General features: G+C 71.9%; 57 protein-coding genes and 1 riboswitch (2 of these 58 cut by a window edge). Of the genes, 25 read left to right on the top strand and 32 right to left on the bottom strand.

What is annotated here, in order from left to right:
- From alaS to AB0898_RS10420, 6 genes are all read right to left on the bottom strand, one after another.
- A protein-coding gene (gene alaS, locus AB0898_RS10445; RefSeq protein ID WP_366802455.1) for an alanine--tRNA ligase crosses the window boundary here: on the bottom strand, positions 1–2,552 show its 5' portion. It extends 106 nt beyond the left edge of the window; only the first 2,552 of its 2,658 coding nucleotides appear in the window; the start codon lies at positions 2,550–2,552; its stop codon lies off the left edge, out of view.
- 227 nt (positions 2,553–2,779) lie between these two features.
- Entirely contained in the window at positions 2,780–3,478 is a 699-nt protein-coding gene (locus tag AB0898_RS10440; protein WP_366802454.1) for an HAD-IA family hydrolase, read from the bottom strand.
- On the bottom strand, positions 3,475–4,011 hold the full coding sequence (locus tag AB0898_RS10435) for a phosphoribosyltransferase family protein (protein ID WP_366802453.1): 537 nt from the start codon (positions 4,009–4,011) through the stop codon (positions 3,475–3,477). The genes AB0898_RS10440 and AB0898_RS10435 overlap by 4 nt, the downstream gene beginning before the upstream one ends.
- Complete coding sequence (locus AB0898_RS10430; protein WP_366802452.1) at positions 4,008–4,616, bottom strand: LOG family protein; 609 nt, start codon at positions 4,614–4,616, stop codon at positions 4,008–4,010. The genes AB0898_RS10435 and AB0898_RS10430 overlap by 4 nt, the downstream gene beginning before the upstream one ends.
- Positions 4,613–5,509, bottom strand: coding sequence for a hypothetical protein (locus AB0898_RS10425; protein ID WP_366802451.1), 897 nt, complete (start codon positions 5,507–5,509; stop codon positions 4,613–4,615). The genes AB0898_RS10430 and AB0898_RS10425 overlap by 4 nt, the downstream gene beginning before the upstream one ends.
- Before the next feature lie 44 nt (positions 5,510–5,553).
- Positions 5,554–6,384 (bottom strand): aspartyl/asparaginyl beta-hydroxylase domain-containing protein, encoded by an 831-nt coding sequence (locus AB0898_RS10420; protein ID WP_366802450.1) that lies wholly within the window; start codon positions 6,382–6,384, stop codon positions 5,554–5,556.
- 267 nt (positions 6,385–6,651) lie between these two features.
- On the opposite strand from AB0898_RS10420, the gene AB0898_RS10415 reads away from it, so the two are divergent.
- A complete protein-coding gene (locus tag AB0898_RS10415; RefSeq protein WP_366802449.1) occupies positions 6,652–7,446 on the top strand; it encodes a GntR family transcriptional regulator in 795 nt (264 codons plus the stop codon).
- On the top strand, positions 7,443–8,114 hold the full coding sequence (locus AB0898_RS10410) for a YdcF family protein (RefSeq protein ID WP_366802448.1): 672 nt from the start codon (positions 7,443–7,445) through the stop codon (positions 8,112–8,114). Before AB0898_RS10415 ends, AB0898_RS10410 begins: the two co-directional genes overlap by 4 nt.
- Positions 8,115–8,859: 745 nt before the next feature.
- Here the strand turns inward: AB0898_RS10410 and AB0898_RS10405 are convergent.
- The gene (locus AB0898_RS10405) at positions 8,860–9,111 is read right to left on the bottom strand and encodes a hypothetical protein (RefSeq protein WP_366802447.1); all 252 of its coding nucleotides are present in this window, start codon (positions 9,109–9,111) and stop codon (positions 8,860–8,862) included.
- A gap of 106 nt (positions 9,112–9,217) precedes the next feature.
- Here AB0898_RS10405 and AB0898_RS10400 point away from each other — a divergent pair, with 106 nt between their 5' ends.
- Positions 9,218–9,991 carry a glycosyltransferase family A protein gene (locus tag AB0898_RS10400; protein ID WP_366802446.1) on the top strand — a complete coding sequence of 258 codons (774 nt, stop codon included), beginning with the start codon at positions 9,218–9,220 and terminating at the stop codon, positions 9,989–9,991.
- Positions 9,992–10,037: 46 nt separating this feature from the next.
- Positions 10,038–10,985, top strand: a complete 948-nt coding sequence (locus AB0898_RS10395; protein ID WP_366802444.1) for a helix-turn-helix transcriptional regulator — start codon at positions 10,038–10,040, stop codon at positions 10,983–10,985.
- Here AB0898_RS10395 and AB0898_RS10390 read toward each other — a convergent pair.
- Positions 10,890–11,258 (bottom strand): nuclear transport factor 2 family protein, encoded by a 369-nt coding sequence (locus AB0898_RS10390; protein ID WP_366802443.1) that lies wholly within the window; start codon positions 11,256–11,258, stop codon positions 10,890–10,892. The two genes, AB0898_RS10395 and AB0898_RS10390, sit on opposite strands and share 96 nt — an antisense overlap.
- A gap of 147 nt (positions 11,259–11,405) precedes the next feature.
- Entirely contained in the window at positions 11,406–13,055 is a 1,650-nt protein-coding gene (locus AB0898_RS10385; RefSeq protein WP_366802442.1) for an FAD-dependent monooxygenase, read from the bottom strand.
- Between the two features lie 223 nt (positions 13,056–13,278).
- Here AB0898_RS10385 and AB0898_RS10380 point away from each other — a divergent pair, with 223 nt between their 5' ends.
- From AB0898_RS10380 to AB0898_RS10350, 7 genes are read left to right on the top strand one after another with little or no spacing between them, the layout of a single operon-like run.
- Positions 13,279–14,367: a SchA/CurD-like domain-containing protein gene (locus AB0898_RS10380; RefSeq protein ID WP_366802440.1), complete on the top strand. Its 1,089-nt coding sequence runs from the start codon at positions 13,279–13,281 to the stop codon at positions 14,365–14,367.
- Positions 14,368–14,424: 57 nt separating this feature from the next.
- Entirely contained in the window at positions 14,425–14,883 is a 459-nt protein-coding gene (locus AB0898_RS10375) for a cupin domain-containing protein (RefSeq protein ID WP_366802439.1), read from the top strand.
- Positions 14,880–16,139, top strand: coding sequence for a beta-ketoacyl-[acyl-carrier-protein] synthase family protein (locus AB0898_RS10370; RefSeq protein ID WP_366802438.1), 1,260 nt, complete (start codon positions 14,880–14,882; stop codon positions 16,137–16,139). The genes AB0898_RS10375 and AB0898_RS10370 overlap by 4 nt, the downstream gene beginning before the upstream one ends.
- Before the next feature lie 7 nt (positions 16,140–16,146).
- A complete protein-coding gene (locus tag AB0898_RS10365; RefSeq protein ID WP_366802437.1) occupies positions 16,147–17,385 on the top strand; it encodes a ketosynthase chain-length factor in 1,239 nt (412 codons plus the stop codon).
- A 23-nt stretch (positions 17,386–17,408) separates the two neighbouring features.
- A complete protein-coding gene (locus tag AB0898_RS10360) occupies positions 17,409–17,666 on the top strand; it encodes a phosphopantetheine-binding protein (protein ID WP_366802436.1) in 258 nt (85 codons plus the stop codon).
- A 1-nt stretch (position 17,667) separates the two neighbouring features.
- A complete protein-coding gene (locus AB0898_RS10355; RefSeq protein ID WP_366802435.1) occupies positions 17,668–18,147 on the top strand; it encodes an SRPBCC family protein in 480 nt (159 codons plus the stop codon).
- A 32-nt stretch (positions 18,148–18,179) separates the two neighbouring features.
- A complete protein-coding gene (locus tag AB0898_RS10350; protein ID WP_366802434.1) occupies positions 18,180–18,506 on the top strand; it encodes a TcmI family type II polyketide cyclase in 327 nt (108 codons plus the stop codon).
- A gap of 94 nt (positions 18,507–18,600) precedes the next feature.
- Here AB0898_RS10350 and AB0898_RS10345 read toward each other — a convergent pair whose 3' ends face one another.
- Genes AB0898_RS10345 through AB0898_RS10335 form a run of 3 tightly spaced genes read right to left on the bottom strand, consistent with a single transcriptional unit; the run spans position 18,601 to position 21,653 of the window.
- Entirely contained in the window at positions 18,601–19,629 is a 1,029-nt protein-coding gene (locus AB0898_RS10345) for a methyltransferase (RefSeq protein WP_366802433.1), read from the bottom strand.
- A 45-nt stretch (positions 19,630–19,674) separates the two neighbouring features.
- Positions 19,675–20,742: a right-handed parallel beta-helix repeat-containing protein gene (locus tag AB0898_RS10340; RefSeq protein WP_366802432.1), complete on the bottom strand. Its 1,068-nt coding sequence runs from the start codon at positions 20,740–20,742 to the stop codon at positions 19,675–19,677.
- Positions 20,743–20,801: 59 nt separating this feature from the next.
- Positions 20,802–21,653 (bottom strand): aminoglycoside phosphotransferase family protein, encoded by an 852-nt coding sequence (locus AB0898_RS10335; RefSeq protein WP_366802431.1) that lies wholly within the window; start codon positions 21,651–21,653, stop codon positions 20,802–20,804.
- Positions 21,654–21,684: 31 nt separating this feature from the next.
- Between AB0898_RS10335 and AB0898_RS10330 the strand changes: the two genes are divergently transcribed.
- Positions 21,685–22,356 (top strand): rhomboid-like protein, encoded by a 672-nt coding sequence (locus AB0898_RS10330; protein ID WP_366802478.1) that lies wholly within the window; start codon positions 21,685–21,687, stop codon positions 22,354–22,356.
- Between the two features lie 85 nt (positions 22,357–22,441).
- On the opposite strand, the gene AB0898_RS10325 is transcribed toward AB0898_RS10330, so the two are convergent.
- Both AB0898_RS10325 and AB0898_RS10320 read right to left on the bottom strand, forming a co-directional pair.
- Positions 22,442–23,956, bottom strand: a complete 1,515-nt coding sequence (locus AB0898_RS10325; protein ID WP_366802430.1) for an MFS transporter — start codon at positions 23,954–23,956, stop codon at positions 22,442–22,444.
- Positions 23,957–24,033: 77 nt separating this feature from the next.
- On the bottom strand, positions 24,034–25,008 hold the full coding sequence (locus tag AB0898_RS10320; protein ID WP_366802428.1) for a zinc-binding dehydrogenase: 975 nt from the start codon (positions 25,006–25,008) through the stop codon (positions 24,034–24,036).
- 103 nt (positions 25,009–25,111) lie between these two features.
- Here AB0898_RS10320 and AB0898_RS10315 point away from each other — a divergent pair, with 103 nt between their 5' ends.
- Positions 25,112–25,840 (top strand): pentapeptide repeat-containing protein, encoded by a 729-nt coding sequence (locus AB0898_RS10315; RefSeq protein WP_366802427.1) that lies wholly within the window; start codon positions 25,112–25,114, stop codon positions 25,838–25,840.
- Positions 25,841–25,848: 8 nt separating this feature from the next.
- On the opposite strand, the gene AB0898_RS10310 is transcribed toward AB0898_RS10315, so the two are convergent.
- The 3 genes from AB0898_RS10310 to AB0898_RS10300 form a co-directional block, all read right to left on the bottom strand.
- On the bottom strand, positions 25,849–26,349 hold the full coding sequence (locus AB0898_RS10310; RefSeq protein WP_366802426.1) for a hypothetical protein: 501 nt from the start codon (positions 26,347–26,349) through the stop codon (positions 25,849–25,851).
- Positions 26,350–27,228: 879 nt separating this feature from the next.
- The gene (locus AB0898_RS10305) at positions 27,229–28,227 is read right to left on the bottom strand and encodes a bifunctional GNAT family N-acetyltransferase/NUDIX hydrolase (protein ID WP_366802425.1); all 999 of its coding nucleotides are present in this window, start codon (positions 28,225–28,227) and stop codon (positions 27,229–27,231) included.
- 87 nt (positions 28,228–28,314) lie between these two features.
- Positions 28,315–28,890, bottom strand: a complete 576-nt coding sequence (locus AB0898_RS10300) for a TerD family protein (RefSeq protein ID WP_366802424.1) — start codon at positions 28,888–28,890, stop codon at positions 28,315–28,317.
- A 185-nt stretch (positions 28,891–29,075) separates the two neighbouring features.
- On the opposite strand from AB0898_RS10300, the gene arfB reads away from it, so the two are divergent.
- Positions 29,076–29,504 carry an alternative ribosome rescue aminoacyl-tRNA hydrolase ArfB gene (gene arfB, locus AB0898_RS10295; RefSeq protein WP_366802423.1) on the top strand — a complete coding sequence of 143 codons (429 nt, stop codon included), beginning with the start codon at positions 29,076–29,078 and terminating at the stop codon, positions 29,502–29,504.
- Between the two features lie 58 nt (positions 29,505–29,562).
- On the opposite strand, the gene AB0898_RS10290 is transcribed toward arfB, so the two are convergent.
- The gene (locus AB0898_RS10290) at positions 29,563–30,030 is read right to left on the bottom strand and encodes a hypothetical protein (RefSeq protein ID WP_366802422.1); all 468 of its coding nucleotides are present in this window, start codon (positions 30,028–30,030) and stop codon (positions 29,563–29,565) included.
- A 42-nt stretch (positions 30,031–30,072) separates the two neighbouring features.
- Entirely contained in the window at positions 30,073–30,657 is a 585-nt protein-coding gene (locus tag AB0898_RS10285; protein WP_366802421.1) for a flavin reductase family protein, read from the bottom strand.
- Positions 30,658–30,987: 330 nt separating this feature from the next.
- On the opposite strand from AB0898_RS10285, the gene cdgB reads away from it, so the two are divergent.
- Both cdgB and AB0898_RS10275 read left to right on the top strand, forming a co-directional pair.
- On the top strand, positions 30,988–32,643 hold the full coding sequence (cdgB, locus tag AB0898_RS10280) for a diguanylate cyclase CdgB (RefSeq protein ID WP_366802420.1): 1,656 nt from the start codon (positions 30,988–30,990) through the stop codon (positions 32,641–32,643).
- Positions 32,644–32,795: 152 nt separating this feature from the next.
- The gene (locus AB0898_RS10275; RefSeq protein ID WP_366802419.1) at positions 32,796–33,707 is read left to right on the top strand and encodes a carbohydrate-binding protein; all 912 of its coding nucleotides are present in this window, start codon (positions 32,796–32,798) and stop codon (positions 33,705–33,707) included.
- Between the two features lie 18 nt (positions 33,708–33,725).
- On the opposite strand, the gene AB0898_RS10270 is transcribed toward AB0898_RS10275, so the two are convergent.
- From AB0898_RS10270 to AB0898_RS10260, 3 genes are all read right to left on the bottom strand, one after another.
- Positions 33,726–34,655 carry a 1-phosphofructokinase family hexose kinase gene (locus AB0898_RS10270; protein ID WP_366802418.1) on the bottom strand — a complete coding sequence of 310 codons (930 nt, stop codon included), beginning with the start codon at positions 34,653–34,655 and terminating at the stop codon, positions 33,726–33,728.
- A 119-nt stretch (positions 34,656–34,774) separates the two neighbouring features.
- The gene (nagA, locus tag AB0898_RS10265; RefSeq protein WP_366802417.1) at positions 34,775–35,944 is read right to left on the bottom strand and encodes an N-acetylglucosamine-6-phosphate deacetylase; all 1,170 of its coding nucleotides are present in this window, start codon (positions 35,942–35,944) and stop codon (positions 34,775–34,777) included.
- On the bottom strand, positions 35,944–36,936 hold the full coding sequence (locus AB0898_RS10260) for an ROK family protein (RefSeq protein WP_366802416.1): 993 nt from the start codon (positions 36,934–36,936) through the stop codon (positions 35,944–35,946). The genes nagA and AB0898_RS10260 overlap by 1 nt, the downstream gene beginning before the upstream one ends.
- Before the next feature lie 134 nt (positions 36,937–37,070).
- On the opposite strand from AB0898_RS10260, the gene AB0898_RS10255 reads away from it, so the two are divergent.
- The 3 genes from AB0898_RS10255 to otsB all read left to right on the top strand — a co-directional run bounded on the left by AB0898_RS10255 (position 37,071) and on the right by otsB (position 40,096).
- Complete coding sequence (locus AB0898_RS10255; protein WP_366802415.1) at positions 37,071–38,321, top strand: extracellular solute-binding protein; 1,251 nt, start codon at positions 37,071–37,073, stop codon at positions 38,319–38,321.
- A gap of 35 nt (positions 38,322–38,356) precedes the next feature.
- A complete protein-coding gene (locus AB0898_RS10250) occupies positions 38,357–38,581 on the top strand; it encodes a DUF3263 domain-containing protein (protein WP_366802414.1) in 225 nt (74 codons plus the stop codon).
- A 651-nt stretch (positions 38,582–39,232) separates the two neighbouring features.
- Entirely contained in the window at positions 39,233–40,096 is an 864-nt protein-coding gene (gene otsB / locus AB0898_RS10245) for a trehalose-phosphatase (protein ID WP_366802413.1), read from the top strand.
- Positions 40,097–40,660: 564 nt separating this feature from the next.
- Here otsB and AB0898_RS10240 read toward each other — a convergent pair.
- Both AB0898_RS10240 and AB0898_RS10235 read right to left on the bottom strand, forming a co-directional pair.
- Entirely contained in the window at positions 40,661–42,076 is a 1,416-nt protein-coding gene (locus AB0898_RS10240) for a trehalose-6-phosphate synthase (RefSeq protein ID WP_366802412.1), read from the bottom strand.
- Positions 42,077–42,174: 98 nt separating this feature from the next.
- Positions 42,175–43,119 (bottom strand): glucosyl-3-phosphoglycerate synthase, encoded by a 945-nt coding sequence (locus tag AB0898_RS10235; protein ID WP_366802411.1) that lies wholly within the window; start codon positions 43,117–43,119, stop codon positions 42,175–42,177.
- A gap of 168 nt (positions 43,120–43,287) precedes the next feature.
- A riboswitch (SAM riboswitch) is annotated at positions 43,288–43,443 on the top strand.
- Positions 43,444–43,461: 18 nt separating this feature from the next.
- Between AB0898_RS10235 and thrC the strand changes: the two genes are divergently transcribed.
- The 4 genes from thrC (at position 43,462) to groL (ending at position 47,603) form a co-directional block, all read left to right on the top strand.
- Positions 43,462–44,736 carry a threonine synthase gene (gene thrC, locus AB0898_RS10230; RefSeq protein ID WP_366802410.1) on the top strand — a complete coding sequence of 425 codons (1,275 nt, stop codon included), beginning with the start codon at positions 43,462–43,464 and terminating at the stop codon, positions 44,734–44,736.
- On the top strand, positions 44,733–45,008 hold the full coding sequence (locus tag AB0898_RS10225) for a MoaD/ThiS family protein (protein ID WP_366802409.1): 276 nt from the start codon (positions 44,733–44,735) through the stop codon (positions 45,006–45,008). Before thrC ends, AB0898_RS10225 begins: the two co-directional genes overlap by 4 nt.
- Positions 45,009–45,440: 432 nt before the next feature.
- Entirely contained in the window at positions 45,441–45,644 is a 204-nt protein-coding gene (locus AB0898_RS10220; RefSeq protein WP_004929928.1) for a cold-shock protein, read from the top strand.
- Between the two features lie 336 nt (positions 45,645–45,980).
- Positions 45,981–47,603: a chaperonin GroEL gene (gene groL, locus AB0898_RS10215; RefSeq protein ID WP_366802407.1), complete on the top strand. Its 1,623-nt coding sequence runs from the start codon at positions 45,981–45,983 to the stop codon at positions 47,601–47,603.
- Positions 47,604–47,693: 90 nt separating this feature from the next.
- Here the strand turns inward: groL and AB0898_RS10210 are convergent, their stop codons facing one another.
- From AB0898_RS10210 to AB0898_RS10180, 6 genes are all read right to left on the bottom strand, one after another.
- On the bottom strand, positions 47,694–48,671 hold the full coding sequence (locus AB0898_RS10210) for an ABC transporter permease subunit (protein WP_366802406.1): 978 nt from the start codon (positions 48,669–48,671) through the stop codon (positions 47,694–47,696).
- Between the two features lie 3 nt (positions 48,672–48,674).
- On the bottom strand, positions 48,675–49,532 hold the full coding sequence (locus tag AB0898_RS10205; protein WP_366802405.1) for an ABC transporter ATP-binding protein: 858 nt from the start codon (positions 49,530–49,532) through the stop codon (positions 48,675–48,677).
- Positions 49,529–49,921, bottom strand: coding sequence for a GntR family transcriptional regulator (locus AB0898_RS10200; RefSeq protein WP_366802404.1), 393 nt, complete (start codon positions 49,919–49,921; stop codon positions 49,529–49,531). Before AB0898_RS10200 ends, AB0898_RS10205 begins: the two co-directional genes overlap by 4 nt.
- Positions 49,922–50,236: 315 nt before the next feature.
- Positions 50,237–50,461 carry a hypothetical protein gene (locus AB0898_RS10190; protein ID WP_366802479.1) on the bottom strand — a complete coding sequence of 75 codons (225 nt, stop codon included), beginning with the start codon at positions 50,459–50,461 and terminating at the stop codon, positions 50,237–50,239.
- Positions 50,462–50,470: 9 nt separating this feature from the next.
- The gene (locus tag AB0898_RS10185) at positions 50,471–51,226 is read right to left on the bottom strand and encodes a hypothetical protein (protein ID WP_366802403.1); all 756 of its coding nucleotides are present in this window, start codon (positions 51,224–51,226) and stop codon (positions 50,471–50,473) included.
- The gene (locus AB0898_RS10180) at positions 51,223–51,381 is read right to left on the bottom strand and encodes a hypothetical protein (protein ID WP_366802402.1); all 159 of its coding nucleotides are present in this window, start codon (positions 51,379–51,381) and stop codon (positions 51,223–51,225) included. Before AB0898_RS10180 ends, AB0898_RS10185 begins: the two co-directional genes overlap by 4 nt.
- 278 nt (positions 51,382–51,659) lie before the next feature.
- Between AB0898_RS10180 and AB0898_RS10175 the strand changes: the two genes are divergently transcribed.
- Positions 51,660–52,271, top strand: a complete 612-nt coding sequence (locus AB0898_RS10175) for a hypothetical protein (RefSeq protein ID WP_366802401.1) — start codon at positions 51,660–51,662, stop codon at positions 52,269–52,271.
- 183 nt (positions 52,272–52,454) lie between these two features.
- The gene (locus tag AB0898_RS10170; protein WP_366802400.1) at positions 52,455–53,582 is read left to right on the top strand and encodes an NADH:flavin oxidoreductase; all 1,128 of its coding nucleotides are present in this window, start codon (positions 52,455–52,457) and stop codon (positions 53,580–53,582) included.
- Between the two features lie 33 nt (positions 53,583–53,615).
- Here AB0898_RS10170 and AB0898_RS10165 read toward each other — a convergent pair whose 3' ends face one another.
- Together AB0898_RS10165 and AB0898_RS10160 are read right to left on the bottom strand one after the other, a co-directional pair.
- On the bottom strand, positions 53,616–54,008 hold the full coding sequence (locus AB0898_RS10165) for a hypothetical protein (RefSeq protein ID WP_366802399.1): 393 nt from the start codon (positions 54,006–54,008) through the stop codon (positions 53,616–53,618).
- A 576-nt stretch (positions 54,009–54,584) separates the two neighbouring features.
- Positions 54,585–54,745 carry the 3' portion of a hypothetical protein gene (locus tag AB0898_RS10160; protein ID WP_366802398.1) on the bottom strand. The gene runs 415 nt beyond the window's last position, so only the last 161 of its 576 coding nucleotides appear in the window; the start codon falls outside the window, past its right edge — the gene reads right to left on this strand; its stop codon occupies positions 54,585–54,587.

The raw sequence follows: 54,745 nt of genomic DNA, 5'->3' as shown, positions 1-54,745 counted from the left end.
CCGCCGCCTCCGCCGACCGTCTTCGCGGCGCGGGTGATGATCTGGGCTGCCTGGACGCCGTGGCCGAGCAGGTCGGGGGAGACAGCCGCGACGAGCAGGGCCTTGCCGGAGTGTTCCAGGGCGAGTACGGCGACGGCCGGGCCGCTGGGCATGTGGGTCACGGTGTCGGAGGCGAGCTGGCGCAGTTCCTCGGGGGTGACGCCGGTGACCTTGTGGGCGAGGAGATGCCCGCGGCCGACCAGGCGGGCGGTGACGGCGAGCTGGGCGGCCTGGGAGCGGAGTTCGGCGGCCCGTAGCCGGGTCAGCTGGGCTTGTGCGTCGGCGAGGGCGCCCAGACGCCCCCGCAGGGCGTCGGGGGCGTCCTGCGGGCGAGTGCCGAGCAGCGCGGTGAGCTCGTTCAGCAGTCGCCGCTCGGTGTCGAGGTGAGTCAGGGAGGCATGGCCGGTGAGGGCTTCGACGCGGCGGAGGCTGGCACCGATGGAGGACTCGGAGAGCAGGCGGAAAGCGCCGATCTGGGAGCCGTGGGCGACGTGGGTGCCGCCGCACAACTCGCGGGAGAAGTCCCCGATGTCGACGATGCGGACGGTGTCTCCGTACTTCTCCCCGAACAGGGCGATGGCGCCTGCGGCCTCGGCTTCGGCACGGTCGGCGTACCAGGCACGTACGGCGGGGTCGTCCAGGACGTGGCCGTTGACGGCCGCCTCGATCCGGTGGAGCTGGCCGGGGGTGAGGGCGGTGAAGTGGGCGAAGTCGAAGCGGAGCCGGTCGGGTTCGACCAGGGAGCCCTGCTGGCGGGCGTGGTCGCCAAGGGTGTCCATGACGACGGCGTGCAGGATGTGGGTGGCCGAGTGCGAGCGCATCAGACCGGCACGGCGCTCGGCGTCCACAGCGGCCTCGCCGCTGTCGCCGATACGAAGTTCGCCTTCGAGGACGCGGGCGGTGTGGACGCGGAAGCCCTCCAGGCCGTAGCGGGTGTCGGTGATCCGCAGCCGGGTGCCGTCGGTGAGGGTGAGCGTGCCGGTGTCGCCGATCTGTCCGCCGGCCTCGGCGTAGAACGGGGAGCGGTCGAGGACCAGCTCGACCTCGGTGCCCTCGCTCGCGGTGGTGACGACGGCGCCGCCGGAGATGAGCCCGTTGACGGTGGCCTCGGCGCGTAGGTGCTCGTAGCCGAGGAAGTCGGTCCGGGGCAGGCGGGACGCCAGTTCACGGTAGGTGTCCATCGTGCGCAGGGCTTCGGAGGTCCTGGCCTTGCCCTCGGCCTTGGCGCGCCGCTTCTGCTCGTCCAGCAGGGCGGCGAACCGCTCTTCGTCGACAGTGAGCCCGGCGTTGTGGGCGGCCTCGACGGTCAGCTCCAGCGGGAAGCCGTAGGTGTCGGCCAGCTCGAAGGCGGTCTCGCCCGGCAGAGCTGCCGAGCCGCTGTGCTGCGTGCGGCTGATCGCGGCGTCCAGCAGCCGGGTGCCCTGGGCCAAGGCGCGGGTGAAGGATTCCTCCTCGGCCGTGACGACCTGCTCGATGAGCGCGGCCCGGGCCTCCAGTTCCGGCCAGACATCGCTGAGGTTTCCGATGACGCTGGCTGTCGTGGCGGGCAGGACGGGGCCGTTGATGCCGAGCAGCCGGGCATGGCGGATCGCGCGGCGCATCAGGCGGCGCAGGACGTAGCCGCGGCCGTCCTTGGCGGGCAGGACGCCGTCGGCGATGAGGAAGGCGACGGAACGGGCGTGTTCGGTGACGACCTGGAAGGAGACCTTCTCCTCGCCCTGGGTGGGGCAGGCGCGTCCGGCGAGGTTCTGGACGGTGTGGAAGGTGGGCAACAGAAGGTCGGTGGTGCACACGTTCTCGGCGTCCTGGAGGATCGCGGCGAGCCGGTCCAGACCGAGGCCGGTGTCGACGCCCTTGCGGGCGAGTTCACCGAGGATGGGGAAGTCGCCCTTCTTGTCGCCCTCGCCGCGCTGGTACTGCATGAAGACCAGGTTCCAGATCTCGACGTAGCGCTCACCGTCGATAGCGGGGCCGCCCTCCTTGCCGAAGGCGGGGCCACGGTCGTAGTTGACCTCGGAGCAGGGCCCGCAGGGTCCGGGGACGCCCATGGACCAGTAGTTGTCCTCCATGCCGAGACGCTGGATGCGGGAGGCGGGCACGCCGATACGACGCCAGATGTGCTCGGACTCGTCGTCGTCCTCGAAGACGGTGATCCAGAGTTTGTCCTTCTCCAGCCCGTAGCCCTGGGTGAGCAGTTCCCAGGCGTAGGCGATGGCGTCTTCCTTGAAGTAGTCGCCGAAGGAGAAGTTGCCCATCATCTCGAAGAAAGTGGCGTGCCGGTTGGTGCGGCCGACGTTCTCGATGTCGGAGGTACGGGCGCACTTCTGGATGCTGGTGGCGCGCGGGAACTGCGGGGTCGTCTCGCCCAGGAAGTAGGGCTTGAACTGGTTCATCCCGGCGTTGGCGAGCAGCAGGGTCGGGTCGTCGGGAACGAGGGGGCTGGAGGGCACCGCGTGGTGGCCTCGGGAGGTGAAGTAGTCGGTGAACGTGTCGCGGATCTGCGGCGAGCGCATGGCGAAATGGCCTCACGGAAGGAGTGGCGGGAGGAGGGGGATCACACGCCGAGCCGGGCCGAGAACGAGACGACTGAGAGAGTTCTCAGTTCTCCAGCTCGGCGCAGATAGCTCGCGCCCCCATGGGCCGCACCTTGACTCCGTATCCGTTGATCACGTCGGTGGTGCAGCAGACCACCGCGTTGCCGCACAGGTCCGTTGCACCACCGACTCTAGCGGCCGGCACGTCAAGATCGCTTAGCGTGTGCGTGCCGTCGCGGTGAGCGCGGCTGCCGGAGGGATGCGTGGTCCAGCAGGCCGGGCCCGATGCGGACCGGGTCGTCCAGGACCACGGTGGCCCCGGCGGCGATGAGCGCGGCGGGACCGGCATAGCCCCAGCCCGCGCCGAGCGGGGTGAGACCGGCAGCGCGGGCGGCGGTGATGTCCGCGACGGTGTCCCCCAGGAACACCGTCTCCTTTGGGGAGGCGCCTAGCGCGCCGAGCGCGAGTAGGAGGCCGTCCGGGGCCGGTTTGGGTGCGGCGTCCTCATGGCAGACCGTGACATCCAGCAGAGCGAGCACGGCGGGCGGCAGCAGCCAGGACAGCCGGGCGCGGGACTGCAAGGTCACCAGGCCGGTCGTGATCCCGGCGGCTTTGATGTCCCTCAGCCCGTCCATGACCCCCGGGAACACGCGCGCGTCCTCCGCGGCCCCAGTGGCAGTGGCCAGGGCCGCGTCCCACCGGGTCTGGCACAGTTCGTCCGGTGTGGCGACGCCGAGGCGGGACAGCACCTCGCCCCGGGGCGTCGTCGCGGCATTCGGTGGCAGGTCCGTGACGGTGACGCGGCGGCCGAGGGCAGCGGTCGCCAGGCCGGCCAGGGTTACCAGCACCGCGTGTCTGCTGTCCAGGAGGACGCCGTCCATGTCGAACAACACGGCTCCTGTCACGATGCCGCCCCATTGGTGGGCAGGTCGGCCTCGGTGAGCAGTGGGTGCAGGGTGACGCCGTGCTTGCTCAGCAGGAGCCTGCCGCCCAGAGGCCGCTCCAGCACGCAGAGCGCCGCGGTGACGGGGGCCCCGGAGATCCGCAACACCCGTGTCATGGCCAGCAGTTGCGCGCCGGAGCGGACCACGTCGTCCACCAGAACGACCCGCTGCCCTTCGACGGGCGTGCCCTCGATCTGCTGCCGGGAGCCGTAGCGCTTGGGCAGCGGCCGCAGAAACGCGGCCGGCAGTCCGGTGGCCGCCGACAGGGCGACGGCCAGCGGGATGCCGCCCAGTGCGATTCCGGCCAGCACTTGCGCATCCGCAGGCACGAGGGCAGCCATGGCGGCGGCGACTTCGCGCAGCAGCCGCGGGTCGGCGGCCAGTCGGTACTCGTCGAAATAGGAGCCCAGGACCTGCCCGTCGGCCAAGGAGAACGGGCCGGACACACAGGCAGCGGCCGCGACCCGGTCCACCAGTGTGGCGGTGACGGTCATGCGCTGACCTCCCTCTCGTGGATCAGATGGTGGAGCTGTGTGATGAAATCCGGTACGGACGTGACCGCGCGGAGGAACCCGAGCGGCCGGGTGGGGGTCTCGGACAGCCACTTCTCCCGTTTGAGGAAGTCCAGCAGTGCGAGCGCGGTGGGGCCGGTGATCCACACGGGGACGGGGCGGATGGTGCCCGCGTAATAGAGGGCGGCGGCCAGCTCGTGCAGGGTGCCGATGCCGCCGCCCATCGCCACCACCAGGTCGGCCGCGCCAAGGTAGTGGTTGAGGCGGGCACCGAGGTCGGACAGACGGACTTCGGCGGTGACGTGTGGGTTGAAAGCGCCCCACTCGGCGTGCTTGTCGGCCAGCGTCACCGCTGTGACCGCCCCGCCCTTGGCCGCCGCGCCGCGTGCGACGGCCTCCATCAGCCCGTTGTAGCCGCCGTGCAGCAGCCCGTACCCCGACCCCGCCAGGGCCGCCCCGATTTCCTCGGCGAGCCGTTCCTCGTCCAGCGAGGCGGGGACGACGCCGCCGAAGAACACCGCCGTCAGCTCCCGGGACCCGCCCCGGCCGGTGGTCCGGGAGGGCAGGGAGCGGGACCGGGGCCTCACACCGATTCCAGGTAGGTGCGGTAGGCGGTGACGGCGTCGGCCAAGCCGTCCAGGGCCTCGGGGCACGCCCGCTCGGTGAGTGTGAGCACCCGGTCCAGGGCGGCGTCGACGGCGGCGGCGTCCGGCACGGCCGGGGAGGTGATCGCCACGTCCAGGTCTGCCAGACAGGCCCGGCCGATCGGGGTCGGCGCCAGCTCCTCCCGCAGCTGGTACCAGCCCCAGAACCGCGAGTGGGGCGCGAGTGCGGCCTTGACCAGGTCCTTCGTCGCGGTGTGCAGCATGTGCCACTCGCCGTAGGCGATGAACCGCTGCCCGCGCCGGATGCGCTTGTGCAGCAGCACCGCCAGCACCAGGTGCTCGATCAGCAGCTCGGTGCACGAGCGCGGACGGGCCGTCAGGTCCGCGATGTGGGCGCGTGCCTGGTCGATCTGCGGGATGGTGATGTCGGCCGGAGGCCGGTCGAGCAGCACCTTCCAGCCGACCGTCTGCCGCAGGATCGAGACCCGGGAAGCGGGCGCGAGGTAGAGGTCGACCTGCTGGAGCTTGCCCTCGTGCTGAACGAGGAAGACGAAGCCGACGCCACCCAAATCCGCGACGATGGTGTCGCGCCAGCCAGGCAGCAGGGCCCCGCCCGCGACCGTCATCAGGTCGTCCAAGGCGGAGATGAAGGCGGGCACGTCCCGGTCGTGGACGCCGACGACGAAGTCCACGTCCGAGAGACGGTCGGCGGTACCAGAGGCGAGCGAGCCGCGGACCAGCAGGTGGGTGACCGCCGGGGAAGCGGACAGCAGCTCGGCAATCCTGCTCAACAGGGGCAGCTGGGCGGGGCGGTGGGCGTCGGTGACGACATCGAGGTGCAGGTCGGCCGGGGCCGGGGGCACAGCGGTGGGCATGGGCGGTCCTTCCGCGCTGAAGGGGGTGTGGGCGACGGCGGGCGTCACGAGGCGAGGGCGAGCAGCTTGGACTTCGCGGCCGTCCACCGGTCGGCCGCCGAGCTGTCGCCGCGCGCGGTGTGCAGGGAGACGATCAGGTCGTAGGCGGTGCCCTCGGGCAGAGCGAAGGAGTAGAACAGGCGCAGCAGCGACTGTTCGGCGGTGCCGACGTAGCCGAGGTCGGCCAGGCGCCGGGCACCGGCCAGGGCCTCGGTCAGCTCCGACTGGGAGGCTTGCGGCAGCTGTTGGGCGTGGACCGGTTCCCGCGCCTGCCCGGTCAGCCGGGTGTAGGCGTCGTCCGCGTACACGTCCGCGATCAGGTGGATACGGTCCGGGCCGAGCAGGTTGCAGACGCCGTGTGCGTAGGTCGGGGTCAGGCGCCAGATCCGTCCGCCGGTCATGTGGACCTTCGTGCCGCCGGTCACCAGGAACGCGGAGGAATTGGTGTGCAGGGGGATGTGCAGCCGGTGGCGCTCGACCTGGTCGAGCTCTTCGTAGTCGCGGTGCTCCCACAGAAACGCGTTCGGGGTCAGGCGCGCGAGCCGGACCCACATGTAGTGCAGGCCCAGTGCGGCCAGCAGGTCGGCGGTGGCCGGCATTTGCTGGAGCAGGGGGGTCGGCCGGGCGGTGCCATCCGCGATACGGACGTCGGCAGCGTCGCGGGAGGGGTTCATCAGGGACGCGGTCAGCCAGCCGCCGGACTGGAACTCACCGTACTCGGCCGTCCAGGGCGCGGGCGAGGTCAGGGCCTCGTGCCGCAGCCGCTCGATCAGGGACGCGTTCAACCGGTCCAGCTGGACGATCTGCTCCGACAAAGTGGTGGTCGCTTCTTCCATGGTGGCCCTCTCGGTGTCATCGCCCGGGGCCTGCATCCCGGGCGGTCGATGGGGTGCGGAGGGCGCCGTGTCGGGCCGACCGTTGCCCCCTGGCCATTGCGGGGGGCCTTTCAGCGTGCTCCGCCTGCGTTCGGGCAGCCCAAAATAGGCTTCCCCGCCCGCTGTCCTGGGACTGCGAGCCGTGAGTTAAGACATTGACTCACAGTCCCAGGACAGTCAACAGTCCTGGGACTGTGTTTCACTGATCGATATCGAGAGGAGTTGTGCATGGCGCCCAAGTGGCGGGAACTCGCGGACCGGCTGGCCGAGCAGATCAGGAGCGGCGAGTACGCGCCTGGTGTCCAATTGCCGCAGATCAGGGACCTGGTGGAAGCGGGCGAGGGCTCGAAGTCCACGGTTCACGCGGCCTACAAGGCGCTGGAAGCCGAGGGGCTGGTCACGTCGTCGCGTGGCCACGGCACCGTTGTCCGCGAGCGGACCCCGCTCAAGCGGCTTGGCATCGCGCGATACGACAAGGTCAAGTGGCGGGACGGTGATGAGGTGGCGTTCATCGCGGACCGCGTGGCGTCCGGGCGGGCGTACAGGCGGAACGAGCAGACGCAGACCGTCAACCGGGTGAAAGCGCCGGCCGTCGTCGCCGATGCGCATGGCCTTCCGGAAGGTGCCGAGGTCTACGCCCGGGCGCGCGTGGTCAAGGAGGGTTCACGGCCGACGCATACGCTGACCAGCTACTACCGGCCTGAACACGTCGAAGGAACGCGCATTGTCGACCCCGCACCAGGGCCCGCCGGCCGGGGCGGCGGCTTCCGCGTCCTGTACGACGCCGGTTACGAGATCGACCACATGCAGGAGACTCTGTTCGCACGTGTCCCGACAGCGGATGAGGTGCAGCTCCTCCAGCTATCGCCGGGCGAATGGGTGATGGAGCTCCACCGAACGACCTACACAGCCGACGGGACCGTGGTGGAGTTTGCGATCGGGGTGCACGCGGCGACGCGCTTCGCGTGGACGTACGACTTCAAGGTTCCCGACTCAGCGAAAGCGGAGAGCGAGAGTCAATGATCTCAGCGCAGGTGTGGGCGGATGCTCAGCGACTCTGGGACTTCCAGCAGATGGGACACGAGCTGCGCCCCTGCTCGGTCGCCATCGGTCTCGGTAGTCACGACCTCGGAGTCGCCGACACCACGGCGGAGCTGTTCCATCGCGGCATGGCGCCGCTCATCGTCTTCACGGGGGCGACCAGTCGTACGACCCGGGAGCGGATGCCTCGTGGGGAGGCGGAGCACTACCGTGATCGTGCTGTCGAACTCGGAGTGCCGGAGTCTGCCATCCTCGTAGAGCCGAGGGCGACGAACACGGGCGAGAATATTCGGTACTCACGCGCGATGCTGGAAGAGCGGCAAGTCCTCGTCTCATCGGCTCTCTTGGTAAGCAAGCCCTACGAGGAGCGACGCGCCTACGCGACGGCGTGCAAGCTGTGGCCAGATATTGAGTGGGTAAGTGCTTCGACCTCGACGCCCCTCCAGGATTATGTTGATGCGATCGGGGACGCGCGGCTAGTTATCGACATGCTGGTGGGGGCTCAGCAACGGCTTGTCGTTTATCCGCAGCAAGGGTTCATGACTGAGCAGGTAATTCCCGAAGCGATCGAGGTTGCATACTCGCGCCTTCGCGATGCAGGATTCACCAGCCGAATCCTCCCGGAGGATTCACAGTCCGCACCGCGGTAGCAAAATTTTTATCTTGCCAAGGCCCACGCATGGTGCGGGTGCGATCCTTCTCTACGGCGCGCGGCCCGCCTCCTGCCTTCTCCCCGGCTGGCCGCGACCAGTGGCCGCGCGCATGAAACGGGGAGAGGATCTCTGTGGCTGGGCGGTCGGCTACGGAATGGGGATGAGGAGCTGCTGGGCTCGGCCTGCAATAAACTCCTGTTCGGCTCGATACGCCGCAACTGCAACAAGGCTCGTCTTGCCGGAACCGTTATCACCCTCGATTGTCGGGTGAGTGTCAGTCGAGGTCAGTTGAGTGATGAGCTTCCGTAGCTCCCTGTCTCGCCCAACAATGAGCTCCGATCCTTCCGCGTTCGGCGCAAGCGGATTCACCGTGTAGGGGTTGGCAGAGTAATCGAGCTGATTTCCTGCCGAGGGCAACGAGCTTATGCGCTGCGATTGATCCGCCTCGCTGACCGGGTGGGCGCTCGGTCACGACCAAGCGCCCACCCGGGCCGTCCTGGGTCTAGCGGTCTCAAGCGTGGTCGCAGTAAGGCCATCTCTTACCTGCATCGGTTGCCGTCCAGAGATACGCAGTGTGTCCTCCGGTCTGGCGCAACGCTTGCGCCCTGGAAGCCAGCGGACGTGCCCGGATCTCCATCGGACAACTTGTAATGCGTAGGTCGTCGGTTCGAATCCGACAGGGGGCTCTGGCGAGGCCCAGGACAGATGCGTGCTCTGACCTGGGCCTTTGTGATTCCTGGGATCAGTGGTCCCGGTCGCGGCGCCGTGCCACCAGGGTGGTGCCGGTGATCACCAGGCCGAGTGCCACGATCTTCGCGGCCTGGTGCATCAGCGAAGGGCTGGAGCCGGACCGGGTGAGGAACGCCCACAGGAGCAGGCCGGATCCGGAGAGTGCCAGGAGGGCGCCGCCGACCGGGCCGAGGCCTGCCCAGCTCCACGAGGAATCCGCCAACTCGTCCTGTGCGTAAGGCTTTTCGTGCTCATCGGCTGTCATGGTCCGCACGCTAACAAGGTGCCGGTTCATGATCGCCTGGTTCGAGCCAGGGTGGGGCGCGATGCTTGAATGGAGTGTCGTCACCGGAATAGCAAGGAGAAGCGCTGTGCCCCTGGTGTCAGTCGTGATGCCCGTGTACAACTCGGCGGCCACGCTCGGCGCGGCGGTCCGGTCGGTGCTCGCGCAGACCCACAGTGATCTGGAGCTGCTGGTCACCGACGACAAGTCCACCGACGACTCCATGGATCTGCTCATGGAGTTCGCCCGTCAGGACGAGCGTGTGCTGCCGCGGTCGGCGCCCGAGCAGGGCGGTGCCGGGCGGGCGCGCAACCTCGCGATCGAGCGGGCGCGGGGGGACTACGTCGCGTTCCTCGACAGCGACGACATGTGGCTCCCGGAGAAGACCGAGCGGCAGGTGGCGTTCGCCGCCGCCGGTGACGCGCCTCTGACGTTCACCTCGTACTACAAGATGGACGCCGACTACGAGGGTGAAAGCACCGATTTCGTCCCCAATGGACGGGTGGTCCAGGCGCGGGAGCACGTGGATTACCGCGCCATGCTGGTGCGGGACTACATAGGCGCGCTCACCGCGATGTACGACCGCAATGTGCTGGGCACGCGGCTCATGCCGGAGATGCGCAAGCGGCAGGACTACGCCCTGTGGCTGTCGATCATGCGCGACGGCGCCGACGCCCGCGGCCTCACCGAGCCGCTCGCGGTCTACCGGGCCCACCAGGCGGGCTCGCTGTCCTCCAACAAGCTGTCGCTCGTGCAGTACAACTGGGAGCTGTACCGACAGCACGAGGGACTCTCCGTCCCGAGGTCGGCGCGGTCCCTGGCCGGCGCGGTGTGGCAGTCGCTGCGCAACTCGCGGATCTAGGAATCCGCCCCGCGGCGCCCGCGCCCCGTCGGATACCGTCCTCGCCATGACGACCGGGACGGCCGGGACGACCGGAATCACGGGGAAGGCCGGGGCGGCCGGCGAGGCGCACGTCGGGAGCCTGCTGCGGGGCTGGCGCAGGATGCGGCGCTTCACCCAGCTCGAACTGGCGCTGAAGGCGGACAGCTCCGCGCGGCACATCAGCTTCATCGAGACCGGCCGGTCCGTCCCGAGCCGGTCCATGGTGCTGCATCTCGCCGAGCAGCTGAACGTGCCCGTGCGGGACCGCAACTCCCTTCTCGTGGCGGCCGGTTACGCGCCCTCCTACCCGGAGACGCCGCTCTCCGCGCCGGCGATGGCCCCGGTGCGGACCGGCCTGGAGCAGCTGCTGACCGCGTACGAGCCGCATCCCGCCCTGGTGATGGACGGGATGTACGACGTGGTGGCGGCGAACAGGGGCGTGGCGCTGCTGCTCGACGGGGTGGCCGCCCATCTGCTCAGGCCGCCCCTGAACGCCATGCGTCTCACCCTGCACCCGGAGGGTCTGGCGCCGCGCATCCGGAACCTGGGCGAATGGCGGGCGCACCTGCTGGAGCGCATGGAGCGGCAGGCCACGCTGCGGGCCTCCGACGCGCTGCGCGAGCTGTACGAGGAGGTCGCCGCGTATCCGGTGCCGGGGAACGAGAGCCCCGACCCGGACGCGCGGGCGCCGCACCCCCACCCGTACGCCCTGCCGCTGCGCATCGAGGCGGGCGGCCGGGTGCTGTCGTTCCTCTCGACCGCCACCACCTTCAACACCCCGATGGATGTGACCGTCTCCGAGCTGGCGGTGGAGACGTTCCTGCCCGCCGACGCGGAGACGGCCGCCATCCTCCGGGAGCTGTCGCCGAGCGCCCGGTCAGGCGCCCGGGAGCCGGTCCAGGAAGCCGGTGACGCGGGAGATGCGGCCGTCCTCGGCGAGGGTGATCACGTCGAATCCGGCGGCCGGGGCTGAACCGTCGGCGGTGGAGATCAGGTCCCAGGTGAAGCGGACGAGGTCGTGGTGGGCGTCCGGCGTGCCGGTCGGCCGGAACGCGAAGCCGGGGAACTGCTCGTGGGCGCCGCCGATCGCCGCGGCGATGCCGTCGTGGCCCCGCACCTCGCACAGCGGGTCGGTGTAGGTGCCGTCCTCGGTGAAGGCCGCGGCGACCGCCTTGGCCAGGTCCTCGGGGGTGGCGGCGTTCCAGGCGGCGAAGTAGCGCTCGACAGCGTCCTCGTGGATGGTCACGGTGGTGTCCTCTCGTCTGCACGGACTGGTGGGAGCGGGGCCGGGTGACCTCGCGTGGTGCGCGTCGCCCTGCCCGCTCCCACAGCCTGCCGCCGCCGTCGGCGGGGGTCGATTACCGCTGAGGTAATGACGCCCTCGCCGGTGGGCTCAGTGCGTGCTCAGCAGTGTCCCCAGGACCTCTCGGAGGACCCCGTCCGGGTCCGGGGCGGCCGAGGTGGTGCGCCAGGCGACGAAGCCGTCGGGGCGGATCAGGATCGCGCCGTCGGCCGTGGTGCCGTGGAGGTCGGCCCAGTCGGTGGCCGCCGGGTCGTCCCGGTCGTAGGTGAGGTCGGCGTCCGGGCCGGGGCCGATGCGGTACGCCTCCAGGGGGACGCCGTCCTCGGCGGCGACCCGGCGGGCCGCCGCGTGCCAGCCCGCGTCGTCGGGGGCGTCGGTGAGGAGGACCAGGGAGCGTTCGTAGAGGTCGAGGGTGGAGAGGCGGACGCCGCCGCGGCGGACCCAGAGGTGGGGGGCGCGGGTGCCGGGGGTGCCGTCGAGGGTGAGGGTGTCGCCGACGACCGGCTGGGACGGGTCGGCGTCCAGGACCGCGCCGGTGGGGTAGCGGTGGCCGAGGACGACGCCCAGGATGCCGCCGCGCCGCCCGCCGCCGACGCCCGGGGCGGGGGCGAAGCCGGGGTGGCTGTGCTCGACGGAGCGGGCGGAGGCGCGGGCGCTGGTGGCGAGGGCGACGGGGCGGCGCTCGGCGTCGTAGGAGTCCAGGAGCGCGGGGCCGGCCCAGCCGGAGAGGACGGCGGAGAGCTTCCAGGCCAGGTTGTGGGCGTCCTGGATACCGGTGTTGGAGCCGAAGGCGCCGGTGGGGGACATCTCGTGCGCGGAGTCGCCGGCGAGGAAGACCCGCCCGGAGGAATAGCGTTCGGCGACGCGTTCGGCGGCCCGCCAGGACGCCATCCCGGTGATCTTCACGTCGATCTCCGGCGCGCCGACCGCCCGCCGGATGTGGTCGCGCAGCCGCTCCTCGGTGAAGTCGTCCAGGGTCTCGCCGCGCTCGGGGTGCCAGGGCGCGTGGAAGACCCAGTTCTCCTTGTTGTCGACGGGGAGCAGCGCGCCGTCGGCGTCCGGGTGGGTGAGGTAGCAGCAGATGAAGCGGCGGTCGCCGACCACGTCGGCCAGCGCGGCGGAGCGGAAGGTGACGCTGACGTTGGCGAAGAGTTCGCCGGGGCCGCTCTGCCCGATGCCGAGGGCCTCGCGGACGGGACTGCGGGGGCCGTCGGCGGCGATCAGATAGTCGGCGCGGACGGTGTAACGCTCCTCGCCGGCCCGGTCGGTGACCGTCGCCGTCACCCCGTCGGCGTCCTGCTCGAAGGACTCCATCCGGTGGAAGTACCGCAGGTCGCCGCCGAGTTCGCGCGCGCTGTCCACGAGGACGGGTTCGAGGTCGTTCTGGCTGCACAGACACCAGGTGGTGGGGCTGAACCGCGCGAGCCCGCCGCCCGGGTCGATCTCCTTGAAGAGCCATTCCCCGGCGTCACCCACAAGAGTGGGCGTCTGGAGGATGCCGTGGTTGTCGGCGAGCAGCGAGGCCGCCGCCTTGACGTCCGGCTCGATCCCGGCCGTCCGGAACAGCTCCATGGTGCGGACGTTGTTGCCGCGCCCGCGCGGATGCTTCGAGGTGCCGGAGTGCCGTTCGACGAGCAGGTGCCGCACACCGAGACGGCCCAGGAACACGGACGTGGACAGGCCCACCAGTGAGCCGCCCACGATGAGGACGGGGACGCGGTGGTCGGCTTTTTGACGCATCGAAGCCTCCAGTGACGGGGTGCGCGTAGCGGGCGCCTGTGACTTCTCATGCCCGGTGCCGCCCGCTCCGCCGGTCCAATCACCCACGTGGTTCACCCGCCCGGTCACCCACGTGGTTCATACGAGTCGCGGGGCGCCCCGGGTCGTCACAGGATCAAGGAACGCTGCCGTGCCCAGCGCGGCCGGCGCCGGCCGAAGCTTCCGCGAAGGAGATGTGTGCAGGATGACCACCACGTCTGAACGTCCGTCAGGAACGCTGACACGCGAGCCCTCGAAGCGTGTCTCCCAGTCCGTGTTCGACGGCTCCCCGCTGCGGGTCGTCCTGCTGGTCGACGTGTTCGACGGGGCGCAGCAGCAGTTCCTGGAGGCGTACGAGCAGCTGTGCGCGCAGGTCGCCCAGGTGCCCGGACACGTCAGCGACCAGCTCTGCCAGTCGATCGAGAACCCCTCGCAGTGGCTGATCACCAGCGAGTGGGAGAGCGCCCCGCCGTTCCTCACCTGGGTGAACAGCGAGGAGCACGTGGCGATGGTGGAGCCGCTGCACTCCTGCGTCCGCGACACCCGCTCGCTGCGCTTCCAGATCGTCCGCGAGACCAACGGCGCCTCGGCCGCGGCCCAGACCCCCGGCGGCCGCCGGCTCCAGGAGCGCCCGCGCATCGGCGACGGTGTCATCCGGCACGCGCTCACCTTCACGGTGAAGCCGGGCACGGAGGACAAGGTCCGCAGGATCCTCGCGGACTACGCCTCGCCCGCCGCCCGTGTCGACGACGGCACCCGGCTGCTGCGCACCTCGCTGTTCATGGAGGGCAACCGGGTCGTGCGCGCCATCGAGGTGCGCGGCGACCTGCTGGCGGCGCTGCGCCACGTGGCCCGGCAGCCGGAGATCCGCGCGGTGGAGGAGGCCATCAACCCCTACCTGGAGCAGGACCGCGACCTGGACGACCAGGAGTCGGCGCGGATGTTCTTCACCCGCGCCGCCCTGCCCGCCGTGCACCACGTGATGGCGGACGGCGCCGGCGCCGAGAGCGCCCGGCTCGCCCTGTTCTACCCGGCCCGCGAAGGCCAGGGCATGCGGCTGGCCGAGCTGCTCTCGCAGGCCGACCAGGCCGCCGCCGACGACCCGCGCAGCCCGGTGCTGCGCAGCACGGTCTTCCAGCGCGACGACGTAGTGGTCCGGCTGGTGGACGTACGCGACGACGACGTCGACGCACTGCCCCGCGACGCGGCCGCGGCCGCCGAGGTGCGCGCGCTGCTCGTCGGCGACGCCGCCCGGATGGACCTCGTCACCGACCGCCGGTCGCAGGGCGCCTGATCGGTGTCCCACTCCCCCCTCGCAAGCGCCGATGCGGCACACCCCACGGAGGAAGCTGTGATCCAACCCCGTCCCAAGATCGTGAACCTGATGGACGCCGAGCCCAACACCCGGCGCGGCGGTGACCTGCGCGCCATGCTGACCCCGGCGACGGTCGGCTCGACCAGCGGTTTCATGGGCGTGGCCCTCATCCAGCCGGGCGACCGCATCGGCGAGCACTACCACCCGTACTCCGAGGAGTTCGTGTACGTGATCTGCGGCCGCCTGGAGGTGGACCTCGACGGCGAGGCGCACCCCCTGCTGCCGGAGCAGGGCCTGATGATCCCGATGAACATGCGGCACCGCTTCCGCAACGTCGGCGACGACGAGGCACGCCTCGTCTTCCACCTGGGCCCGCTGGCCCCGCGCCCGCAGCTCGGTCACGTCGACACCGAGGAGACGGACGTCATCGGCGCCGCCGCGGTGGTGACGGAGGCGGGCGGAGCCAGGGCCGGCCGGGAGCAGGTGCCCTCATGACCCGCCGGGTGGCGGTCACGGGCATAGGCATCGTGGCCCCGGGCGGCATCGGTGCCCCGGCCTTCTGGGACCTGCTGTCGAGCGGCCGTACCGCGACACGGGGCATCACGTTCTTCGACCCCTCCGGGCTGCGCTCGCGCATAGCCGCCGAGTGCGACTTCGACCCGGCGGCCTACGGCCTCGACGCGGAGCAGGTCGAACGGGCGGACCGGTACATCCAGTTCGCCCTGGTGGCCGGCGACGAGGCGGTGCACGACTCGGGCCTGGACCTCGCGCGGGAGAACCCGTGGCGGATCGGGGTCTCGGTCGGCACCGCCGTGGGCGGCACCACCCGCCTGGAGAACGACTACGTCCTGGTCAGCAACGGCGGTGAGCGCTGGGACGTGGACCATGTGAAGGCGCGCCCGCAGCTGCACCGGGCGTTCTCCCCGAGCACGGTCGCCTCCTCGGTGGCCGAGCGGTTCGGGGCCCGGGGCCCGGTGCAGACGGTCTCGACGGGCTGCACCTCGGGCCTGGACGCGGTGGGCTACGCCTTCCACACCGTGCAGGAGGGCCGCGCGGACATATGCATCGCCGGCGCCTCCGACTCGCCCATCTCGCCGATCACGATGGCGTGCTTCGACGCGATCAAGGCGACCTCCCCGAACAACGACGACCCGGCGCACGCCTCCCGCCCCTTCGACAACAACCGTGACGGGTTCGTCATGGGCGAGGGCGGCGCCGTACTGGTCCTGGAGGAGCTGGAGCATGCGCGGGCCCGTGGCGCGCACGTGTACTGCGAGCTGAGCGGCTACGCGACGTTCGGCAACGCGTATCACATGACCGGTCTGACGCCCGAGGGCCTGGAGATGGCCCGCGCGATCGAGACGGCCCTGGACCAGGCCCGCCTCGACCCGACGGCGATCGACTACGTGAACGCCCACGGCTCCGGCACCCGGCAGAACGACCGCCACGAGACGGCGGCGGTCAAGCGGGCGCTCGGACAGCACGCCTACGACACCCCGATGAGCTCCATCAAGTCGATGGTGGGGCACTCCCTCGGGGCGATCGGGGCCATCGAGGTGGTGGCGTGCGTGCTGGCGCTCGCCCGGCAGACCGTCCCGCCGACCGCGAACTACGAGACGCCCGACCCCGAGTGCGACCTGGACTACGTGCCGCGCGAGGCCCGGGAACGGAAGCTCAACGGCGTGCTGTCGGTGGGCAGCGGGTTCGGCGGTTTCCAGTCCGCGGTGATCCTGACCCGGCCGAGGGAGTGAGGACACGATGAGCGCAACCCAGAACCGTCGGGCGGCCGTCACCGGCATAGGTGTGGTCGCGCCGAACGGCATCAGCACGGAGACCTTCTGGAAGTCCACCCAGGAGGGGCTCAGCCTCCTGGACCGGGTGACCCGGGAGGGCTGCGAGCACCTGCCGCTGAAGGTGGCGGGCGAGGTCCGCGAGTTCGACCCGTCGGTGGTCGAGGAGCGGTTCCTGGTGCAGACCGACCGCTTCACGCACTTCGCGATGGCGGCGGCGGACCGCGCCCTGGAGGACGCCCGGCTCGGCCAGGCCGACACCGACGCGGACCCGTACTCCATCGGCGTGGTCACCGCGGCCGGCTCCGGCGGCGGCGAGTTCGGGCAGCGCGAGCTCCAGCAGCTGTGGGGCAAGGGCAGCCGGTTCGTCGGGCCGTACCAGTCGATCGCCTGGTTCTACGCGGCCAGCACCGGCCAGATCTCCATCCGGCGCGGGTTCAAGGGCCCCTGCTCGGTGGTCGCCTCCGACGAGGCGGGCGGTCTGGACGCGCTGGCGCACGCGGCACGCGCCGTACGCCGGGGCACCGACCGGGTGGTGGCCGGCTCCACCGAGGCACCGCTCGCGCCGTACTCGGTGGTCTGCCAGCTCGGGTACGAGGAGCTGAGCGCCGAGACCGACCCGGCCCGCGCCTACCGGCCGTTCACCGAGGCCGCGTGCGGGTTCGTACCGGCCGAGGGCGGCGCGATGCTCGTCATCGAGTCGGAGACGGCCGCGCGGGAGCGCGGTGCGGACGTCCGGGCGATCGTCGCGGGCCACGCGGCGACCTTCACCGGCGCCTCCCGCTGGGAGGAGTCCCGGGCCGGGCTCGCCGAGGCGATCCGGCAGGCGCTGGCCGAGGCCGCCTGCGCCCCGGAGGAGGTCGACGTCGTCTTCGCCGACGCCCTCGGGGTGCCGGCCGCGGACCGCGCCGAGGCGCTGGCCCTGGTGGACGCGCTCGGTGAGCACGGCCGCCGGGTGCCGGTGACGGCGCCGAAGACCGGCATCGGGCGGGGCTACTGCGCCGCGCCGGTGCTGGATGTGTCGGCCGCCGTGCTCGCCATGGAGCACGGCCTGATCCCGCCGACGCCGAACGTGTTCGACGTCTGCCACGACATCGACCTCGTCACCGGGCGCGCGCGGGTCGCCGAGCCGCGCACGGCGCTGGTCCTCAGCCGGGGACTCATGGGGTCGAACTCGGCACTCGTGCTGCGGCACGGCGCCGCGTAGGCGAACAGCAAAGGAGAAACGGCATGAACGCGCAGATCACCGAGGAAGAACTGGCCGCCCTCATGAAGAAGGCCGCCGGGATCACCGTCGCGCCGGAGGTGCTGCGGGAGCGGCCGGAGACCCCCTTCGAGACGCTCGGGCTCGACTCGCTCGGCCTGCTGGGCATCGTCGGCGAGCTGGAGAACCGGCACGGCGTCCCGATGCCGCCCGACGCCGAGCGCTGCAAGACCCCCAAGCAGTTCCTCGACCTCGTCAACAGCGCACTACTGGCAGGAGCCTGAGATGACAGGGCACACCCAGAACGAGATCACGATCGCGGCCCCGCTCGACCTGGTCTGGGACATGACCAACGACCTGGAGAACTGGCCGCGGCTGTTCAGCGAGTACGCCGCCGTCGAGGTCATCGAGCGGGAGGGCCGCAAGACGACCTTCCGGCTGACCATGCACCCCGACGAGAACGGCACCGTCTGGAGCTGGGTCTCCGAGCGTGAGCCGAACCGCGACGACCTGGAGGTCCACGCCCGCCGCGTGGAGACCGGCCCCTTCGCCCACATGAACATCCACTGGCGGTACGAGGAAGTGCCCGCCGGTACGCGGATGGTGTGGACGCAGGACTTCGCGATGAAGCCGGAGGCTCCGGTCGACGACGACTGGATGACCGACAACATCAACAAGAACTCCAAGGTCCAGATGGCCCTCATCCGGGACAAGATCGAGAAGGCCGCCGCAGGTCACCGGCCCGCGCCGGCCCTGGCCGACTGAGCCCTCCCCGAGGGACGAGAGGACACGAGTCCATGCACCAGGGACTGATCGTGGCCCGGATGGCTCCGGGCTCCGCCCAGGACATCGCGAAGATCTTCGCGGAGTCCGACCGGGGCGAGCTGCCGCACCTCGTCGGGGTGCGCCGCCGCAGCCTGTTCCAGTTCGGCGATGTGTACATGCACCTCGTCGAGTCGGACACCGACCCCGCCCCCGCCATCGCCAAGGTGGCCGGGCACCCGGAGTTCCGGGGCATCAGCGAGCGTCTGACGGCGTACGTCAGCGCCTACGACCCGGAGACCTGGCGTTCCCCGAAGGACGCCATGGCGCGGCGCTTCTACGTGTGGGAGCGCGACCAGTAGTCCCCTCCGGTCCGCTTCGGACAGTCACCGGCCGCCGGGCCCGCAGCGTCGCGGGCCCGGCGGCCGGTTTTCCGGGGTGCGCCGGTGCCGTCGGTCAGCCGACGACGTGGCACTCGAAGGCGTGCAGATACGGGTTGACGGGACGGATGTCGTCCACGGCCAGGCCCGCCGAGGTGAGCCGGCCGACCATGCTCTCGGTGGTGTGCTTGGCGCCGCCGACGTTGAGCAGGAGCAGCAGGTCCATGGCGGTGCTGAAGCGCATCGAGGGGGTGTCGTCCACCAGGTTCTCGATGACGATCACCCGGGTGCCCTTGCCGCCCGCCTTCACGACGTTGCCCAGGAGGCGGGCCGTGCTCTCGTCGTCCCACTCCAGGATGTTCTTGATGACGTAGACGTCGGCCTTGACCGGGACCGAGGAGCGCACGTCACCGGGCACGATCTCGGCGCGGGAGGCCAGGTCGCCGCCCTCGCGCAGCCGGGGCAGCGCGTTCTCGACCACGCGGGGCAGGTCGAGCAGACTGCCGCGCATCGTCGGGTACTTGTCGAGCAGGCAGGCCACCACATGGCCCTGGCCGCCGCCGAGGTCCGCCACCGAGGAGGCGCCGGAGAGGTCCAGGAGGGCGGCGACCTCGCGGGCGGACTGCTCGCTGGAGCGGGTCATGGCCCGGTTGAAGACGTCCGCGGACTCGGGGGCGTCCTCGTTGAGGTAGGTGAAGAACTCCTTGCCGTAGAGGGACTCCACGACGTTGTTCCCGGTGCGCACGGCCTCGTCCAGCTTCGGCCAGGCGTCCCAGGTCCACGGCTCGGTGCACCACAGGGCGATGGCGCGCAGGCTGTTGGGGTCGTCCTCGCGCAGCAGGCGGGACATGTCGGTGTGGGTGAAGGTGCCGTCCGGCTGCTCGGCGAAGACGCCGTAGCAGGACAGGGCCCGCAGCAGCCGGCGCAGCGGCTTGGGCTCGGTCTTCACCGCGGCCGCCAGGTCCTCCACGGCGGTCGGCCGGTCGGTGAGGGCGTCGGCGACGCCGAGCCGGGCGGCGGCCCGGACGGCGGCGGCGCAGGCCGCCCCGAACACCAGCTCGCGCAGGCGCATGGGGGGCGGTGGGGCAGTCTCAGCGGTCGTCATCTGCCGCCCTTTCTGGTTCCTCGGTCTTCGCTGGTCTGCGGGCGGTCAGCACAGGCCCGCGGGCTTGGAGGCCCGGCAGGAGTTGCGCTCGAAGATGTTGGCCTTGGCCGCCTCGGTGTTCACGATGTCGGCGGGGGAGTTGTCCTCAAGGGTGTTGCGGTCGATCCGGTTGTTCACGCCCTTGGCGCCGACCATGCTCTTGAACAGCACGATTCCGCCGGACAGCGGGGACTTGCCGCTGTGGCCCGCGACGTAGTTGCCGGTCACGCGGGTCTTCTCGGCGCCGGTGAGGACGATGCCCGAGCCCTGGATGACGGGGAGGCGGGCGGTCTTCGCGCAGAACTTGTTGTTCTCCACGACCTCGTTGGAGGAGACGGTGAGGTTGCCGCCCTGCGGCTTGTTCTCGTCGCCGACGATGAAGATCCCGCCGCAGTTGCCGGTGACGGTGTTGTCGGTGACGGTCAGGTTCCGCAGGCGGCGCACGGTGACGCCGATGCGGTTGTTCTCCAGGCGGTTGCGCTCGACGAGGGTGGCACCGGCGTCGTAGGCGCCGCCCTCCTCGTTGATGGTGTTGGCGAGGAAGAGGCCCGCGTCGCCGTTGCCGCGCGCCTGGTTGTCCCGCAGCACGCTGCGCGTCGAGCGCTCGGTGGCGATGCCCCAGACCTTGTTCTTGACGGCCTCCACCCGGCGGACCGTCAGCCGGTCGGTCGCCATGCCGAACACGCCGGCGTGGCTGAAGCCGGTGACCTTGAGGTCGGCGACGGTGACGCCCCGGACGTCCTTCTTCTTGGTGCCGAGCACGCAGATGCCGTCGCCGTGCTGGGCGCAGGTGTTGGCGACCTTGCCCGTCTTGGTGGCGGCGGGCTTGACGACGGTACGCGCCCCGACGCCCCGCAGGGTCACCCGGGGCGTGTCGACGACGACGCTCTCGTGGTAGGTGCCGGCCAGCACCAGCACGGTGTCGCCGGGCTGCGCGGCGTTCACCGCCTTCTGGATGGACTGGCCGGGACGGACGACGAGGGTCTGGTGCGCCGCAGCGGCGGGCGCGGCGCCGAGACCGCCGCCGAGAAGGGCGGCGGTGCAGGCGAGATATGCGAGGTGACATCTCTTCATATTGCGTACGTTATGACCCGATTATGCGGAAGGTCTGATATAGGCCGTCCGGCGGCGTGTCAGTACCGGCGCAGGACCGCGCCCACCTCCAGACGGAGGTCGGGGGCGGGTCGCGGGGCGGCCGGGTCGGCGAGCTGCCACAGGCGGTTCTGCAGGACCCGGGCCAGGGTCCAGGCGCGGGCCCGGTCGCGGTCCAGGCCGAGGGCGGCGGTCAGGGCGTCGAAGCGCCGGCGTGTGTCGGCCGGGTCGTAGCGGTTGACCAGGGCGGGCAGCAGCTCGAAGCCGGGGTCGCCGGCCAGGGGCTTGGGGTCGACGGCGAGCCAGGGGGCGCGGTCGGCGGCGAGGACGTTGCCGTGGTGCAGGTCCCAGTGGAGGAGGCGGTCGCCGGGCTCGTCCGCGACCTCGCGGAGGGCGGCGGCGCAGTCCCGCAGCAGGGCGCGTACGGCGGGGTCGGGTTCGGTGGCCAGGGCGTGGGGGGCGCGGTCCAGCATCGCCTGGGCGATGTCACCCAGTCGGCGGATTCCGGGCGGGGCGGGGCGGGCGGTCAGGCGGGCGAGGAGGGTGCCGAGGACGGTGACCGCCTCGCGGGGGTCCGGGAGGGCGGTCAAGGAGCGGCGGGCGTGCAGGCGTTCGAGGAGGAGGGTGGCGGTCGGCGGGTCGTCGCGCAGGAGGCGTACGGCGCCGTCGCCGGACCAGGCGCGCAGCGCGGCCGCCTCGCCCGCGCACTCGGCGTCCAGGTGCTGCACCTTGAGCGCGGCCGGGGTTCCGTCGGCGGCCGTCACCGGTGTGACCAGCGACGACGTGCCGCTCAGGGCGGCGCCGTCCGCGTGCAGATGCCAGCGGCGGAGGAACCCCGCGGTCCGCTCCCGCAGCTCCTCCCGGGCTCCGTGCTCACCAGGCACCCCGGTCATCCGTACGACCATACTGGCCCGTGTGAGCCGGGTGACCCGTGTGCGACGTGGGCTCGGGGCGGTCGCGGACTACCTCCGTTCCGCCCCGGGCACCTATGTGTGGCTGACCATCCTTTTCTTCACCACGGTGGCGCTCCACCACATGTCGCCGGAGTTCGAGAAGGAGTTCCTGCGCCAGCACTCCACCAACATCCACGAGCTGTCCCAGAACCCCGTACGGGTGCTGGTCACCAGCGCGATGTGGATCGACAGCGGCCGCTGGCTGCCGTACGCCGCGCTCTACACCCTCTTCCACGCCCAGGCCGAACGCTGGCTCGGCACCCTGCGCTGGCTCGCGGTGTGCGCCGCCGCCCATGTGCTGGCCACCCTCATCAGCGAGCTGGCCCTGCTGATGGCGGTCAACGACGGCCACGCCCCGCCCTCGGCGGTCAACACGCTCGACATCGGCGTCAGTTACGCCCTCGCCGGGGTCATGGCCGTCCTCACCTACCGCATCGCCCCGCCCTGGCGGTACGCCTACCTGGCCTTCCTGGCCGCCGTCTACGCCGTACCGCTCGTCACCGCCCGCACCTTCACCGACTTCGGCCATGTGCTGTCGGTCCTCATCGGCCTGGCCTGCTATCCGCTGACCCGGGGCCGGGGGAGGGCGTGGAGCCCGCGCGGGGGTCTGGCGGCCCTGCGGGAGCGGGACGCCCCGCACTGACCTGCGCCGCATGATCCGTACCGCGACCCCCGGCGACGTCCCCGCGATCCACCTGATGATCCGCGAGCCGGCCGACCCGGCCCGGTCAGCCCACTGATTCCCGGACCCGGGGCTTGGTCGCCGCGCCCCGTCCGGACGGCCGGGCCGTCACCAGCAGGCCGGCGACGAGGGCCGCGAGGAGCATGACGCCGGCCGCCCACCAGATGGCGACCGTGTAGCCGTGCACCACGCCCACCGGGACGACGGCGGCCCGCTCGGCGGGGCTGTGCAGGTGCGCGGCGAGGTAGGCCGCGCTGCTCGTGGTGGCGATGGTGTTGAGCAGGGCCGTGCCGATGGAGCCGCCGACCTGCTGGGCGGTGTTGACCGTCGCCGAGGTGACCCCGGCGTCCTTGGGGGCGACCCCGGCCGTGGCGGTGGCGAAGACCGGCATGAAGGTGAGGCCCATGCCGAGGCCGAGCAGGATCAGGGCGGGCAGGATGTCGGAGACGTAGGAGGAGTGGACCGTCATCCCGGTCAGCAGCACCAGGCCGATGGCGGCGAGCAGCAGGCCCGGGACCATCAGCAGGCGTGGCGGGACGCGGTTCAGCAGGCGGGCCGCGATCTGGGTGGAGCCGGTGATGATCGCGGCCGTCAGGGGCAGGAAGCCGAGGCCCGCGCGGACGGGGGAGTAGCCCAGGACGACCTGGAGGTAGTAGGTCATGAACAGGAACAGCCCGAACATGCCGATCACCGCGAGCATCATGGTCAGGAAGCAGCCCGCGCGGTTGCGGTCGCGGACGATGTGCAGCGGCAGCAGCGGGCTCGGGGCGCGGCTCTGCCACCACACGAACAGCGCGAGCAGCGCGATCCCGGCCGCGAACAGGGCGAGCACCACGGGGTCGGTCCAGCCGCGTGGCTGGGCCTCGCTGAAGCCGTAGACGACGGCGACCAGACCGCCGCAGCCGAGCAGGACGCCGGGCACGTCGAGCCGGGACCCGCCGTGGCCCGGGCGGTCGTGCAGCAGGGCGAAGGCGCCGATCACCGCGAGGATCGCGATGGGCACGTTGACGTAGAGGCACCAGCGCCAGTTCAGGTACTCGGTCAGCAGGCCGCCCAGGATGAACCCGATGGCGGAGCCGCTGCCCGCGAGGGCGCCGTAGATCCCGAAGGCCTTGCCGCGCTCGCGCGGGTCGGTGAACGTCGTCGTCAGCAGGGAGAGCGCCGAGGGCGCGAGGACGGCCGCGAAGACGCCCTGGAGGGCGCGGGCGCCGAACAGCATGGCCGGGGTGGTGGCCGCGCCGCCGAACGCCGAGGCGGCCGCGAAGCCGATCAGCCCGATGACGAAGGTCCGTTTGCGGCCCACCAGGTCCGCGACGCGCCCGCCGAGGAGCAGCAGCCCGCCGAAGGCGAGCGTGTAGGCGGTGATGACCCACTGCCGGTTCCCGTCGGACATGTGCAGTGCGTGCTGGGCGGAGGGGAGCGCGATGTTCACGATCGTCGCGTCCAGCACCACCATCAGCTGGGCGAGGGCGATGACGACCAGGCCCCACCAGCGACGGGGATCGACCGCCTCGGCCCTCGCGGGTATCGGTACGGACTCACCCGTTCGGCCGCTGCTCATTGGGCCAGAAGACTATGGATCGGTGCATATCGCATCCGGGTCGGCGGGCCTTTCCCGCCCGGTTCCGGGGCGTTTCGTCATGGCTCCAGGACCACCTTTCCGACCGTGCCGCGCGTCTGGAGCGCCCGGTGCGCGGCGGCCGCCTCCGACAGCGGCGAACGGGTGACGGCCGGGCGCAGCCGGCCCCGGGCGGCCTCGGCGAGCGCCCGCTCCTCCAGGGCGCGCAGACCGCCCGCCCGGCGCAGCATCTCCGGGCCGAGCACGGACTCGGAGACGCCCTCCACGAAGTGGCCCCGGGCCTCCTCCCCGATGCCCTCCGCCGACCAGCCGAAGACCAGGTGCCGCCCGCCGGGGCCGAGCAGGGCGACGGACTCACGGGCCGCCTCGCCGCCGACACCGTCGTAGACGAGCGTGGCGGGCCTGCCGGCGAGGAAGGCGCGGACCTCCTCCGGCCAGCCGGGGACGGTGTAGTCGACGGCGAGATCGGCGCCGTTCGCCCGCACCCGGGCCGTCTTCTCCGGGCCGCCCGCGAGTCCGACGACCGTGGCCCCGGCGTTCTTCGCGTGCTGCGTGAGCAGCGTGCCGATACCGCCGGCCGCCGCCGGCACGACCACCACGTCCTCCGCCGCCGGCTCCGCGAACCCGGCGATCCCGAGCGCGGTCCGGCCGGTGCCGATCATCGCGACGGCCGCCGCGAAGTCCAGGTTCGCCGGGATCTCGTGCAGCCGGTCCGCGCCGGTGACGGCGAGTTCGGCGTAGCCGCCGGGTACGGGCCCGAGGTGGGCGACGACGCGCCGGCCGAGCCAGACCGGGTCCGTGCCGTCGCCCAGGGCGTCCACGACCCCCGCCACTTCGCGGCCGGGAACGGTCGGAAGCTCCGGCAGCGCGGGCAGCGGTCCGCGCCGGCCCTCGCGCAGGGCGGTGTCCAGGAGGTGCACCCCGGCGGCGGCGACGGCGATCCGCACCTGGCCCGGTCCGGGGACGGGGTCCTCGGTCTTCTCGTAGACCAGGTTCTCGGGCGGTCCGAAGGAGTGGAGCCGGACGGCGTGCATGGTGGTCCCCCCGGTTGGTGGTGGCTGCCGTGGCCCACTCTTCAACCTCGACCGGACTTGAGGTCAAGGGCGGTTGTCAGTGGCCGGGTGCAGCATGAGGGGCATGGTGCGGAAAGCGGTGGGTGCGGGCGGTACGGGTACGGGGCGTACGGGCGGTACGGGTACGGCTTCGGGGCGTACGGCGGTGAAGGGGGCGCGGCGGCCGGAGGTGCGGCTGCCGCCGCTGCGGCCGTGGGCGGAGGGGGAGCTGGAGCCCGACGGGGACTACGACGGGCTTGAGTTCCTGGAGACGGATCTGTCCGGGCAGCGGGGCGCGGGGGCGCGCTTCATGGACTGCGCGCTGACCGGCTGCGCGGTGGACGAGGCGGCGCTCGGGCGGGCCCGCTTCCTGGACTCGGTGCTGACCGGGCTGCGGGGCGTCGGCACCCGGCTCGCCGAGGCCACGTTCCGGGACGTGGAGCTGCTCTCGCCCCGGCTGGGCGGGGTCCAGCTGCACGGGGCCGTGCTGGAGCGGGTCGTCGTGCGCGGCGGAAAGCTCGACTTCCTCAATCTGCGCGAGGCCCGGCTGAAGGACGTGGTGTTCGAGTCCTGTGTGCTGGTCGAGCCGGACTTCGCGGGGGCGCGTCTGGAGCGCGTGGAGTTCGTGGACTGCGCGCTGAAGGGAGCGGATTTCGGGAAGGCCACGCTGAAGGACGTGGACCTGCGCGGGGCCGATCCGCTGGAGGTCCAGCGGGGACTGGACCGGCTGTCGGGCGCGGTGATCAGCAGCGGTCAGCTCCTGGACCTGGCCCCGCTGCTCGCGGCGGAGCTGGGGATCAGGGTGGAGGGCTGAGGGGGGCGTCAGGAGATCCGGGGGTAGCGGGCCTGGAGGGTCCAGATCACCGGGTTCTCCGCGAGGTCCTCGTGCATGTCGGTGAGGTCCGCGATCACGTCGTGCAGGAAGTCGCGGGCCTCGCGGCGCAGTTCGGCGTGCGAGAAGGTGATCGGCGGCTCCTCGGCGCGCATCCAGTCCGCCTCGATGTCCACCCAGCCGAAGCGGCGCTCGAAGAGCATCCGGTCCGTCGACTCGGTGAAGTCCAGCTCCGCCCGCTGCGGCCGGGACGCGCGGGAACCCATGGGGTCCTGGTCCAGCTGCTCCACGATGTCGCACAGCGCCCACGCGAAGTCCAGCACCGGCACCCATCCCCAGGCCGTGGACACCTCCCGGTCGCTCTTGGTGTCGGCCAGATACACGTCCCCGCAGAACAGGTCGTGCCGCAGCGCCCGCGCGTCGGCGCGGCGGTAGTCGGTCTGGGGCGGGTCCGGGAACCGGTTGGAGAGGGCATAGCCGATGTCGAGCACGTCGGAGATCGTCCCACGCCGGTGGCTGCCACCGGCTCACCCCCGCGCGGCGGGCGTCCCGGCCACCTCGCACGTTCGCCGCCCCGCTCACTCCGCGCGTCTGGCGTCTTGCTCAGCCCATGCGTTCGCCGCCCCGCTCACTGCGCGCGTCTGGCGTCTTGCTCAGCCCGTGCGGTCGGTGCCCCGGTCACTGCGCGCGTCTGGCGTCTTGCTCAGCCCGTGCGGTCGGTGCCCCGGTCACTGCGCGCGTCTGGCGTCTTGCTCAGCCCACGCGGTCGGCACCCCGGTCACTCCGCGCGTCCCGCGTCCTCTTCAGCCCGCGCGTCGTCCGCCGTGTTCGGCCCGTGCGTCGTCCGCCCTGCTCGGCCCCGTGCGGTCGGCGGCCCGCTCACCGCCGCGCGGTGGGCGTCCCGGTCACTGCGCGCGTCTGGCACCCCGGTCACTCCGCGCGTCCCGCGTCCTCTTCAGCCCGCGCGTCGTCCGCCCTGTTCGGCCCGTGCGGGCGGCGGCCCGCGCGCCCGGTACGTCCGGTGTCTTGCCCGGCCCGTGCGGTCGGCGCTCCGCTCACCCGGTGCGTCCGGCGCCCTGTTCGGCCCCGTGGGGTCGGCGGTCCGCTCACCCGGCGCGTCCTGCGCTCTCTTCGGCCCACGTGCCCGGTGCCCTGCGCGGTCGGCGCTCCGCTCACCCCGCGCGTCCGGCGCCCTGCTCAGCCCACGTGCCCGGCGCCTCGCTCGGCCCCGCGCGTTCGGCGGTCCGCTCAGATGGCGCGTCGGCGCTCTCCTTGGCCCGCGCGTCTGGCGCGCCGCTCACCCCGCGCGGTCGGCGCTCCGCTCACCCTGCGCGTCCCGCCCCACCCAGCCCGCCTGCCCGGCGCTCCGCTCACCCCGCGCGTCCCGCGCCCCCTCGGCTCGCCTGCCCAGCGCCCCGCTCGCCGGCGGACCCACCCGCCCCTTCGGTCAGCAGCCGGTGCAGATCCGGTGGCCACACCGGCTCCTCGCACGCGGCCAGTTCCGCCCCGGTCCACCAGCGCCAGGCGAGGATGCCCTCGGCCGGGTGGGTGGCGAGGGCGGAGGGGGTGGGGGTGCGGTGGGGGCCGTGGGTGACGTAGATGTGCTCGTGCTGGTGGACCGGGATGCCCGCCCGGGTGAAGTCGTGTTCCCAGACGGACAGCAGGGTGCCAGGGGCCAGGTCGGTCCAGCCGGTCTCCTCGGCCAGTTCGCGTGCGGCGCCCTCGGCGGGGCTCTCGCCGGGTTCCAGGCCGCCGCCGGGCAGGGTCCAGTGCGGCCCGGTTTCGGGGTTCTCCTGGCGGCAGAGGAACACCGAGCCGTCCGGCGCGACGACGGCCGTACGCGCAGCCTGGCGCGGGGTGCGCGTCAGCACCTTGCGCAGGACGACGCAGGGGCGGCCGAGTGCGCGGTCGCGGCGGTGGCCCAGGGCCGAGTAACCGAGCGCGGTCCAGAAGGCGAGGCCGGGCAGGTTGTCGTCGAGCACCGCGAGCCGTACCGCCTGGCGTCCGGCGGCCCGGAACCGCTCCTCGACGAGGGCCGCGGCCCGGCTGCCGTGCCCGTTGCCCTGCTCGGCCGCGTGCACCAGCAGCAGGCCGATCCACGGGTCGGGGTCGGCCGGGTCGGGGTGGCGGGCGAGGGTGATGACGACCGCGACGAGCCTGCCGTCCACCCGCGCGAGCAGCACCTCGGCGCCGGGGTGGGCGAGTTCGGCGGCCAGCGCGTCCGCGACCTGCCCGGGGCGGATGTCCGCCGGGTCCGGGAACTCCCCGCTCATCGCGTGGAAGCCCGCCTGCGAGGCGTACAGCGCGGTCAGCTCCGCGAGCAGGGGCGGAGGGACGGGCGTACCGGCGGCCAGGGGTTCGAGGATCACCGGGACACGCTAACGTCCGCGCGCGGCCGCCGACTTGGACTTCGCGGACCCCGGGAGCCGGTCAGGGCGCCCGGGGTCCGGCGGGTGTCAGACGTTGACGCCGAAGTCCTGGGCGATGCCGACCAGGCCGGAGGCGTAACCCTGGCCGACCGCGCGGAACTTCCACTCCGCGCCGTTGCGGTACAGCTCGCCGAAGACCATCGCCGTCTCGGTGGCCGCGTCCTCGGAGAGGTCGTAGCGCGCGATCTCGGCGCCGCCGGCCTGGTTGACGATGCGGATGTAGGCGTTGCGGACCTGGCCGAAGTTCTGGCCGCGGTTCTCGGCGTCGTAGATGGAGACCGGGAAGACGATCTTCTCGACGTCGGCCGGGAGGGCGGCCAGGTTGACGTTGATCGCCTCGTCGTCGCCGGCGCCCTCGCCCGTGCGGTTGTCGCCGGTGTGGACGATGGAGCTGTCCGGCGTCTGCTTGTTGTTGAAGAAGACGAAGTGGGCGTCGGAGTAGACCTTGCCCTCGCCGTTGACCGCGATGGCGGAGGCGTCCAGGTCGAAGTCCGTGCCGGTGGTGGTGCGGACGTCCCAGCCGAGGCCCACGGTGACGGCGGTCAGGCCCGGAGCCTCCTTGGTGAGCGAGACGTTGCCACCCTTGGACAGGCTTACAGCCATGATTGGGAGTCCCTTCCCTTATGCGTACGTGGCGGAGTACTTGTCGCTCCGTCGGTCCCGACGAAGCTACGTCACCCGGGAGAACGCCGGGAGGGGTACCAGAGGTTCCTGCTCGCTTTACCTTTTTTACCGAGGTGGGGGAAAACGGGGTGACGCGGGCCGCCCGCACCGGCGACCATGGAGTCATGTCCGGGCCCTATCTCATCCGTGGCTCGGTCTCGCTTCCCGAGGCCGAGCTGACATGGCGTTTCTCGCGTTCCTCCGGGCCCGGCGGGCAGCACGTCAACACCAGTGACTCCCAGGCCGAGCTGCGCTTCGACCTCGCGCGCACCGAGGCGCTGCCCGAGGTGTGGAAGCAGCGCGCGCTGGAGCGGCTGGCCGGCCGCCTGGTGGACGGCGTCCTGGTCGTACGCGCCTCCGAGCACCGCTCCCAGTGGCGCAACCGCGAGGCCGCGCTCGTGCGCCTGACCGCCCTCCTCGCCGAGGCGACCGCGCCCCCGCCCAGGCCCCGCCGCGCCACCCGTATCCCACGGGGCATCAACGAGCGCCGCCTCAGGCAGAAGAAGCAGCGCTCGGACACCAAGCGGGGCCGCTCCGGGCGGGACTGGGGCTAGGGGGTGGCTCGTCGATCAGGCCGGGCTCTCCTCCCGGGCGCCTTCGGCCGGCCCCGCGTCAGACGCTCGCCTGGTGCCGCCTCTTCCGTACCGCTCCCGCCACCGCCGCCCCCACCGCCACCGCGCACAGCGCCAGGCATGTGAAGACGAGCGGGTTCACCCAGGACGGGACCAGTTCGGTGGCCCGGCCGGAATCCGTGACGCACTCCGCGCCGACCGGGAGGCGGGTGTGGGTGACGATCGTGTCGCCGGGGATGCCCATGGCCGCGCACATCTGGTCCGGGTCCAGGAAGTAGAAGCCGCAGCCCAGGCCGTAGCCGTAGGCGCCGAAGGCCGTGGTGGCGGTCAGGACGGCCAGGAGCAGGCAGGACGTCGGGGCGGGGGCGTACCAGGCGGGACCCCACGTGCGGTTGCGGACGCGCAGGGCGAGGACGACGGCCGACGGAACGGCCAGGGGGAGCGCCCACAGCGGGGCCATGAGCGCGGCCCAGTAGAGCGTCGTGAGCAGATCGTCGAGGTGCGGCACGCGGAAGCAGACATCGTCCGCGCCCCCGCCGGTTCCCGGGGTTCAGCCCAGGTGCCGGTACCGCCCCCGGAAGTACAGCAGCGGCCCGCCCTCCGCGCTCGGCACGTGGGCCGTCAGGACGCGGCCGATGACCAGGGTGTGGTCGCCGGCGAGCACGCGCTGCTCCGTACGGCACTCCAGCGTCGCCAGCGCGCCCGTGATCAGCGGAGCGCCTGTCGCCTCGCCCCGGGTGAGGCCGAGGTCGGCGAAGAGGAGGCGGTCGCTGATGCGGCCCTTCATCGAGAAGCGGCCCGCGATCTGGCGCTGGTGGTCGGCGAGGACGGACACCGCCCACAGGGGCTGTTCCTCCAGGAGTTCGTCCATGCGGCCGCCGGTGCGCAGGCTGACCATGACCAGCGGCGGGTCCAGGGAGACCGAAAGAAAGGCCGTGGCGGTCATGCCCACGTCCTCCGTGCCCGGCGCGTGCGGGTCGTCGGGGTCCAGCGGCGGCTCCTGCGCGGTCACCAGGACCACTCCGGCGGCCAGCCGGGACATCGCGGCCCGGAACTCGTCGTCGCTCACCTCCTCAGGATGCCCGGAAGCGGCCCGGACGGCGGGGGAAGGGGCGGAGGCGGAGGTGTTCAGCACGCGGAAACGCTAATCCGGCGCCCCGGCCCGCCGCATCGGCCCTCCGCCCGAGAGGGGTCCTAGGACCCGGGTCGGACAACCGTCCCGAGCCGTGCCGACCCGCCCGGCTGCCGATTCGTACGGCATATGCGCATGTTCACTCACTTTGCGTTCAAGAACAGTGCCGGGAAAACGCAGAAACTCCACTCAATTGTTCACGTTCTACTGTGACTTGAGTCACAAGGGGCAATAATTGTTGACCCTGTGTACCGAGTGGGGAGCGCGCTGTGATTCAGTGGCGAGAAGAAGCCTTGATGCGCGGCGAGGTCTCGGGGGAGGGGGAGGGCGAGCATGGAGACAGAGTCGGAGCCGTACGTCCCGCTCACATCCCTGCGACAGCTGCATCAGGTCATGGCCGAGATGAACACGGCCCGCAGCCTGGCGGACACCCTGCAGATCGTCGCCGACGGCGCGGTCACCGCGCTGGGGTACGAGATGGCGTGCGTGAACCTCGTCCGCCCCGACGGCGATCTGGTGGTCGCCGCCTTCTCCGGGAACCCGGCCGCCGAGGCCCTGATCATGGGCCGGGTCGGCGCCCGCGAGTCCTGGGAGCGGCGCCTGCGCATGGGCGAGCTGTGGGGGGACCTCGTGTTCATCCCCCACCACGAGGGCTGGGTCCTCGACGACGACGACGTACCGCAGTGGTTCACCGAGGGGCCCCTCCCGCGTTTCGACGAGGGATGGCACCCCGGCGACCGGCTCTTCGCGCCGATGTACACGCCCGGTGTCCAGGGCGGGGCGCGGGGCGAGCTGATCGGCGTCATATCCGTCGACCGTCCGCACGGCGGCCGCCGCCCGGGCGCCTGGGGCCGCGAGGCGCTCCAGATGTACGCCTTCCAGGCCGCCATAGCCCTCAGCAACGCCCATCTGCGCGCCAACATGCAGCGCGCCCTGGTCCGCCTGGAGCGCGATCAGCAGGCCCTGCGCGCCAGTGAGGAAAGCTTCCGCCAGGCCTTCGAGTACGCCCCCTCCGGCATGGCCATCGCGGAGATGGACGGCGACCACCACCAGGGCCGCATCCTGCGCACCAACGACGCCCTGTGCCGGCTCCTCGGCCGGCCCGCCGCCGGGATGCGCCGCTACTCCTTCGCCGACCTCGTCCACCCCGAGGACGTCACCACCCTGCGCCGCACCTCGCCCGAGGGCGGCCGGGGCGAGCTGCGGCTGGCCCGCCGGGACGGCTCGTACGTCTGGGTGTCGCTGCGCCACTCCGTCGTCGCGGACACCACCGACGGACCCCGCTTCCTGCTCACCCACGTCGAGGACATCGAGGAGCGCAAGCGCCGCGAGCTGCAGCTCGCCCACCGCGCCTCCCACGACTCGCTGACCGGGCTGCCCAACTCCGCCGAGCTGCGCGCGCGCCTTGCCGCCCGGCTGTGCCGGCGCGCGGCCCAGGCGGGCGGCCTGGACTCGCTCGACGCCGCCTACGGCCACCCGGGCGACGCGGATGCCGGGCACGGTTTCGACTTCGGCTCGGGCGCGGAGGCGTACGACGCCTTCGACCACCATGTGCACACCATCGCCCCCGAGGGCGGCCACGACGACGGCGCCAAGGGTCTCGCGGTGCTCTTCTGCGACCTGGACGGCTTCAAGTCGATCAACGACCGCTTCGGGCACAACGCGGGCGACGCCGTGCTGATCGAGGTGGCCCGGCGGCTGAGCAACGGCGTGCGCGACGGCGACACGGTCGCCCGGCTCGGCGGTGACGAGTTCGTCATCCTCGCCGACGGGCTCGGCCGCGCCGACGCGCAGGACCTCGCCGGGCGGCTGCGCGGCGAGATCATCCAGCCGATCCGGGCCGAGGGGCGGGCCGTGCGGGTGGGTGCCAGTTTCGGCATCGGCTGGGCGCACTGCGGGATGACGGCGGACGAGGTGTTGAAGTCGGCCGACGAGCGGATGTACGTAGAGAAACGATCTCGTCCCAAACAGCACCGGCGCGCCGGGTGATCCGCAGGTCAGTGGGCTGACACGGGCTGACTCGCCCGTTTTGGGGGCCCCGGGGGTGTCCCCCGTTCGAGCGAATTCGGCTATGGGGGAAGGTAGGCTCGCCCTGCCAACCCGTACCCCATCCGCCCGCACCTGCTTGAGGAGTACCAGGGATGACGCCCGGCGACAACGGCGCGAGCACGCCCGAGGAAGACGACCCGTTCGGCTACCTGTACGCAGACGGCCAGGCCAGAGGTGCCCAGCCGCCGTCCGGCGGTTACGGCTACCCGAACGCGGTCAGCCGGGTGCGCGCGGTCGGTGAGCGCCAGTACCCCCAGCAGCAGACGTACGGCCAGCAGGTCCCGCCGCAGCAGGCTGCCTACGGCCAGCCGACGGCCCAGACCCCGCAGGCGGCGCCCGGCGCCCCCCTGCCGGGCGGCCGCGCCCAGCAGAACGCCGGCCGGCGCGGCCCCAACACCAAGGGGCTGCTGATCGGCGCCATCGCGGTGGTCGCCGCGGTCGTCATCGGCATCAGCGTGGCCATGTTCAACGACGACTCGGGCAACGAGGCGAACGGCGGCGCGAGCCCGAGCCCGACCCAGGCGCAGAGCAAGGCGCCCAGCGCCAAGCCCTCCGCCAAGACGCCGGGCGAGCTGCCGAAGACCGACGCCGCCGGCAGCACGGGCATGCAGCTCGCCGGCGGTGCCGCCCCGGCCTCGGACATCAAGGGCGCGGAGGCGGCGGGGGGCACCTATGTCGGCGGCCTGAACCAGGTCGGCGCCTCGGCGACGTGGACGTTCGACGACATTCCCAAGGACGGGAAGTACACGCTGAACGTGAAGTACGGCGTCCCCGGCAAGGACGCCAACATGACGCTCACGGTGAACGGCGCGTCGCAGGACCGTCCGCTCAACATGTCCAACTTCGCCAAGGCGCCCGAGGGCAACTGGGAACACGGCTGGACCCACACCTGGGCGAACATCATGCTGAAGCGCGGGAGCAACACGATCAGCATCTCCTGCGGATCGGGCAACCAGTGTGACGCCAACCTGGACACGATGTGGATAGAGGCGGGCTGGCGGTAGGCCGCCGCGCGGCGTGTTCTACGCCGCGGTCTTCTCGTCCTTCACCTCGACCCGCCCGCACAGCTCCTCGTACACCGCCCGGTCGAACTCCCCCGCCGCCGGGGCCAGTACGGCCGCCGCCGACAGGGCCGTGGCGCGGGTCAGGCGGGTGGGCCAGGGGGTGTCGTCCACCAGGCCCGACAGCAGGCCCGCCACCGCCGCGTCGCCCGCGCCGGTGGGGTTGCCGTGCAGGCGGGCCGGTGGGGTGGCGCGCCAGTGGCCGTCCGGGGTGGCGGCCAGGAGGCCGTCGGGGCCGAGGGAGGCGACCACCGCGTGGGCGCCTCGGCGCCGGGCGTCGCGGGTGGCGCGCAACGGCTCGTGGGAGCCGGTGAGTTCGGCCAGTTCGACGGCGTTCGGCTTGACGATGTCGGGGCGGGCCGCGACCCCGCGCCGGAGGGGTTCGCCGCTGGTGTCCAGCAGGACCGGCACCCCGGCCGAGCGGGCGACCCGTATCAGCCCCGCGTACGCCCCCACCGGTACGCCCGGTGGCAGGCTGCCCGAGAGGGCGACCGCCGAGGCGCCGGTGAGCAGGGTGTCGTAGGCGCGCAGGAAGGCGGCCCATTCGGCGGGGGAGATCTGCGGGCCGGGCTCGTTCAACTGGGTGGTGTCGCCGGTGAGTTCGTCCACCACGGCGATGGTGCGGCGGGTCGGGCCCGCGACCTCCACCAGCGCGTCCGTCAGTCCGGCCGTACCCGCGAGCCGCTCGCGCAGCACCCCGCCCGTCGCGCCGCCCGCGAACCCGGTGACCGTCACCTCGTGCCCGAGCGCGGCCAGCACCCGCGCCACGTTGACGCCCTTGCCGCCCGGGCGTTCGGCGACGCCGGAGACGCGGTGGGCGGTGTGGGGGCGCAACGACCGTACGCGGTACGTGATGTCGAGAGCGGTGTTCAGCGTGACCGTGAGTATCACCCGGTCCGACCTCCCTCGAAAGTTGGCGCGGCTTCGGTTTCCGGGGCCCCGATCATGCCAAAGAGACGGCGGCCGGCCCACCTCGGGGACGACCGCCGTCTGCTGAAGCTAGGTACGGATCAGGGCAGTTGGGGCGTGACCACCCATTCGCCCCGGCGCATGACGCCCTTCACCGTGAACTCCTCGTCCAGCAGCACGAGATCGGCGTCCTTGCCGGGTTCGAGGGAGCCGATCCGGTCCGAAAGGCCAAGCAGACGGGCCGGGTTGGCGGACAGCGCGGTCACCACGTCGGTCACCGGAATCCGGTCGACGGTCACCGCCCGCCTGAACGCGCGGTCCAGGGTCAGCGTGGACCCCGCGATCGAGCCGCCCTCCACGAGCCGGGCCACGCCGTCCGCGACCTCGACCTCCAGCGGGCCGAGCAGATAGCGCCCGTCGCCCGCGCCCGCCGCGTCCATCGCGTCGGTGATGAAGGCGACCCGGCCGGCGCCCGCGTGGTGGAAGGCCAGCTGGAGCGAGGCGGGGTGCAGATGGACGCCGTCATTGATCAGCTCGACGGTGACCCGCTCGTCCTCAAGGAGCGCGGCGATCGGGCCGGGGGCGCGGTGGCCGAGCGGGGGCATGGCGTTGAAGAGGTGGGTGGCGACGGTGGCGCCCGCGTCGATGGCCTCGACGGTCTGCTCGTAGCTCGCGTCGGTGTGGCCGACGGCCGCGATCACGCCCTGCTCGGCGAGCAGCCGTACGGAGTCCAGGCCGCCGGGGAGTTCGGTGGCGAGGGTGACCATGCGGGCCTGCCCGCGCGCGGCGTCGAGCAGCTTGCGGACCTCGGCCGGGTCGGGGTCGCGCAGCAGCGCCTCGGAGTGCGCGCCCTTGCGGCACGGGGAGATGAACGGGCCCTCGAAGTGGATGCCCGCGATCTCGCCCTGCTCGGCCAGCTCGCCGAGGAGCCCGGCGCGGCGGGCCAGCAGGTCCAGGTCGTCGGTGACGGTGGAGGCGACCAGGGTGGTGGTGCCGTGCGCGCGGTGGGCGCGTACGGCGGTGAGCGCGTCCTCGGCGCTGCCCACCGCGAAGGAGGCGCCGCCGCCGCCGTGGTTGTGCAGGTCCACGAAGCCGGGGACCAGCCAGTGGCCGCCCGCGTCGACCACCTGGGCGTCCGCGGGGACGGGGGGTGCCGCCTCGGCGGGGCCCGCGGCGGTGATCCGCGTGCCCTCCACGCTCACGCGGCCGTCGTCCACCACGCCGGTGGGCAGCACCACCCGTGCGCCGGTGAGTACCAAGCTGGGAGCCATCAGGCGGTTACCTCCGTGGGGTCCGTGCGGTCGAGGGGATCGCGGTCGAGGAGATCGCGGGCGAGCAGTCCGGCGCCGAGGCAGCCGGCGGTGTCGCCGAGGGCCGCCGGGACGATGGCCGGCGGGGTCTGGAAGGTGATCCGGCGGGCCACGGCCTCCCGCAGCGGCCGGAACAGCGTCTCGCCCGCCTCCGCGAGTCCGCCGCCGATGATCAGGGTGCCCGGGTCGAGCAGGGTGAGCGCGGTGACCAGGCCGTCGGCGAGCGCGTCGACCGCGTCCCGCCAGACCCGTCCGGCCGCCGGGTCGCCGTCCGCGACGGCCTTCGCGCAGTCGGCGGCATCCGCGTCCGGGCGCGCGCACACGGCGGCCCACGCCTCGCCGACCGCCGCCGCCGAGGCGTACCGCTCCAGACAGCCGCGCTGCCCGCAGGGACAGTCGGCGCCGCCGGGCCGTACGACGATGTGGCCGATCTCACCGGCGAAGCCGTGCGCGCCCGCCTCGACCCCGCCGCCGATGCCGATGGCGCCCGCGATGCCGGTGCCGAGCGGCACGAACAGGAAGCGGGCTGCGCCCTTCCCGGCGCCGATCCGGCCCTCGGCGAGGCCGCCGGTGCGTACGTCGTGGCCGAGCGCGACGGGCACGCCGAGGCGCTCGGCGAGCAGGTCGCGCAGGGGTACGTCGCGCCAGCCGAGGTTGGCCGCGTAGACCGCCCGGCCGCCGCGCTCGTCCACGATGCCGGGCACCGCGACGCCCGCCGCGAGGGCGGCTCCGCCCAGGTGCGCGGCGCCGTGCGCGGCCAGGTCCGCGGCGAAGTCCAGGATCTCCGCGACCACCGCCTCCGGGCCCCGCTCGCGGCCGGTCGCGCGGCGCTCGCGGTGCAGGAGTACGGGGGCCGCGCCCGGGGCAGACGCGCTGTCGACCGCGCTGTCGACGCCGAGGAGAGCGGCCTTCATCCAGGTGCCGCCCACGTCCAGGGCGATGACATGTCTCACCCGTCCAGTGTGACCCGTGACCCGTGAGAGGTCTAGTCCACTTACGTGGTGTAGACATGTGTTCACATAGCGAACAGTCAGTAAAGGGAATCGGGGTTTTGACGGTGCGTCGGCGTACGGCAAGAACGATCGCGGTGGTGTCCGCAGTGGGCATGGCGGCGGTCCTCGGCGGCTGCGGGACCACGGGTTCCTCGCATGTGACCCTCAAGCTGGTCGCCGCCGACTACGGCGACTCCCCGGCCAACAGCTCCAAGAAGTACTGGGACTCGCTGGTCAGCGCGTACGAGAAGAAGCACCCCGACGTGCGGGTCGACGTCAGCGTCTACTCGTGGAACGACGTGGACGCCAAGGTCAAGCAGATGGTCGCCGCCGGGCACGCCCCCGACATGGCCCAGATCGGCTCGTACGCCGACTACGCGGCCAAGGGCAAGCTCTACCCGGTCTCCGACCTGCTCTCCATCCGCACCCAGGCCGACCTCGTCTCCCAGCTCTCCGACGCGGGTGAGTGGGACCACACGCCGTACGGCATGCCGTTCGCGGCCTCCACGCGCGTCCTCTTCTACAACAAGACCCTCTTCCAGAAGGCCGGCATCACCACCCCGCCGACCACCTGGGACGAGCTGGCCACCGACGCCCAGGCGCTCAAGGCCAAGGGCGTGAAATACCCGTACGCGCTGCCGCTGGGCCCCGAGGAGGCGCAGGCGGAGACCATGCAGTGGCTGCTGAGCGGTGGCGGCAACTACACGGACGACATGGGCACGTACACCATCGACTCCACCGAGAACGCGGACACGTTCACCTGGCTCAAGGACGACCTGGTCGGCAAGGGCCTGACGGGACCGGTCGCCCCGGGCCGCCTCAACCGCGCCACCGCCTTCTCCGCCTTCGCCGACGGCCAGGTGGGGATGCTCAACGGCCACCCCACGCTGATCCAGCAGGCCGAGGCCAAGGGCGTGAAGTTCGGCATGGTCCCGATGCCGACCCACGACGGCGGCCACGAGCCGGCCATGGGCGTCGCCGACTGGATGATGGGCTTCCGGCAGAACGGCCACGCCGACCAGATCGGCAGCTTCCTCGACTTCGTCTACGACGACAAGAACGTGCTCGACTTCTCCCACGAGTACGGGCTGCTCCCCGTCACCACCACCGCCTCCGAGACCATGGGCGACTCCGATGCCGCCCGCGACAAGGCGCTGCGCCCCTTCCTGGTCCAGCTGCAGACCGCCGAGCAGTACCCGGTGGACAAGACCTCCTGGGCCGAGGTCAGCGCGGCCGTCAAGCAGGAGATCGGCCAGGCCGTCGCCCCCGACGGCAGCCCGGCCGGCGCCCTGACCCGCCTGCAGTCGACGGCGACCACGGCGGACAGCCGGGCGGCCGCCAACTAGCCGCTGTGTCGGTGGCCGGGGTTACGGTGGCCGACATGGAACTGGGCCCCCGCGAGAAGGCGATCCTCGCGCTGGAGCGCCGGGGCTTCACGGGCCCCGGCGCCAAGGAACGCGCCATCCGCGAACAGCTCGGCCTCGCCCCGGTCCGCTACTACCAGCTCCTCAACGCCCTCCTCGACGACGAACGCGCCCTCGCCCACGACCCGGTGACGGTGAACCGCCTGCGCCGGGTACGGGAGGCGCGCCGGTCAGAGCGGTGACGCTGCGCTGTGCTTCGGCGGAGGGGGCGTGGGGGCGTCGGGGGGTGCGCGGGGCGCGGGGTACGGGGTGTGGGATACGCGGGCTGCGGGCTGCGGGCTGCGGGCTGCGGGCTGCGGTGCGGGGGTACGGGAGCGTCGGGCGTGCCGGGTGCCGGGTGCCGGGTGCCGGGTCTCGGGTGCCGGGCGCGGGGCGCCGAGAGTGCCGGGGTGCCGGGCGTGGCGAGCGTCGGCGTGCCGGGCGTCGGGTGAGCTGGGTGACCGGGGTGCCGGGTGCCGGGGGTTGCCGGGCGCTGGGGTGCCAGGCGTGGCGAGCGCCGGCGTGCCAGTCGTGCCGAGCGCCGGAGTGCCGGGCGTTGAGGGAATTGGGCGCTGGGAGTGCCGGGTGCCGGGGGTTGTTGGGCGCCGGGGTGCCGGGCATGGCGAGCGCCGGAGCGCCGGGTACCGGGGAGCCGAGCGCCGAAAGTGCCGGGCACCGGCGTACCGAGCGCCGGGCGTGCCGAGCGTCGGGGGTGCCGAGCGCCGGGCGTGCCGGGCATCCGGAGAGCCCGGCGTCAGCGGTGCCGGGTGCCAAGTGGCTGTCGGTGGCGGGTGACGTTGGTGGACTCCTCGTAGGGAGGAGTGGGGTGGGGCTCGCGCGGATAGTGTCGTTTCATGGGCATCCCCGAGACGGACTCCGCCACCCCGAAGGACCTGCCGGTCCCGACGACCCCGGCCGGCCGGGACGGTCTGCGCGCGCTTCTTGAGGGGCCGCGCGGTGCCGTGGTCGGGCTGGACTTCGACGGCACGCTGGCACCGATCGTCGCCGACCCCGCACAGGCCCGCGCCCACCCCGGCGCGGTACCCGCGCTCGCCGAACTGGCCCCGAAGATCGCCTCCGTCGCCGTGATCACCGGCCGCCCCGCGGGCGTCGCCGTGCGCAACGGCGGCTTCGCCGGGATCGCGGGCCTGGAACACCTCGTCGTCCTCGGCCACTACGGCGCCGAGCGCTGGGACGCCGTCACCGGCACCGTCAGCGCCCCCGCCCCGCACCCCGGCATCGCCGCCGCCCGCGCCGAACTCCCGGGCGTCCTCGACCGGGCCGGTGCCTGGCCCGGCACCTGGATCGAGGAGAAGGGCCGCGCGGTCGCCGTGCACACTCGCCGCGCTGAAGACCCCGAGTCCGCGTTCGAGGCGTTGCGCGCCCCGCTGACCGACCTCGCCACCCGGCACGGTCTGATCGTCGAACCCGGCCGGCTCGTCCTCGAACTCCGCCCGCCCGGCATGGACAAGGGCGTCGCCCTCCTCGACCACGTCCGCGCCCTCGGCGCCGACGCCGTCCTCTACGCGGGCGACGACCTCGGCGACCTTCCCGCCTTCGCCGCCGTGGAGAAACTCCGCACCGGCGGCACCCCCGGCCTCCTGGTCTGCAGCGGCAGCGCGGAGGTCCCGGAACTGGCCGAACGCGCCGACCTGGTGGTGGACGGCCCCGAGGGCGTGGTGGACCTCCTCCACACCCTGGCCGCGCACATGGACTGAGGACGCGTACCCACTGCCCGACGGCCGGGCCGCGCGCGGCGACGGCCGGCGGGATGCCCGCCGGCGTGCCCGCCCGCGCCCGCACGCGGCCCGGCGCTCACCGCACGGCGGTAAGCGCACCCCGACGAGTCCGGCCGGCTCCGGGATCAGGGGGAGTGGCCGGCGGCCCGCCCCACCGCCCTCGCCCACCCGCGCCACCTGGAACAGCCCGAACCGGACGCCCTGATGCCCGGCCCGGCCACCGCGACAGCCCGCTGGCTCACCGGCCCACCCGGCACCCCGGCACCTGTCCGGTCCCCGAACCCCCCGGCCCGAACCGGACCTCCTGATGGCAGGCCCGGCCACCGCGACAGCCCGCTGGCTCACCGGCCCACCCGGCACCCCGGCACCTGTTCGGTCCCCGAACCCCCCGGCCCGAACCGGACCTCCTGATGGCCGGCCCGGCCACGGCGACGGCCTACCGGCACCCCGGCCTACCGGCACCCCGGCCTACCGGCACCCCGGCCTACCGGCACCCCGGCACCCGCCCGGTCCCCGAACCCCCGCCCCGAACGCCCCCGGCGGTCAGCCCAGCGCGTTCAGCTGGTCCAGGAACCACTTCGCCGGGGGCAGCGCCGTAGCCGCGGTGGCCAGGCGCTTGGAGCGTTCCGCGCGTTCGGCGGACGGCAGGGTCAGCGCCTCGTGCAGGGCCTCGGCCGTGCCGATGACGTCGTACGGGTTGACGGTGATCGCGTCCTCGGCGAGTTCCTCGTAGGCGCCCGCCTCGCGGGACAGGACCAGCGCCACGCCCTCGTCGGAGACGACCGGGACCTCCTTGGCGACCAGGTTCATGCCGTCGCGGATGGGGTTGACCAGGGCGACGTCGGCGAGGCGGTAGGCCGCAAGCGAGCGGGCGAAGTCGTCCTCGACGTGGAGGAGGACCGGGGTCCACCCGGGCGTGCCGAACTCGGCGTTGATCTCGTCCGCGATCCGGCGCACCTCGTCGGTGTAGGCGCGGTACACCTCCAGGTCCTGCCGGGAGGGGTACGCGAAGGCCACGTGCACGACGCGCTCGCGCCACTCCGGGTGGTCCGCGAGCAGGCGCCGGAATGCCAGCAGCCCGCGCGCGATGTTCTTCGACAGCTCGGTGCGGTCCACACGGACGACCGTGCGGCGCCCCTCGCCGATCTCCTCCCGGAGGGTCACCATCCGCTCGGACACGTCCGCCCGGTGCGCCCGCTCCCGCAGGAAGTCCGCGTCCGCGCCCAGCCCGTGCACCCCGATCTCCGTGCCGGACGGGATGCCGGGACCCAGTACGGCATGGCAGCACGCGGTGAACGCGTCCGCCCACCGCCGGGTCAGGAACGCCGCCCGGTCCGCGCCCAGGATGCCGCTCAGCAGCTCGGCCGCGATGTCGTCGGGGAGCAGGCGGAAGTAGTCCGGCGGGGCCCACGGGGTGTGCGAGAAGTGGCCGATGCGCAGGTCGGGGCGGAGCTGCCGCAGCATCCGGGGGGCGAGCGCCAGGTGGTAGTCCTGGATCAGCACCGCCGCGTTCGGCGCCGCCTCCTCGGCCAGCGCCTCGGCGAAGGCCCGGTTGTACTCCCGGTACGCCTCCCACTGCCGGCGGAACTCCACGTCGAAGACCGGCTCCAGCGGGGTCTGGTAGAGCATGTGGTGCACGAACCAGAGCACCGAGTTGGCGATGCCGTTGTACGCGTCGGCGTAGACCCCCGCGTCGATGTCCAGCATCCGTACCCGCTGCCCGCCGGTGTCCGCCTCGGGCAGCAGCCCGCCGTCCGCGCGCCGCACCGCCTCCCGGTCGCCGTCACCGAGCGCCGCGCACACCCACACCGCGTCGGTGCCGGGACCGATCGCCGACAGCCCCGAGACCAGCCCGCCACCGCCGCGCCGCGACGTCAGCGCCCCGTCCGGACCCACCGTGTACGACACCGGGCCACGATTCGACGCGACCAGCACCTCAGCACCCTGCGTTGAAGCCATGGTCCTCAACCTAGCCCGGCACCGAAACCCTCAAACGTGTGCGGGACGCGGCGCGGCGCCTTGTATACGGCCCTCCGTATACGGGGTGCGGCGCGCTCTCACGCCACCCGCCGCTCCGCGTACTCCGCGATCTCCGCCATGGGCGGCCGCTCCTCCGTGTCCACCGCGTACGTACGCGGCTCGAAGCCGGACACCCCCCGCTCGAACTGGGTCAGGGAGGGCCGGACCAGGTGCCCGCGGGCCAGCCGCAGCTGGGCCGTGCGGTAGATCGCGGCGGCCATGCGCCCGAGCGCCTGCCCGTCCTGGTGCCGGTGCTTGCGGACGCCGACGTCGACCTGGGCCAGCGCGTCGAGCCCGACCAGATGCAGCGCGTCCACCAGCATCCCCAGCTCCACGCCGTACCCCACCGGGAACGGCAGCTGTTCCAGCAGCGAGCGCCGGGCCGCGTACTCACCGCCCAGCGGCTGGACGAAACCGGCCAGCTGCGGCCAGTGCATGTTCAGCAGCGGCCGCGCCATCAGCTCGGTGACCCGCCCGCCCTGTCCGGCGGCGCCGCCGAGGGGGCGGTCGTACATCGCCTTGACCAGGTCCACCTGCGGATCGGTGAGCAGCGGGCCGACGATGCCGAGGACGAAGTCCGAGGAGAACTCCTTCAGATCCGCGTCCACGAAGGCGACGATGTCCCCGCTGGTCGCGAGCAGAGACCGCCACAGCACCTCGCCCTTGCCGGGTACGGCCGGCAGCCGGGGCAGTATCGCGTCGCGGTGCACGACCCGCGCGCCCGCCGCCGCCGCGACCTCGGAGGTGCGGTCGGTGGACCCGGAGTCCACCACGACGATCTCGTCCACCAGCGGCGCCTGCGTCACCAGGTCGTGGCGGATCACGGACACGATGTCGCCGACCGTCTCCTCCTCGTTCAGCGCGGGCAGCACCACGGACACGCTCTGTCCGGAGCGCTGCTTGGCGGCGAGGACGCGGTGCAGCGGGCGGTCGGCCACGGACCAGGAGCGGGTGGCCAGCCAGCGCTCGGTTTCTTCCAGCATGGTCTGCGGCTCCTTCTCAGGGGGGACGTACGGTCACACGTGCCGGTGTTCTTGAACCCGTCTCGCGGTTCGGACGACACCTTCAACTGTGCTGGCCTTCGGTTACAGTCTTGAACAACGCCGGTGACCATCGCATGTCCGAGACGATCGGCGTTCACAACCGCATACAGCTCATCCAGAGGGGCAGAGGGAAACGGCCCTGCGAAGCCCCGGCAACCCTCCAGCCGGTCTCGTGCGCGGACACTCCGCGACACCGCGAGGCTCCCGGCTCGGGAAGGTGCCAAATCCGTCTCACGGCGAGATTCGTCGTGAGGAAGATGAGGAGAAAGGGCCTCGCCTCCCATGGCTGTGCAGACCATTGCCACCCCCACTGTCGATCTCGGCCCCGCCGCCGCCCTCAGCTGCCGGGAGTGCGGGCACCGCGTCCCGCTCGGCCCGGTCTTCGCCTGCGAGGAGTGTTTCGGCCCGCTGGAGATCGCCTACGACTTCTCCGGCTACGACACCGAGGGCCTCCGCAAGCGCATCGAGTCAGGACCCGCCAGCATCTGGCGCTACGCCCCGCTGCTGCCCGTCCCCGCCGACGTCGCGGAGAAGCCGAACCTCCACCCCGGCTGGACCCCGCTCGTCAAGGCCGACAACCTCGCCCGTGAACTCGGCGTCACCGGCGGCCTGTTCGTCAAGGACGACTCCGGGAACCCCACCCACTCCTTCAAGGACCGCGTGGTCGCCCAGGCCCTGGAGGCCGCCCGCGCCTTCGGCTTCACCACGCTCTCCTGCTCCTCCACCGGCAACCTCGCGGGCGCGGTCGGCGCCGCCGCGGCCCGCGCGGGGCTGCGCTCCTGCGTGTTCATCCCGCACGACCTGGAGCAGGGCAAGATCGTCATGGCCGCGGTCTACGGCGGTGAACTCGTCGGCATCGAGGGCAACTACGACGACGTGAACCGCTTCTGCTCCGAGCTGATCGGCGACCCGGCCGGCGAGGGCTGGGGCTTCGTCAACGTCAACCTCAGGCCGTACTACGCCGAGGGCTCCAAGACGCTGGCGTACGAGATCTGCGAGCAGCTCGGCTGGCGGCTGCCGGACCAGCTCGTGGTGCCGATCGCCTCCGGCTCCCAGCTCACGAAGATCGACAAGGGGCTCAAGGAGCTGATCGCGCTCGGCCTGGTCGAGGACAGGCCGTACAAGATCTTCGGCGCCCAGGCGGAGGGCTGCTCGCCGGTGTCGGCCGCGTACAAGGCGGGCCACGACGTCGTACGGCCCCAGAAGCCGGACACCATCGCCAAGTCGCTGGCCATCGGCAACCCCGCCGACGGGCCGTACGTCCTCGACATCGCCCGGCGCACCGGCGGCGCCGTGGAGGACGTGACGGACCCCCAGATCGTGGACGCCATCAAGCTGCTGGCCCGCACCGAGGGCATCTTCGCGGAGACGGCGGGCGGCGTGACGGTCGGCGTGACGCGCAAGCTGATCGAGAACGGCGTACTGGACCCGACGCTCACCACCGTCGTCCTGAACACGGGCGACGGCCTCAAGACGCTGGACGCGGTGGCCGGTACGGGGCTCACCGCGACCATCCGACCGAACCTGGACTCCTTCCGAGAGGCTGGCCTCGTATGAGTGTGACCGTTCGCATCCCCACCATCCTGCGCACCTACACCGGCGGACAGGCGGAGGTGGCCGCCGAGGGTGCCACGCTCGCCGAGGTGATCGAGGACCTGGAGAAGCACCACTCCGGGATCGCCGGGCGCGTCCTGGACGACGAGGGCAAGCTGCGCCGGTTCGTCAACGTGTACGTCAACGACGACGACGTGCGCTTCGAGGGCGGCCTCCGGACGCCGACCCCGGACGGCGCCGGTGTGTCCATCATTCCGGCGGTCGCCGGCGGCTGAGAATTACCGTCGGTAACTTCGGTTACAAACTGTTCATAGAATGGCCTCCTCCGTAAGAGAAACGGAGGAGGCCATTCTGCGTGATTGAGCGCGATAGAGTTGGGGAACGCGCTCCCCGGCCGACCGGCCGGGAACCCTGGATTCATGCCGCACGCCCGACGAGAAGCAGCCAAAATGCACGGGTCTTATGCGGCATTTATTGTTTTTACGGGGCCCGACTTGCCCTGAATTCAGCCGAATTCTCGCCAGATTCCGGACCGGTCTCTTCCAGATTTCTCGTCCGACTGACCTGTTGCAGACGGCAGTTGGACAGATACATTCAGCCGCGGTCGACGCGTTCCGGCGCACGCCCCCGAACCCATGGGGGGTGAGGTCTGACCCGGGTCCGCGAAGGGTGGATCTGCGCAAGGGCCAGTAATAGGGGAGTTAGGCATGGCTCAGGGCACCGTCAAGTGGTTCAACGCGGAGAAGGGCTACGGCTTCATCGCGGTAGACGGTGGTGCGGACGTCTTCGTCCACTACAGCGCGATTCAGATGGACGGCTACCGCACCCTTGAGGAGGGCCAGCGGGTCGAGTTCGAGATCTCGCAGGGCCAGAAGGGCCCGCAGGCCGACATGGTTCGCCTCAGCGCCTGAACGTTTCTCGCACTGAACGTCTCATCGCGTCTCACGTCCGCTTCACGTCTCACGTTCGAAGGGCCCGCACCCGGCACGGGGTGCGGGCCCTTCGTCCTGCGCGCGCGGCCGGTCCCCTTCCGCCACCCTGCCGATCCCCCGAAGGCGCTTGCACTCGACCATGCCGAGTGCTAATCATTGCGTTAGCACTCTGAAGGTGAGAGTGACAACGAAGGACCGGGTCGGTGAGGCCCGCAGGCCGGGTGGGGCAAGGAACCACGAGGCCGGCGAGCCGTCCGTCGCGGGCGCGGGCGCGGTCCGAAGGAATCACCCCCAGTCCTGGAGGGACCACTTCACATGGCCAAGATCATCGCGTTCGACGAGGAGGCGCGGCGCGGCCTCGAGCGCGGCATGAACCAGCTCGCGGACGCCGTCAAGGTGACGCTCGGCCCCAAGGGCCGCAACGTCGTCCTCGAGAAGAAGTGGGGCGCCCCCACGATCACCAACGATGGTGTCTCCATCGCCAAGGAGATCGAGCTCGAGGACCCGTACGAGAAGATCGGCGCCGAGCTGGTCAAGGAAGTCGCCAAGAAGACGGACGACGTCGCCGGCGACGGTACGACCACCGCGACCGTGCTGGCCCAGGCCCTGGTCAAGGAGGGCCTGCGCAACGTAGCCGCCGGCGCCAACCCGATGGCCCTCAAGCGCGGTATCGAGAAGGCCGTCGAGGCCGTCTCCGCCGCTCTCCTTGAGCAGGCCAAGGACGTGGAGACCAAGGAGCAGATCGCTTCGACCGCCTCCATCTCCGCCGCCGACACCCAGATCGGCGAGCTGATCGCCGAGGCCATGGACAAGGTCGGCAAGGAAGGCGTCATCACCGTCGAGGAGAGCAACACCTTCGGTCTGGAGCTTGAGCTCACCGAGGGCATGCGCTTCGACAAGGGCTACATCTCCGCCTACTTCGCGACCGACATGGAGCGCATGGAGGCGGTGCTGGAGGACCCGTACATCCTCATCGCCAACTCCAAGATCTCCTCGGTGAAGGACCTGCTCCCGCTCCTGGAGAAGGTCATGCAGTCGGGCAAGCCGCTGCTGATCATCGCCGAGGACGTCGAGGGCGAGGCTCTGTCGACCCTGGTCGTCAACAAGATCCGCGGCACCTTCAAGTCCGTCGCCGTCAAGGCCCCGGGCTTCGGCGACCGCCGCAAGGCCATGCTCGGCGACATCGCCATCCTCACGGGCGGCGAGGTCATCTCCGAGGAGGTCGGCCTCAAGCTGGAGAACGCGACGCTGGACCTCCTGGGCCGCGCCCGGAAGGTCGTCGTCACCAAGGACGAGACCACGATCGTCGACGGCGCCGGCTCCTCGGAGCAGGTGCAGGGCCGCGTGAACCAGATCCGCGCCGAGATCGAGAACAGCGACTCGGACTACGACCGCGAGAAGCTCCAGGAGCGCCTCGCGAAGCTCGCCGGTGGCGTGGCGGTCATCAAGGCCGGTGCCGCGACCGAGGTCGAGCTCAAGGAGCGCAAGCACCGCATCGAGGACGCCGTGCGCAACGCCAAGGCGGCCGTCGAGGAGGGCATCGTCGCCGGTGGTGGCGTGGCCCTGCTGCAGGCCGGCCAGGTCTTCGACAAGCTGGAGCTGTCGGGCGACGAGGCGACCGGTGCCAACGCGGTCAAGCTCGCGCTCGAGGCCCCGCTGAAGCAGATCGCCGTCAACGGTGGTCTCGAAGGCGGCGTCGTCGTGGAGAAGGTCCGCAACCTGCCCGTCGGCAACGGCCTGAACGCCGCGACCGGCGAGTACGTCGACATGATCGCCGAGGGCATCATCGACCCGGCGAAGGTGACGCGTTCCGCCCTGCAGAACGCCGCCTCCATCGCCGCGCTGTTCCTCACCACCGAGGCCGTCATCGCCGACAAGCCGGAGAAGGCCGCCGCGGCCGCTCCGGGCGGCATGCCGGGCGGTGACATGGACTTCTGATCCGTCTGCGGATCAGCTGTTCTGACCGAGGGCGGTGCCTCCCCTTGCCGGGGGTGGCACCGCCCTCGGGCGTTTTCGGGGACCGGCCGGTCAGGACGTGCGGCGTCGTATCAGGTAGACGGCGGCGGTGAACAGGGCCATGGCCAGGCCGAGATACAGGGCGAGTTCGATGCTCAGCATGGCGGGGTAGCGGCCGGCCGGGTGGTACTCGGTGTAGTGCCGCAGGCCGTGTCCGGCCAGGTAGCGTTCGAGGGCGGCGCCGCCTTCGCGGACCGTGTCGCCGTCGTAGACCTGCTTGATGATGTCCCGCTTCTCGCCGTCGGAGAGCCGGTGTCCCGCGCTGTTGACCAGGCCGTCGTCGACGATCCAGTCGGTGGGGGGACGTGAGCCGGCCGGCTGTCGTACGTTCGGCGCCTCCGTACGGACCAGGGGGCTCAGGTAGTAGGGCCGGACCGTCTCCTCCAGGGTGATGTGCACCGTGAGGTAGGTGGCGAGGGTGACGCCCATGGCGAGCACGGTCCGCCGGAGGAGGACTCCGGTGAAGACGCCGAGGGCCAGGGCGAACAGCGTCAGCGCGACCAGACCCGGCGACACGGTGAACGCCGCGGTGCGCATCCGGCTGCTCATCGTGTCCAGGGGGCCGCGCCACCAGGTGAACAGGACGGAGCAGGCCAGCGCCAGAACCGCCGCTCCGGCGCCGACCAGGGTCAGCTGGGTGACGAGCCATCGGGTGCGGGACACCCCCTGGGTGAAGGCGAACCGCCAGGTGCCGTTCTCGAACTCCCGCGCCAGCAGCGGTGCGCCGACGAAGGCGCCGATGAGCGCGGGCAGGAAGGCCACCCAGACCATCCGGTTGCCCCACTCGCCGTACCGGTCGGTGAACTGCTCGACCAGCTGCGCGCAGCCCGCGCGTGCGCTGGGATCGGTGACACAGGCGGCGATGCCGTCGGCGCGGTACTCCTCGTGCATGGCCAGGCCGCTCACCACGGTGGGAACGGTGACGGCGGCCAGCAGCAGGACGCCGGTCAGGAGGGCGGCGCGATGGTGGCGCCAGGCTGCCCAGAGCATGGATCAGTCCTGCCCTTCGAGGTAGGCGAGGACGAGGTCTTCCAGGTTCACGGGGTGGGATTCCCATCGGGGGTGAGTGGGCGCGGTGGCCGGCGACCGCACCAGGAGGTGGCTGGTGCGGTCGCCGTGTGTGGCCGTGACCAGTCCGTCGAGCGCGGTGTCGGTGACGCGGGGACCGGTCAGGAGGCGGTGTTCGGCGAGCAGGTCGTCGATGTCGCCGGCCAGGCGCACCTGCCCGGTGCGGAGCAGGACCAGGTGGTCGCAGACCCGTTCGAGTTCGGTGACCACGTGGGAGGAGAGCAGGACGGTCACGTCCGTCTCGGCCACCGCGTCGATGAGGGTCCGCATGAACTCGCGGCGGGCCAGCGGGTCGAGACTGGCGACGGGTTCGTCCAGGACCAGCAGGCGCGGCTGCTTGGCCAGCGCGAGGGTGAGGGCGACCTGGGCCTGCTGGCCACCGGAGAGACGGCCGGTCTTGTGCTTGAGCGGAATGCCGAGGTCGCGCAGTCGCCGTTCGGCGCCCGCCTGGTCGAAGCGGGTGTTCGTCCCGCGGCCGTAGCGCAGCATCTCGGCGACGGTGAACCCCCGGTAGAGGGGGTGGTCCTGGGCGACGAAACCGACTTGGGACAGGCTCTGCGGGCGGCCCGGTTTCAGGGGCGTGCCCAGCAGGGAGACGGTGCCCTCGGTGGGCGCCAGCAGACCTATGGCCAGGTGCAGCAGGGTGGTCTTCCCCGCGCCGTTGGCGCCGACGAGCGCGATGATGCGGCCCGCGGGCAGCGACAGCGTGCAGTCACGCAGTGCCCAGTGGCGGCCGTAGCGCTTGCCCACGTGATCGATCCGTACGGCGACGTCGGTGCTCATGCCGTCTCCCGGTGCTGCTCGTCGGTCATGATCGCGTCCACCAGCGCGCGCACCTGCTCCGGCGCGAGACCCGACCGCCGTGCGTCGGCCAGCCACTGCCGCAGCCGGCCGGAGAGCCGGGCGTAGGTCGCGGCGGGTACCTGCTCGATGTCGCCGGTGACGAACGTGCCCTGCCCGGCACGCGCCGTGGCCAGCCCGGCGTGCTCCAGCTCGCGGTATGCCTTGGCCACGGTGTTGGGGTTGACGACCAGCGCGGACGCCACGGCGCGCACGGTGGGCAGCTGGTCACCTTCCTGAAGATGGCCCAGCAGCAGGCCGTGGCGCACCTGATCGACCAGTTGCAGGTAGGCCGGTACTCCTGACCGGTCGAGCCCTCGGAACGCGAACACGCACAACCTCCACCGCGCAGTGTCTCAATGTACTAGTGGGATAGTACACAGGCGGTATGGGGGGCCGGCCGGCGGCGGGGCGGTCGCGGTCGATGCCGTGAAGTCCCTTGTACGGGACGCCGAATCCGGCCGTGGCGGGGGTTGCTTCGCCGGCGAGAAGGTTGCCGACGTTTCGAGGGGCCGGCGGTCTTGGCCCGCACCGTGAGCCCTGCCTCGGAGGCGGCGTTCAGCAGGGCGGCGGCGGGCTTGGAGCCGGCCGCGCCCCGGCCCAGAAGCCGGCCGTCACCAGACTCGCGTCGAGGGCGGTCCTTTCCCTTATTCTCCGGGGGAGGTGTCGCCCTCGGGCGTTGCCGGGCAGGGCTTGCGGCGGTAGCGGTCGAGCCTTCGTTTGACGTCCCAGGCGAAGGACAGGCTTGCGATGCCCAGGCCCCAGGCGGGGGTGTGGTCACCGTTCAGTGCCGCGTAGACGCACATCGCGGCGAGGGTGATGCAGGCGAACGCCTCGGCGAGGCACATCAGTTGGTCGGAGTTCGGTCTCATGGGGCCACCTCAGAAGCCGTAGCGGCGGTCGGGCCAGTGCGGGTCGTCCCAGCGGGCCGGGGTGGGAGTGGCTGCCAGGCGTATGCGGTGGAGCAGGTCCTCGGGGGTGTCGCGGGCGCGCAGGCGGGGTGGGGCGTGGTGGGCCAGCCAGGTGGTGAGTTCGGTGCGGAGCGCATGCTCGTCGTGGCAGGTGTACCACGGGAGTTCGTCGCGCAGAAGGTCGTACTCCCAGTGGGCGGCCGCCTCTTCCAGGTGCCGGTCGGCCGTGTCGTGGTCGGCGCTCTCCCAGGCCGTGAGCCAGGGGGTGAGCGTGGCGGACGCCTCCGTGAGCAGTACGAGGAGGTCGTACACCGGGGTCGCCGGGGCCGGCTCGGTCAGGCTGTGTGCCCACCAGGCGTGCAGGAACTCCTCGACCGCAGCACGCTGTTGGACGGGCCACCGCTGCCAGTCGCCCTTCGCGAACGACCGGCCCGCCTCGGCCGCGCCGAGCCGGTGCTCCGTGGTCCCGTCGGCCAGCGACCTGGCGAACTGCGGGAGGATACGGCGCAGTACGGCGCCGTGGTCACTCCAGTCGGGCGCGGTCCAGGTACGGCGCAGCAGGTCCGGGTCCAGCTCCAGGTCCGGCACCTTCAGCCGCGCCAGCTCCTCCTCGTCGCCCCAGTGGCAGATGCACTGGACCTCGTCGGCGCGGGCGGTCATACCCCGGAAGGTGCGGGCCAGCTCCTCCAGGGCGCGGTCGAGCCGGACGCGCGGGCCCGAGGTCATTTTCCTTGCCGCGTCCTGCCGGCCTTCGACATCAGGAGGGTCACGAAGACGGCGGACACGAAGGTGAACGCGTATTCCGCCCACTCGTCGGCGAGGAGTCTGTTGACGGCGACGAGTGTCACCGCCCAGGCGGCGAGGACGGCGAGTCTCACCATCGGTGCCGACGAAACGGGCCTGGTCTTCACTCGCTTCCCCCTTATGCTCGGTCGCCGTGGTCAGCGGCTCACTGGTCATCTGGGAACCTACGCGGGGCGCGACGGGGGCTCAACATCAATTGATCAACATTTGAGCCGGCGGCGCGTTCTCGCGGGCGGACATCGCGGCTCGGATCTGCCGGGCGTGGGCGTGGGCGTGGGCGTGGACGGCGTCGGCGTGGTCGTGGACGGCGTCGGCGGGAGAGGGCGGTCACCTTCGTCCGCCACACTGTCCTGCCATGGCGAGCAGTCTGAGTACGACGGTCATCGCGATCTGCGGCACCCTGCTCGGGAGCGGGCTGACCGCGTGGGCGGCGGCGCTGGCCGAGCGGCGCAGGAACGAGGCACTCGAACGGCAGCAGATACGGGAGGAGGCCGCGCGGGAGCGGGACCGGCGGCGCGAGCTGCGGGCCGAGCACCAGAAGTGGCGCAGGGATCGCCGGCAGGCCGCGTATCAGGACCTGATGGACGCCGCCCATGACGCGCAGGGCGCTGTGTGGCAGTTGGGGCGGCTCGTCCTCGAACCGTTCGACCAGCATCGCTACGACGTCCGGCGGGGCGCCGCGATCGACGCCGTACGGGCGACCCGGCGCGCGGCCGACGCGGTTCAGCTGGAGGGACCGGAGGATGTCGCCCAGGTCGCCGAGGAGTACGCGCGGGCCGTGGACCGGCACATCGGGCCGCCGGTCGAGGCGCTGATGGAGATGAGCCGGGGGTCGGCGGGTGAAACCCGGATCGAGGGGTACCGTTCGGCCGCTGCCGAGACGGAGGCCCTGGTCGAGGGCTGCCGGCAGCGGTTCGTTCCGTTGGCCCGGCGGGCGCTGGACGAGTTGGTGGAGGGTGTCGACTAGGGCGTTCGGGGTGTGGGTGCCGTGGCCGGGGGGCCGGGGTGGCCGGGTGGCCGGGGTCACAAGGGGGTGTGGGGGGAGGGTGGAATACGGGGCCGTGGGCGTGCGGTTGTTTCAGAGGGTGCACAATTGCGTGCGCACATACCGTCCGGTCAACAGCCACCGTACTCACGAGGAGCCCCCCACGTGACCGTCACGACGCCCGCCGCCTCCCGCGCGGCCCAGCTCCTGTCCCGCCCGATCACGCTGAACGGCCTCACGGTTCCGAACCGGATCGTGATGGCGCCGATGACCCGTATGTTCTCGCCGGGCGGCATCCCCGGTGAGGATGTGGTGTCGTACTACTCCCGCCGCGCCGCGAACGGTGTCGGTCTGATCGTCACCGAGGGCACCTATGTGGGCCACGACTCGGCCGGCCAGAGCGACAGTGTGCCGCGCTTCCATGGCGAGGAGCAGCTCGCGGGCTGGGCGAAGGTCGCGCGGGAGGTGCACGCGGCGGGCGGCACGATCGTGCCGCAGCTGTGGCACATCGGCATGGTCCGCAAGCAGGGCGAGCCGCCGTTCGCGGACGCCCCCGCGATGGGCCCGTCCGGCATCCACAAGGAGGGCGCCGAGCCCAAGGGCAAGGCCATGACGCAGTCCGACGTGGACGACGTCATCGCCGCGTTCGCGCAGGCCGCCGCCGACGCGGAGCGCATCGGTTTCGATGGTGTCGAGATCCATGGTGCGCACGGCTACCTTCTCGACCAGTTCCTGTGGGCCGGCACCAATGTCCGTACCGACGCCTACGGTGGCGACCCGGTCGCCCGCGCCCAGTTCTCCGCCGAGGTCGTCGCGGCCGTGCGCGAGCGCGTGTCCGCCGAGTTCCCCGTCATCTTCCGCTACTCGCAGTGGAAGCAGCAGGACTACACCGCGCGCCTCGCCGAGACCCCGGAGGAGCTGGAGGCCATCCTGACGCCGCTGGCCGCCGCCGGCGTCGACGTCTTCCACGCCTCCACCCGCCGCTACTGGGAGCCGGAGTTCGAGGGCTCCGACCTCAACCTCGCCGGCTGGACGAAGAAGATCACCGGCAAGCCGGTCATCACCGTCGGCTCGGTCGGCCTGGACGGCGACTTCGTCAAGGCGTTCCAGGGTGAGGGTGCGCCGGTCAAGGGCATCGAGGACCTCCTCGACGGCCTGGAGAGCGGCGAGTACGACATGGTCGCCATCGGCCGCGCCCTCCTCCAGGACCCGGAGTGGGCCGCGAAGGTCCTCTCCGGCCGCTTCGACGAGCTGAAGTCCTACGACGCCGCGGCGCTGAAGTCGCTCAGCTGAGGTCTGTTGTTTTGGCGCCGGGCGCCGGGTGGATCAACTTCCGCCTGGCGCCTTGCCGTTGGTGCCGTACCTTGCGTGCTCGGGGCCAGGAAGGGCATGCCCCATGCGGTACGGCGCCGGCAGGGGTGCGCGAGAGGCGGCGGCTGTCGTGATCGCCGTCCTGACGAGCGGCTGGACGAGCGCCTGCTCGTCGGAGAAACCGGCACAGGCCAAGGTGTGGGGCAGTGCTACTGCACGAAGCTGCCGGCTTGGCAGCACGTCAGGGACGCCGTGGCGGGCGGGGGCGGGGGCGCGTTCCAGGGCGAGGGCGAGGGCGAGGGTGGGGGCGAGGGCGCCGGTGACGGGCAGGGTGCCGGACCGCTCGCGTCCGACGAGGCCGACTCCGCAGGCCGCTCGGTCCTCGCCGCCGCGAGCGGACTCGACCAAGAGTGCCTCGGGGACGGTCCCACCCGCCTCCTCTACGACACCGCCGACGCGGTCCACGGCGACCCCGCAGCGCGCTGTCCTACTGCGCCGCCGCAGGCTTCGGAATCCTGGTCGGCCGGTCCGGCTGAGCGCCGGCGCCGGCGGTCAGCCCGGCGAAGTGGGAGCGGTAGCACAGGCGTTGCGCCTGACGGCAACCAGGCGGGCAGGCGTACGGAACGGCGGCGCCGGGAACGTCCCCGCATGCGCGGGGACCACGGCGAGAACGAGGAGACGGTCGAGACGACCGTGGGACCACCCCCGCATGCGCGGGGACCACCACGGACGCGGTCTCGATGCCGAGGGTGCGGCAGGACCACCCCCGCATGCGCGGGGACCACCCGTCGCCCTCACTCGAACCATTGTCGTTGGTGGGACCACCCCCGCATGCGCGGGGACCACAGGCGTCGAGCTGCATGTTTACACGTATGGGGTGTGGGTTTTGCCTACTTTACCGAGGTGCGACATATTGCGGATCCAGGTCATGTAGGTGTTTGTCGACCGGCGTGCCAAGTGGATTCCGAAGCCTCCGTACGGAGGTCACATGTTGCCCATTGGTTCGACGTCCACGTATGTGGGTGTGCCCCATACCCGTAGGACCTCGTAGTCGGTGAACTCGTGTACCAGGCGGTATGCCATCGCGGGGCGGGAGCCGCGGCGCTGGGCTGCCAAATACGCTTCCGCTTCCGCGCGGTCGCGGC

Origin of the sequence: Streptomyces sp. NPDC005435, from assembly GCF_040703155.1 — a bacterium.
Taxonomy (GTDB): Bacteria; Actinomycetota; Actinomycetes; order Streptomycetales; family Streptomycetaceae; genus Streptomyces.
Note: the sequence above shows the minus strand (reverse complement) of the source record. Positions and strands in the feature narration are given on the sequence as shown.

Excerpts from the sequence above, each read along its gene's own strand:
- AB0898_RS10185 (WP_366802403.1), bottom strand. The coding sequence starts at position 51,226 with ATGACCTCGGGCCCGCGCGTCCGGCTCGACCGCGCCCTGGAGGAGCTG.
- AB0898_RS10320 (WP_366802428.1), bottom strand. The coding sequence starts at position 25,008 with ATGCACGCCGTCCGGCTCCACTCCTTCGGACCGCCCGAGAACCTGGTC.
- AB0898_RS10300 (WP_366802424.1), bottom strand. The coding sequence starts at position 28,890 with ATGGCTGTAAGCCTGTCCAAGGGTGGCAACGTCTCGCTCACCAAGGAG.
- AB0898_RS10340 (WP_366802432.1), bottom strand. The coding sequence starts at position 20,742 with ATGAAGAGATGTCACCTCGCATATCTCGCCTGCACCGCCGCCCTTCTC.
- AB0898_RS10240 (WP_366802412.1), bottom strand. The coding sequence starts at position 42,076 with ATGGCTTCAACGCAGGGTGCTGAGGTGCTGGTCGCGTCGAATCGTGGC.
- cdgB (WP_366802420.1), top strand. The coding sequence starts at position 30,988 with ATGGAGACAGAGTCGGAGCCGTACGTCCCGCTCACATCCCTGCGACAG.
- AB0898_RS10175 (WP_366802401.1), top strand. The coding sequence starts at position 51,660 with ATGGCGAGCAGTCTGAGTACGACGGTCATCGCGATCTGCGGCACCCTG.
- AB0898_RS10180 (WP_366802402.1), bottom strand. The coding sequence starts at position 51,381 with ATGGTGAGACTCGCCGTCCTCGCCGCCTGGGCGGTGACACTCGTCGCC.
- arfB (WP_366802423.1), top strand. The coding sequence starts at position 29,076 with ATGTCCGGGCCCTATCTCATCCGTGGCTCGGTCTCGCTTCCCGAGGCC.
- groL (WP_366802407.1), top strand. The coding sequence starts at position 45,981 with ATGGCCAAGATCATCGCGTTCGACGAGGAGGCGCGGCGCGGCCTCGAG.
- AB0898_RS10380 (WP_366802440.1), top strand. The coding sequence starts at position 13,279 with ATGACCACCACGTCTGAACGTCCGTCAGGAACGCTGACACGCGAGCCC.
- AB0898_RS10365 (WP_366802437.1), top strand. The coding sequence starts at position 16,147 with ATGAGCGCAACCCAGAACCGTCGGGCGGCCGTCACCGGCATAGGTGTG.
- AB0898_RS10345 (WP_366802433.1), bottom strand. The coding sequence starts at position 19,629 with ATGACGACCGCTGAGACTGCCCCACCGCCCCCCATGCGCCTGCGCGAG.
- AB0898_RS10395 (WP_366802444.1), top strand. The coding sequence starts at position 10,038 with ATGACGACCGGGACGGCCGGGACGACCGGAATCACGGGGAAGGCCGGG.
- AB0898_RS10225 (WP_366802409.1), top strand. The coding sequence starts at position 44,733 with ATGAGTGTGACCGTTCGCATCCCCACCATCCTGCGCACCTACACCGGC.
- AB0898_RS10360 (WP_366802436.1), top strand. The coding sequence starts at position 17,409 with ATGAACGCGCAGATCACCGAGGAAGAACTGGCCGCCCTCATGAAGAAG.
- AB0898_RS10205 (WP_366802405.1), bottom strand. The coding sequence starts at position 49,532 with ATGAGCACCGACGTCGCCGTACGGATCGATCACGTGGGCAAGCGCTAC.
- thrC (WP_366802410.1), top strand. The coding sequence starts at position 43,462 with ATGGCTGTGCAGACCATTGCCACCCCCACTGTCGATCTCGGCCCCGCC.
- AB0898_RS10425 (WP_366802451.1), bottom strand. The coding sequence starts at position 5,509 with ATGCCCACCGCTGTGCCCCCGGCCCCGGCCGACCTGCACCTCGATGTC.
- AB0898_RS10325 (WP_366802430.1), bottom strand. The coding sequence starts at position 23,956 with ATGAGCAGCGGCCGAACGGGTGAGTCCGTACCGATACCCGCGAGGGCC.
- AB0898_RS10315 (WP_366802427.1), top strand. The coding sequence starts at position 25,112 with ATGGTGCGGAAAGCGGTGGGTGCGGGCGGTACGGGTACGGGGCGTACG.
- AB0898_RS10350 (WP_366802434.1), top strand. The coding sequence starts at position 18,180 with ATGCACCAGGGACTGATCGTGGCCCGGATGGCTCCGGGCTCCGCCCAG.
- AB0898_RS10385 (WP_366802442.1), bottom strand. The coding sequence starts at position 13,055 with ATGCGTCAAAAAGCCGACCACCGCGTCCCCGTCCTCATCGTGGGCGGC.
- AB0898_RS10190 (WP_366802479.1), bottom strand. The coding sequence starts at position 50,461 with ATGAGACCGAACTCCGACCAACTGATGTGCCTCGCCGAGGCGTTCGCC.
- AB0898_RS10420 (WP_366802450.1), bottom strand. The coding sequence starts at position 6,384 with ATGGAAGAAGCGACCACCACTTTGTCGGAGCAGATCGTCCAGCTGGAC.
- nagA (WP_366802417.1), bottom strand. The coding sequence starts at position 35,944 with ATGGCTCCCAGCTTGGTACTCACCGGCGCACGGGTGGTGCTGCCCACC.
- AB0898_RS10410 (WP_366802448.1), top strand. The coding sequence starts at position 7,443 with ATGATCTCAGCGCAGGTGTGGGCGGATGCTCAGCGACTCTGGGACTTC.
- AB0898_RS10415 (WP_366802449.1), top strand. The coding sequence starts at position 6,652 with ATGGCGCCCAAGTGGCGGGAACTCGCGGACCGGCTGGCCGAGCAGATC.
- AB0898_RS10210 (WP_366802406.1), bottom strand. The coding sequence starts at position 48,671 with ATGCTCTGGGCAGCCTGGCGCCACCATCGCGCCGCCCTCCTGACCGGC.
- AB0898_RS10220 (WP_004929928.1), top strand. The coding sequence starts at position 45,441 with ATGGCTCAGGGCACCGTCAAGTGGTTCAACGCGGAGAAGGGCTACGGC.
- AB0898_RS10335 (WP_366802431.1), bottom strand. The coding sequence starts at position 21,653 with ATGACCGGGGTGCCTGGTGAGCACGGAGCCCGGGAGGAGCTGCGGGAG.
- AB0898_RS10275 (WP_366802419.1), top strand. The coding sequence starts at position 32,796 with ATGACGCCCGGCGACAACGGCGCGAGCACGCCCGAGGAAGACGACCCG.
- AB0898_RS10235 (WP_366802411.1), bottom strand. The coding sequence starts at position 43,119 with ATGCTGGAAGAAACCGAGCGCTGGCTGGCCACCCGCTCCTGGTCCGTG.
- AB0898_RS10435 (WP_366802453.1), bottom strand. The coding sequence starts at position 4,011 with ATGACCGTCACCGCCACACTGGTGGACCGGGTCGCGGCCGCTGCCTGT.
- AB0898_RS10405 (WP_366802447.1), bottom strand. The coding sequence starts at position 9,111 with ATGACAGCCGATGAGCACGAAAAGCCTTACGCACAGGACGAGTTGGCG.
- otsB (WP_366802413.1), top strand. The coding sequence starts at position 39,233 with ATGGGCATCCCCGAGACGGACTCCGCCACCCCGAAGGACCTGCCGGTC.
- AB0898_RS10250 (WP_366802414.1), top strand. The coding sequence starts at position 38,357 with ATGGAACTGGGCCCCCGCGAGAAGGCGATCCTCGCGCTGGAGCGCCGG.
- AB0898_RS10370 (WP_366802438.1), top strand. The coding sequence starts at position 14,880 with ATGACCCGCCGGGTGGCGGTCACGGGCATAGGCATCGTGGCCCCGGGC.
- AB0898_RS10355 (WP_366802435.1), top strand. The coding sequence starts at position 17,668 with ATGACAGGGCACACCCAGAACGAGATCACGATCGCGGCCCCGCTCGAC.